This is a genomic window from Rhodococcus sp. NPDC127593, from assembly GCF_042671975.1.
Classification (GTDB): Bacteria; Actinomycetota; Actinomycetes; order Mycobacteriales; family Mycobacteriaceae; genus Rhodococcus_F.
On record NZ_JBHXWI010000014.1, the window covers coordinates 1 to 57018 of the forward strand.

A 57018-nucleotide genomic window follows, 5' to 3' on the forward strand; every position below is an offset into this window, starting at 1 on the left:
TGATCGGTCCGGTGCCGTCGTCGCGGACGCCGTCGTAGGCGAGGTGCATGAACTGGTGGCAGTACGAGGGTGCCCCGGTGGTGCACGAGGGGCAGGTGCCGCAGCTGTTGAAGGTGATGGCGACCCGGTCGCCGGGGGCGACCTTGGTGACACCGTCGCCGACGGCGCGGACGACGCCGCACCCCTCGTGGCCGAGGACGGCGGGCAGTGCGGTGGGGAGGGCGCCGTCGCGGGCGGCGAGGTCGGTGTGGCAGATGCCGACCGCCTCGATCTCCACGAGTACTTCACCGGCCCGAGGGCCCTCGATGGTGATCGGTTCGAGGGTGAACTCGGTGTGGGGTTCTCTCGCGACTGCTGCGAGTGCTTCCATCGTCACATACTCCATGTGTTGTGGGCCGGCCCGAGAAGGGCCGGCCGGAATCGAAAGGGTCGGATCACGCTCTGGCGGTCGACGCATCATCCAGTGATAGGACCGATTCCGGGTTCGGGTCGAATCCCGTGGGGAGGTACCACGCACGTTCGAAGGCGATGCGTTCCGCGCTGATGTCGACGATGGTGCGTTCGATGTCGGCGACGACGGATGTTTCCAGGTCTGCGCGTAGAACTGCCGTGATGTCGGCGGAGATCCGGTCCGCGGCCTTACCCAGCGTGTCGGTTCGAGCGGTCGGATTCGATACCAGATGGTCTGCGTCCTCGACGGACGCCACGAGCGCGTCGGCTGCCCGCGATTCTCCGAGCCGGTCGACGACGGCGTGTGCCATGCGCAGGTGATGTTTCAGCTCGAACACTGCGCGCGTGTGCAATCGAGGCAGGCGGGTGGCGAGGAACTCCAGATGGAGGAGGGATAAGCCCAGCTGTTCTTGGGCAAGCGGGTCATCGGCGGCTACCGAGGGGCCGACGACGTCGCGCAGCGACTTGATCACTGCGCGAAGAGCATTTTCGGAGTGATCGGCCATCAGAGCACTTCTTTCAGGAGGGCGGCGAGTTGGTGAGATAGAACGGGCACCATCCCTCTGACCCAGGCGAGCATCACGTCCTGGTGTGTCTTGCCGAGATGGGTGATTCGGTAGGCGGTCGCGAGCGTTGCAATGATCAGCTGGTAGGTGTTGGAGATTTTGTAGTACACGAGACGTCGAGGATCGACGGCCAATCCCGACGCATCCTCGTAGCGGTCGAGGAACTCACGTTCGGGGAACAAACCGCACACCAGGTACTCTCCGGTGTGAGCATCGACGTGGCCGAAGGTTGCGTCGGTTGCCCACGCGAGGTCGCGGTGCCGGTCGCCGAGGTGACAGTATTCCCAGTCGAGCCAGGCCGTGATCTCGCCGGTCTCGTTGTCGAACAGGAAGTTCCCGCTTCGGAAGTCGCCGTGGACGAGTCCCACGTGGTCGACTGTGGGCAGGTTGCGTTCCAGCCAGTTCGCGGCAACTTCCAACAGCGGGTAGTCCTCGCCCCGGTCCTCTTCCCACACTCGGCGATACTGGTTCAACTTCCACACGGCGGCATCAGTCGTCCCGGGTGCGGGTTTGTCGAAACTGCCGAGATCGAGTCCGTTCACATCGAGGGTGTGCAGTGCAGCTAGGTGCGCGACGAATTGGCTTCCGAGAGAATCGCGCAACGTGGGTCCGAATGCGGTGCCCAGGCCACTCACGGCGCCGGTGTCGGTCGCCGGCGGCTTGGTGACACCGGAAACGAACTCGTAGATCAGCGCCGGTTCCGGGAACCACCGCGCCTCGTCGTCGAGCCAGAACACTCGCGGGACGGGAAGCACGCCACGAACCGCGTTCAGGACATCCGCCTCCTGCCGACGGCTGGTCGCGTTCAACGACTCCGCGGGGTCCATCCGCACGACCAACCGGTCGGTGACACGACCGCGTTCGGGGTTGTCCCACAGGAGGTCAACTCCCAGCTGCATCTTCGATGCCCCGCCGGACAACCAGCGTGCGTTCGAGATCTGGTAGGTGCCATCGACTTTGTCGCGCAGGAGGTGCTCGAAACAGCCTACGAAGTCATCGAGGCTGATGCGGCTGTAGGGTGGTGCGCTGCGTCGCTCGAGCTTGTGTACGAGCATGCGATCGATCTCGCTGTCGACCGGGTACCGTCGCCGCATCTCTTCGATGAACTGTGAGGTTGGTGCGTCGCGCACATCGAAGTCGGTGTGGTTCAGAACGTCGTTGTTCAGAATGGTCATGGTCAGCGCTTTCTGCCGTGCCTGGACATGTGCTCGGACAGGTAGTCCAAGCCGAAGATGTCTCCCATTTCCCCGTATCCGACTCGACCGTCGTATTCGTAGCGATGGAGACTCTGATAGCAGACGTCCCGTGGGTTGAACGAGTGCCACGGATGTCCGGCAACGGCACTACCGCGGAACTCCCATTCCTTGCCCTCTACGTCGCGTACCTTGATCCGATTCGACACGGTGATCATGTCTACGCGCACCGCCTCGACCTCGGCGAAGACGAGGCTGCGAGTCTCACCGTTCTCTGTGACGTAGCCGAACCTCAGGTCCCGGTAGTGGACGTTGCCGTCCTCGATCGCCATGTCCACTGCCAAGTGCATGGCCAACTCCGGCCCGAAGTTGACCGAGATCCAGGAGACGGCCCAGGTCCCGACGTCGCGCCGAGGTCCCCAGCTGTGGTCCATGCCTTCGTAGCAGTCGACGTCGTACTGTTTCCCGCGCAGCTCCAAGCTGCCGGTGATGTGGCCCTTGACCTCGAAGTGGCCGGTGGCCCAACCGTCGCCCTTCGTGTCGGGTGTCGCGGTCGAGTCGGCCGCCGACAGCAGGGCGTTCTGCGTGGGGTCGTGCATGTCGAACGGGTGGTGCAGTGCTTCGAAGTGCAGGTCGAAAGAGCAGTGGCCGAGGACATGGTCGTAGCGGAAATGGTAGTCGCGGGGTGCGTTGGACACCTTTACGCTCAGGCCGTTCGCGAGCGAGTAGTCGGTGAACGATTCGGGGCACGGGAGGTGGATCTGGCAGTCGTTGAAGTCGAGTTCACCGGCTTGACGGCAGATGCCTTGCCCGAGTGCCACCGACGACAGTGCCACGCCGAGATTGGGACGGGCGAGGACGTAGGCATTGCCGAGGATCCCGGCTTCGGGAACGCTGAAGATCAGTGCTGTCGTTTCGGTCCACGTCCAGTCGTCCGGATCGCGGTCGTGGAATTCGCAGTCTTCGGGTTCGATCATGTGGGTGAGTCCTTCGATGTGAGGGCCGGCGTCGAGACCGGTGTTGGTTCTGTGTTTGCCCATCGTGCGAATTCGTGACACCAATTGGCAGGGCATTGCGGCTATATCCCTCGGATCGGCCACTTACCTCACTCCTTCGGTGGAGTGTTGCCGGGACTGACCATGCCGGTTTCGACGGATTCCGGCGCGAACCCGTGAGGGTTTGGTCTGATTGATATAAGGTACGACCTTGTCTGGCCTGCGTGTCCTCGGTACGCTTCGCATCAGTCCGCACGCTCCCGAACGTGGGCCCGGCGCCCCGTCAAGTGCAGAAATGCGTAGGTGTTGTCGAGATGACGCAGATGAAGACCGGCCCACTCGCCGGCGAGGACGCTTCGCTCGAGCTGCTGGGCGCCGATCTTGCCGGCGCGATCGAGTGCGGTCTCATCGAGCCCCAGCAGCTGCCCGACGCGTCCAGTTTGCTGAAGCAGCTCGAACTGCTGGAATCACGTTCCGCCGAGCGCCGACTCACTCGATTCGTGGAGACACTTGACGAGCTGCGCGAGCGGACACGGGCGTCGTACGACAGCGACACCGTAGAGCACCTGCTCGCGAACACCTTCGCGCCGATGTGCGCATCACTCGGGTTCCGCCGTGCGTTGATGTCGACCATCGACGGCCGGACGTGGAAGCCCGAGAGTTTGTACATCGACGAAGGGCTGTCAGGAACCGAGTCCGGTCTCCGCAGCTATCTCGACCAGGTGACCATCGACCTTGTCGATGCCCCCTTGGAGGCGAACGCACTCAGACAACGGCGTCCTTGTCTCGTCAGCTCGCCTCAGACACATAAGCACACCTTCAAGCCGCTGATGTCGGTATCGAACTCGCAGGGTTATGTCGTGGCTCCGGTCGTGTCGCGGACGCGGGTCGTCGGAATGGTGCACGCTGACCAGTTCGAGGACCCGGCGACGCCTACAGATCGTGACAAGATCACCGTTCTTACGGGGACACTCGGACTCGCCGTAGAAGGCGTGAGTCAGGGGCGCCGACTCACTTCGTTCCTGGACCGCGTCGAGAACATCGTGAGTGTGTCCCTGCGGAGAAGTGAGGCCGGCACCCAGTCCGGACCGGTGGCCGGAGACGCTGCGATCACCGGCAGCCGAGGCGTCAGCGCGATGACACCCCGCCAGCACAGAGTGCTCGGATATCTGGCGAACGGGTACACGAACGCGCAGATCGCCCGGGAACTGGGTGTCTCCGAGGCCACCGTCAAGACCCACATCTCGCACATCTTCCGAAAGATGGGGGTGCGCAGCCGTGCCGCGGCCGCGGCCGCGTACAGCACCGACGGTGGACGTCGCAGGCGCTCATGATGATTCGGGAGGACGAGCACCGCCCACTGCTCCGCCTGACGCAACTGCAGGAGGAGGGATGGCATGCCGTTGTTGCCGTGCGTCGACGAAATGGATCGCAACGAACCCTCACCGACCTGGTCCGGCTCACCGTGCTCGCCGGCCAGATTCACGACACTGCGAAAAGGGCGGTCGCCGACGGAGCAGCGGGCCCGGTCGAGAAGTGGAACACCGTTGCCGCACTGACCGTTCGATCCCTCGAACTGCACGCCGCTCTGATCGACGCGATCGACGAGACCGAGCGAAGTATCTACGCATCGTTGTCTTCGATGACGGCACGCTATGCGACGTCCGCCGGTTTCGAGGACTTTTTGAACTTCGTCTGCGAGCAGATTGCCGTGGTATGCGATTGCACACCGGTCCTGTGTTCACGAGTGAGGGGCACTCGGCAGCACTTCATTGCGGCCAAAGGGGTGGCGGTCCCGGACACGGACCTGATCGTTGCGCCGAACTCGCCAGAACGCCTCGCACTGAACAACCATCGCCTGGTCCTCTCGGAGGAACCCGGCCTATGTACAAGCGCAGTGCTGCAGCGCCTCATGGGAAATCGTCGCTACTACGTGTTACCTCTGGTGGTGGGGTCTGTCGACTACGGGCTCCTCTACTGCTCGGTTGCGCTCGACGACACGCGTGCACTGGATGCCTACCTGTCGATGGTGGGCGAAATCGTCACATCCGCGTGGCGAACGGACAGTCTGGAGCGAGAATTGGGTGAGCACGCGTCCCGTGTTCGCCGCGAGCTCGACGCAGCGATCGCGGACGCCTTTGCCGGCCCCGGGGATTCCGAAGCGGGGCCGCCAGATCTCACCGGCCGCGAGAACGAGGTGCTCGACCTGCTGCTGCAGGGCGTGACCAACGCGGAGATCGCGACCACCATGTTCGTGTCGGTCGAGACGGTGAAGTCACACGTCAAGCACATCCTGCGCAAATGTGGCGCAACCAATCGTTCGGAACTCATCGCCCGATTCGCCGAGCGGCCACCGAACCTGCATGCTGGCGACGCGGACTGGGCTGACGAACAGACGGCGAGTGGGGACCGTCAGCGACTTCGGGGATCTTCCCAAGAATGGTCCAATAATTTACAGTGTGGTCTGTGACACAAAGGTCGAAGCAGTCAGAGAACGAAACGTCCGCTCTGAGTCCGGCCGCCATGCCGGAGTCTGCTGCCGATGCCCGCGAGGAAACCTCGGCCTCGTCGCTGTCCTGGAAACTGAGGCTGGAAATGGCGCTCGCCGACCACCGGGCGACGGCCGGAACACTGTCCGGCCTGATCAGCGCTCTGTCCGACATGCTCGATGCAACGGTGTTCCTGCTAGGGCCCACCGGCCAGGTGATCAGCCGGGCCGTATCGGCGGGCGCGTCCACTTCCGCGATCCCAACCCTGGAGCGACTTAACGAGGCGGAGCGGTCAATCGCTGTCGGCGCGCCCGCCGGCGTCGTGCGGGTACCGGGCGCGCGAGCCGTTGACACTGAGTACGTGCTCGCCTCCATTGTGGACAGCGATCATCTCTTCGCCTGGATAGTCGCCACTCTCGAAGGACCAGTTTCCGTTGAGAATGTGCGATGGGCGATGGACCGGGCGGTAGTTCACTCGAGGGCCGAGTTCCTCTCCCAGCGGCGGCTCGCCCGAGTGGCCTGGAACGCACGTGCGAACCTCGCGCGGCAGATGGTTCGGTCAACTACTTACGATGCAGACCTTCGGGCTTGCGCGGAGTACCTCGGCGTCGATCTGGCCGCAGACCGGGTCATCGCATTCATCCTGGAACGAGGTCGGTCATCGGGTTCGGCAGTCGACTCGGGCCGCCTCGGCGATCTGCTCTCTGAGGATCTCCATGTCGACATTCTCACGGTCCGCGGCACGGAGGGTGTCATTCTCTCGATCGAGGCTCCGGCTGGCGTCGAGGAGGCGACGGTGATCGCGCGCTGTAAGGCGGCAGTCAACCGGGGTCTCGACCGGATTGGTGACCGATTTGCCGTCGCCGGCATCTCATCGGTTACCCGGCCTGGGCAGCTCCGACGGGCGTACCGGGAGGCATTCGAGGCCGCGCGGTGCCTTGACCGATACCCGTCGGATACGAATCGTGCCATCGCCTGCGACGAACTCGGTCCCGCACGATTGCTCGTGGCGAACAGCAACGAACAGTCCGTCCGAATGTACGTGTACGACGTACTCGGGGACCTGCTTGCGGGAGGCGTGGCGAACAACGACCTCCTCCGCACCCTGCAGGAGTTCTTCGACAGCGGACGGAGCGTGCGTGAGACCGCGGTGCGGTTGGACGTGCACGAGAATACTGTGCGGCACCGAATGGGACGGGTTCATGACCTGACTGGCCTCGATGTCGCCGCGAACTCGAATGACCAGCTCAGCGCCCAGACCGCATTGTTGATTCTCCGACTGCAGGGCCACCATGCGGTGCCGGGTTTCGAACGGGCGCCGCGCTGAGGGCAGGGCACCGAACGGGAGAAGCGAACCGTGGTTCCCGCCGGCCCGGTGCCCCTGATTGGCGAAGCATCTGATCGAGCGGTTCGGGCTTCGGCACGGTTGCGTTGTCGACTTCTCCAACGCGACGACACACGGTCCGGATGAAGTTCTTGACCTTCGAATCGGCGCTGGCATTAACTGTCGCCCAGCGTGTTCCAATTCACATGCTTCGAAGTACGAGTAGCAAGGAGTCCCAATGCGATCCGTCAATTGGACGAGAAAGCGACGACTAGCGGCTGCGGCTGCGGCGGCTGCAACGCTTCTCGCGCTCACCGGATGTGGCGGGCCGGCGGGTGACAACTCTGGTGCCATCCGGGTTGGTCTGCTCGCCAATCTCACGGGTGACGCTGCACCGTCGTTCGGCAAGCCGTTCGAGCGAGGATTCGAACTTGCTCTGCAGGAGGCCAAACCGATACTGGACGAATCGAATCTGTCCGTCGAGATCCTCACCGAAGACGCCAAGTCGGCCGTCCCGGCGGCGGTAACCGGGTACAACAAGCTTCGCCAACAGCGTGTACCCCTCGTCGTCCAGGACTCGCAGAGCCCGCTGGGCCAAGCGGTGGCGCCACTGGCGAATGAAGATCAGGTCGCCCTGCTCAGCGGGGCCGGAAGTGCCTTGGAGAACTCTGGCGGGTTCTCGTTCCGGTTCACCGACCTGACGACGCCCACGGTCGCGGCCGGATCACGTCTGGCCGACGAGGGGGCCAAACGCATCGGTGTGGTTGTGGCCAGCGACAATCCCTCCTTCGCAACTCTCGCGCAGGCCACCGAACAGGGATTGCCGAACGGGTTCGCGTCGCGACAGGAGGTGTCGTCGCAGGATACCGATTTCTCTGCGGTGCTGGCGAATCTCAGCCGAGACCACCTCGATGCCGTGGTGCTCGCCGTGCTCCCTGCCCAGGCAGGAAATCTCATCCTCCAGATGAAGAACTCCGGTGAATTCGAGCACACAAAACTGGTCGGTACCGTTGCCATCAGCGGCGAGACATACACGGTGGCAAGGGATTCAGCGCGAGGATTTGAGTTTCCGCAGGTGTGGGCCCCCGGTGGAACCAACCCCACACCCTTCGAACGGAGCTACACCGAGAAATACGGTGAGGTCCCCACGGCATACGGTGCCATGGGATATCAGGTCGGTTGGATCACCGTCGCTGCGATGATCCACGCGGGGACGAGCGGAACGATCGACGGCAGCGCTCTTCGTGATGCCCTTCCCACCGCTTCGACCTCGGACCTGGTCCGCGAACACGGGATTCTCGGCCTGGAGCTGACCGCGGATGGCCACGCCACCACGCCCGGGGTCATGGCTACCTTCGCCGAGGGCGGAACCATGGTCCTCGCCGAATCAGAAGGATGAGCTGTGGACTTCCTACTTCAGCAAACGGTCAACGGGATCGTCCTCGGTAGCGTATATGCGTTGTACGCATCGGGTTTCGGCCTGGTGATGGCCAATCTCCGAATCTTCCACGTCGCACACGCTGCGGTATTCACATGGGGAGCGATCTTCGCGTGGGAGCTCACAGCGCGACTCGGCTGGTCCCTCCTGGCCGCTTTGCCGCTCGTTGCGGTGCTGGCGGGGTTGCTGAACGTCCTGGCCTACTTCCTGCTGATCCGACATGTCCTGCATCGTCGGGACAGTGAGATGGCGGCGTTCATCTCGTCGATGGGTGGTCTCATCGTGCTGGTCGAGTTGGCTCACCACTACCTCGGCGGTTCGGTTGTGAGAATGACCGACGATGCGTTCGCCAGTACACCACTGTCGATCGGTCCGGTCCGGATCACCACTCTGCACCTGACCATGGTGTGCCTGGCGCTCGTCATCGTCGCCGTGACGAGTTGGCTGCTCGCCCGCACTGAACTCGGCCGGGAGATCCGCACCGTGGCGTTCAACCGGGACACCGCTGCGATTCTCGGCGTCGACGTGGAACGGGTCAGCGCCGGAGTCTTCTTCGCTTCGGGTGCCATGGCAGGGGTCGCGGCCTCATTCGTTGCCGTGGCATTCAACGTCATCGATGCCGAACTCGGTTCGGCATATCTGGTGATTGCGCTCGCAGCCATGGTTGTCGGCGGCTTCGGCAGCGTTGGTGGAATGCTCGTCGGCGGTCTGGTCATCGGAATCGTCTCCACCTGTGCGACAGGATACCTGTCGAGTTCCTATCGTGATCTCGCCGTTTTCGTTCTGCTGCTGCTCTTTCTCGCCTTCAAACCTGAAGGTCTCTTCCGTACCCGCGCAGAGCTGACAAGGGTGTGACATGGCTATGACAGAGTTTCTCTCGATTTTCGGTGCGTACGACTTTGCAATCCGGGATGGAATCGTTCTCGCGCTCGTGGCCTTGTCGGTCTACGTCGTGCTCGGAGCGGGAATATTCGCGCTTCCCCAGGTTGGGCTGATGGCTGTCGGTGCGTATGTCTCGGCTGTACTGTCCGTCGATGTCGGTACTCCATTCGTGATCTCCCTTGTGGGCGGAGCACTTGCATCCGGCGTCGTCGCCCTGCTGCTGTCCGGGCTGCTGCATCGCCTCAACGGTATCTATCTGGCAATCGCGAGCATCGCGTTTGCGGAAACAGTGCGTGTCGCGGTGCTGAACCTGCCGCTGACGGGAGGCGCTCAGGGCAAGGTGGGCATTCCGCGGTCGGCGAACGATCTCGTGATCTGCATCGTTGTCGTTGTCGCCGTCGGCTGTCTGATTGCGCTGAAGCGTTCGCGATTCGGGCTCGCAATAGGTGCGATGCGGGAGGACTCGCTCATGGCGAGTCATCAGGGAATCGACGTCGTTCGCTACCGGACAATGTTGTTCGGGCTGTCGGGCATCTTGGCGGGGGGAGCTGGTTCCCTCCACGTTCATATGTCGGGTTTCGTGGAACCGGGGCAGTTCAATTTCGAGCTTCTGACGCAACTACTCGCCATCGTGGTCATCGGCGGGACGGTCTTCGTCACCGGCTCGCTCGTGGGTGCCTTGATCATCATCGGCTTGCCTGTCGCCTTGACCGGGCTTGCGTCGTATGAGGTTCTGGTCAACGGCGTGCTGATCGTGCTGATCGTCGCCTTCGCGCCCGGCGGAATCCTTGGGAGCCTCCGTTCGTTGCGACTGGACCGCAGGCCCGTCGCACAGGACACCGGTGGCGATGCGACGGCGGACCGGGTGTTCTCGCCGCGGCGGGGGGATTGCACCGACGGCGCTGGCGGCACCGCCGTCCTCGAGGTGCGGGATCTGGTGATGTCGTTCGGGGGTCTGCGCGCACTAGACGGCGTGAGCCTCGAGGCGCGCTCCGGCGAGGTACTGGGCATCATCGGCCCGAACGGGTCCGGTAAGACGACACTGCTGAACGTGTTGTCCGGTGTCTATCGTCCGGACAGCGGAAACGGGACGCTGCTCGAACAGGACTTCTCCCATCTCTGGGGTCGATCGCATGTCATCGCCCAGTCCGGGCTCGCCCGGACCTTCCAGAACATCCGACTGATGGATGAGGACACAGTGTCGACCAACGTCCGTTTGGGCATCGCGCGGCGTCCGGGCCTCGATGTGAACATTCGCGTGAGGACTCTCCTGGCGGAACATCGCCTCGACTGGGCCGCCGACATCCCGGCGGGCAGCTTGCCGTACGGGGTGCGACGACGGGTGGAGATCGCCCGCGCCCTCGCCGGGGAGCCCCGCGTACTGCTACTTGACGAGCCGACCGCGGGGATGAATCCCGCTGAGCGGCAGGATGTGTTCGACACCATCTCGGATCTTCGGTCACGTGGCGTCGCCGTGATCGTGGTGGAACACGACGTAGCGATGATGCGCTCGTTCTGTGATCGGCTCGTCGTACTGGACTTCGGCAGGAAGATCGCCGAGGGCGAGCCCGACGCCGTACTCGACTCCAAGGAGGTTATCCGTGCTTACATCGGATCCGGTTCTCTCGCTTGAGGATGTCAGCATCTCCTACGGCCACGTATCCGCCGTCACGGGTGTGACACTGACACTGTACGCGGGGGAGACCCTGGCACTGATCGGTCCGAACGGGGCCGGCAAGTCGACGTTGCTGCGCGGAATCACCAATCAGACCCGTAAGAGCAATGGCAAGATCCACTTCGGCGGACAGGACATCTCATCCACAACGCCGCACCGTCTCACTCGGGCCGGAATCATCCATGTCCCGGAGGGACGCCAGGTCGTGGCACCGCTGACCGTGCGGGAGAACTTGCAACTCGCGGCACGTGCTTCGCGGCGCTGTCCTCGTCGGGAAATCGAAGCATCGATCGATCGTGTCTACGACCTCTTCGCCCCGCTCGCTCGCCTGCGTGACACTCCGTCCGGTCTGCTCAGCGGTGGCGAGCAACAGATGGTTGCGATCGGACGCGCACTGATGGCCCGACCCCTTGTTCTCCTGCTCGATGAGCCGAGCATGGGCCTGGCCCCGGTCATGGTCGAGGTGATCTACGAATTCCTCGGAGTGCATCGCGATGCGCTCGGCGGGGCAGCGATTCTGCTCGCCGAACAGAGCCGGATCGCGCTCGACGTCGCCGACCGTGCAGCAGTCTTGTCGCTAGGCCAGATCGGCTTCATTGGACCCAGTTCCGATCTGGACGAATCCCTACTTACAGCAGCATATCTCGGAAAAGTTCAGCCTCTCGGCGTGCCCGAAACGCTGTAGTTCCGACCAATCCATCCAACACCACCCACTCGAGGAGATACCCGATGATTACCGACGCTGACTCCGAGTTCCACCCTCGTGATCCGGACGATCGGACCTGGACCGAGACGATGTTCTTGCCTTTCGCCATTCCGGAGGAAGGCATCTTCGGCAATGTCTACGTGCTCGCCCGACCAAATGTCGGAATAGCGACGTCATCGATCCTTATCGGACAGGGATTCTGCGCACAGCCCTACGACATCGACTTCACCGATCCGCAGGTGCATCTGCCCTGTCCCGAATCGTTCTCCAAATTCACACTGGGGAATGGACTCAGCGTCAATGCGCCGACTCCCAAGGAATATGACATCAGCTACGAGAACGCCTTGGGCGCATGCTCGCTCGACCTGTCGTTCCGGGCATCGCACGACCCGTTCGATCCCGGCGATCCCGAGCAGAATCCTCTCCTCGCGACCGATCGGAGTACGGGGGACAGCCGACATGGCGACGAATGGGAGAACGGCCATTTCGAAGTGAAGGGGCACATCACCGGAAACCTCGAGCTACGAGGCAAGCGATACAAGGTTGATTGCTATGACGGGATGGACCACAGTTGGGGCCCCCGCACCGAGACCGGTACCCGCTCGGTGGCGTGGGTATCGGTGAACTTCGGACCCGAACTGGCCGTCCACCTCGCAGTCCTGATCGACCTCCGGGACGGTCAGGTCAGATACGAGAAGCTCCGATTCGGTTTCGTCGTAGAGAACGGTGAGGTTCATCCAGTAGTGGACGCCGACATCAGAGCCGAACACACACAACTCCTGGCAATAAACAATCACATCCGGATCACCGATGCCCGAGGAAAGGAATACGAGTTCTTCGGAACGGCGATCTCGAGCCACCCGTGGTACAACTTCAACCCCTCCCACGTCAGCTATCAAGGTGTCTTCCGCTACCACTGGGGTGACAAGGTGGGATACGGGGAGATGGCCGACATCTACGGATTGGACTATCTGGCAGAGCGGATGTCCAGTCACGGCCGTGCACGGGGGCGGATCGCATGAACGGTCACGATCTGACGTGGGATCTCGACTTCGACAACCGCGACGACCCCTCGCCGGAGTTCATCGACGCGATCCGTGGGGAGTACCCGACGGAGCGCGAGGTCGACACGATGCTCACACGGAAGATGAGCCGGCGCAAAGGCCCGCCGTATCGGCGCCCGGATCTCGCCGAGATGGCCAAGATGCTCGACGAGTTCCTCGCCCACGAACTCGGTTCGTCCAACTTCGAGATACGAGATCTGCACTGGTTCACCGGGGGAGTGTCAAAGATCCAAATCGGTTTCACCCTCGATCGGGACGATCCTGCGGGTCGCCGTCGGTCGGAGCATCTCGTGCTTCGGATGGACCCCAGCGAGGGATCCAACGCGACCAGTCGAGCACGGGAGTACGAGCTCTTGACGCTCATGGACGGGGTGATCCCGGTGCCGAGACCGCATTTTCTCGACGCCGAGGGTGAATGGTTCCCAGAACCGGCGTTGATCTACGAGTTCGTAGAGGGGGTCACCAAACCTCGCGCCACGGCGAGCGGGCGGATCAGCGGTCTCGGTACGGATTTCGGCCCGGACCACCGGAAGGTGCTGGCACCGCAGTACCTCGAACACCTGTCCACGATTCACAACACCGACGTATCGGGCCGGTCGTTCTCCCACCTACAGGTGCCCCGCACCGGTTCCACCGAGTCGGCGGAATGGATGGTCCACCATGCACTGCGCTGCTGGGAAGAGGACAGGGGGGAGGACTCCCCACTCATGGAGATCACGGCGAACTGGTTGCTGAACAATCTGCCCGAATTGGATATCGCTGGTGTCGTCCACGGCGACTTCCGCAGCGGAAACTTCCTTTTCAACGAGGAGTCCGGTCGGATCCTGGGATGGCTGGATTGGGAGCGTGGCCTTATCGGTGATCGGCACCGTGATCTGGCGTGGATCACGCTCCCCACGATGGGCCACTACGACGCCGGCGGGCGCTATTTCGTGTGTGGCCTCATCCCTTTGGATGAGTTCTTCGATCGATACACCGAGGTATCTGGTCTCACTGTCGATCTGGAGCGGCTGCGGTTCTACCAAATCCTGAACTGCTTCACCATCATCGTGTCGACGATGGCGTCCTCGTACCGCATCGCCAGGCTGGGCAAGTCACACCAGGACATCCTGCTCACACGAGTGGAGGGATTGGTCCCAGTGATCTCTCGCCAGCTCATCACACTCCTGAAGGGGAAGAACACATGATGGACCACAGTGAGAACACCCTCCGTGCCGCCATCAAATCGTTGCGTGACACCGTCGCCCCGGCGGTCGACCCGCAGGATCCGCAGGCCGTCGAGCAGCTTCGCTTGACGATCGACTTCCTCGAATTCCTGCGGACCCGCATTTACGACATCCACGCGCGGCAGCGGTACGAACTTGGTCGCCAGATGGACATCGCACAGGTACTTCTCGACGACGCGGCGCTGCTCTCCCTGGATGCCGGTGACCGTCTCACCCACGCGTTGACCGATGCGCGATCGGTACACGCCGACGCGGACGCTCACACCCAGGATCTGCGTGCGTCCTCACAGCAGCTCTGGGCGGTCGTGCGCGGTATCGTCAGAACCGCCCGACAAGCACCAGAAGATGTGCGCCAACGGATCAGCACCAAGGTGATCGGGGGAATCGAACCCCTGGTCGAAATGGAAAGTGCCTGGTTTCTCCCGTTCGGATTCGAGCCCGATCCTGGTTCGGTTCCCCAGTTGGCGGATCTCCTCGAACGTGCCTCCTCGGACGCAGGATGAAAATCCTCGTCACAAATGACGACGGCATCGAGGCAGATGGACTGGCTGCACTCGCTGCCGCAGCTGGGGGCGACGGCCACGATGTCGTGGTCGTCGCCCCCAGCGCAGAGTTCAGCGGCAGTGGAGCAAGCCTCGGGGTAATCCGGGACCGGAACCGTGTGATGGTGTCGGCGCGGGATGTGCAAGGCCTTGATGAAATCAGAGCCTATGCGGTGGATGCTCCACCTGCGCTCGGGGTCCGGGCCGCTTGCAGCGGTGCATTCGGGTGGAAGCCGGATCTGGTTGTGTCCGGTATCAATCCCGGATTCAACACAGGCCGGCTCGTCCTGCATTCGGGGACGGTCGGCGCCGCGCTCACCGCAGCATCCCTCAATGTCTGTGCCGCGGCGTTCAGCACCGAAGCGCACTCGGTACTCGGCATGAATACGACCACACGGGTAGCCGAGTGTGTCATCCGCGGATTGGTCGATGCGGGGCTGCCACCGGTCGCAGTGAATGTGAACGTGCCTGTGCTTCCGTTCCCGGAACTGAGAGGCCTGCGTTTCGCCGATCCGGGATCCGTGAGCTGCGATGACGTCGCCTTCGACTTCGACGGCGATAGTCTCTCGCTACGTCGGCGACGCAACTCCCCGCCCTACGAGGACGGGTCGGACGCTGACCTGCTCTTGCGGGGCCTGGTTGTCGTCTCAGTGCTCAATCTCCCCTGGAGGACCACCATCGACGCCGAAGGTCAGGTCATATCCGCGATCGAGCAACGTTGGATTGCATCGGGTGGCCACACCGATCATGCTGCGGCGGACGGGTTCCACACCTGCGCGGTGCCGGACCGCTAGTGGTCTATGCAAATCCGCTTGTGACAGTGTATTTCCTGCTGAAGTACGTCCCGCTCCGAGCGATTCCACCGTAGTGGAGGCACGGATTCTTCGTCCCGACGACGCCGAGCGGATCGCTGCTATCTTGCGGGATGGGGACGGGAAACGAACTCGCTGCCGAAGAGATCGTCTTTGCATGCAAGGGCGTCGGGCTGATGCGATTCGGCCGCGAACGTGCCCTCCTGATCCTCCCGTTTCGATCGATTCCCCGGTTAGGCCAGCGCGTGCAGAGTGCGTGGTGAGATCGGACGCTGTCGGCACGCCGAGATGCGCGTTACGGACGGCGCTTTCGAAAGTTCTCGGGGAACGGTAGACGACGACGGTTACGTTTGGGTCTCCGGCGTCGCGCGGATGATCTCACCATCCGAGGCGGCCACAACATCGACCCCGTGAGATCGAGTGATGCGCGCTGGATCGCCACCCTGCGGTACATTTCGTCGCAGCGGTGTGGGCAGGCCGGACACCGCCAAGGAGCTGCCGGTGGCCTTCGTTCAGAATGTACAGGAGCGAGCGACGATCCCGGTCGAGGTCATCGTGCTCGATCAGTTGCCGTTGACAGCGGTTAGAAAGCTCGCCAAACGCGCGCTCCGGGCACTGACCAGGCTCAACCGGTGGAAGCAACACCTCGATCATGGAGGTGTGGGAATGGGACGACCACCCGGGTGGGCGGCAGCGTTGACGGGGCGTGCGGTGATGCGGTCACCGGGACGGCCTCCGGTGCGCCGCGATCTCGGGCGGGCCTTCTGGGCGCGGATCGCCGAGGGTCTCACGAGCGACGAATCAGCGATCGCGTGCGGCGTGTCGGGGCCGGTAGGGACACGGTGGTTCCGCCAGGCTGGTGGGATGCCACCGATCGAGTTGACCCCGGTCTCGGGGAGGTACCTGTCGTTCGCCGAGCGCGAGGAAATCGCGTTGCTGCGGGCCAAGGGTAGCCAAGGGTATGAGTATGCGCGACGTCGCCGTTCACATCGGACGGTCCCCGTCGACGATCTCGCGAGAGTTGCGGCGGAACGCCGCCACCCGTAATGGGAAGCTCGAATATCGGGCGTCGATCGCACAGTGGAAGGCCGACCTCGCCGCGAGGCGCCCAAAGCCGGCGAAGCTCGCCGAACACGATCGGTTGCGAGACTATGTGCAGGACAAACTGTCCGGCGTGATTCGTGCCGACGATGGAACCGTGGTGGCAGGCCCCGATGCGGCCTGGATCGGCCGCAACAAGCCTCGGCGCGGTGATCGTCGGTGGGCGACGGCGTGGAGTCCGGAGCAGATTTCCAATCGCCTACCGATCGAATTTCCAGATGACCCGTCGATGCGCATTTCACATGAGGCGATATACCAATCGCTCTACATCGAGGGACGTGGCGGCTTGGAGCGGGAGCTCGTCGCGTGCTTGCGCACCGGTCGGGCGCTGCGTAAGCCTCGTGCGCGAGCACGTAAACAGCGCACCGGATTCATCACCGATGATGTGACCATCGGAGCCCGGCCGGAGGAGGTCGAGAGCCGGAAGACGCCGGGGCATTGGGAGGGCCACCTTACATTATCGGCCTGACTCGGTCCGCGATCGGCACACTGGTCGAGCGCACCAGTAGATTCACGACACTACTGCACCTGCCGCGTCTGAAAGGCCATGGAACAGCGGCGAGGGTGAAGAATGGACCGGCGCTGTCCGGATATGGTTCGGAGTCCGTTCGTGATGCTCTGGCCGCGACGCTGACGCCTCTGCCCGAGCACCTACGCAGATCCGTGACATGGGATCGCGGAAAGGAACTCGCGCGTCATGCCGAGCTGACGGCATCTACGGGTATTTGTGTCTACTTCTGTGATCCGTACAGTCCATGGCAGCGCGGAACGAATGAGAACACGAATGGGCTCCTGCGGCAGTACTTCCCGAAGGGTACTGATCTGTCGCGATACAACTTCCGTGAACTTCAGGCGGTCGCTGATGCGCTCAACAACCGTCCCCGGAAAGTCCATGGTTGGAGAACTCCAGCGGAAGTGTTTGCCGAACAGGTACACTCGTCCTCACGGCACGGTGTTGCGACGACCGGTTGAATCCGCCTTGTTAGCCTCGATCTCTTTGACCCGGCGCGCCTGGCCCGATCGCTTTCGGATTGGCTGTTCTGACCGTGGATCGGGTGGCTGGCAATGAGTAACCTCCCGACACAGTCGGTGGCTGCGGGATCCACTGTCCCGGAGGTGCGGTTTTCGTCTCGGATGGTCGGATCGTGCCAGGTGCCGGCAGTGAGCTGAGGCGGTTCAGTGCGGTGGTGATCGCCTCAGCCGAGGGTGCTCGGGTACGAGCTTCTGCCCGGTGCGGCGGGCATGACAAATGATCCAACCGGCGGCCAAGAAGATCCGTAGCTGCGGGCGTTTCGGCTTCCGCCGATCGGAGGGTGCTTGTGTAGGGCGAGCATCTGGTGAAAACGTGCAGCACAACGAGGCTCGGGTCGCGCTTCGCCATAGGCTCCGCCAGGGGCTCGCCGCACACGCTCGCTGACCTCTCCTAGTGGAGAAGTGGGTTCCAAACCTACCCGCGAGGTCGTCGAGATCTTCCGCAAGGTGTGGCTCCGAGAGAAGGGCTAATGGGAAACCCGTTGTCTGTCAGAATCGTTGCTTCACCCAACGAGGCCGCAGTGCCCCGTGGACCGTCGTTGCAGCAAACGGACCTAACACAAATGACGGGGCAGCTCCACCGAGCGCCGTTGAAATCGAGCCATGAAAACTAAAGGCGTACATACTGAAAACGCAGATCACGCCCAGGTGGTGAATGCCAGGACACCAGGTGTATTGATCCAAATTGATACCGAGGTGAAGAAGAAGAGGCTGCCGACCAGGCCGATCTGCGCTGCCGTCAGATCCAGTTCCTTGGCGAGCGGCTGCGCGATGATCCCGAGAACCGCCTTGTCGCTCCAGTTGACCACCGTCAGCAACACGAGCAGGGAGGTGAAACTCCATGCGCGCGTGGATCGGACGGATGTGGTCGAGTTTGGTGGCTGGGGGCGTTGAGATGTGTTTCGCGTGTGGTCACCACGAATCCCTTTCGGATCATCTACGAGAGTGTGAGGGTTGACGCCGGAACCGAGCCGAACCTGAAGGGCCTGACCTCGCCGAGCGAGACAGCGCGTCATCCAGGTCCTCCGGTGCCATGTGGCCAGGCCAGGGGCGGCGTTGCAACAGCAATGGATATTGGTTATCAATCGTTCCTCTTGGTGCCGCGGTTCCATTGCGTGGTCGTGCCGTAAAGCGCTCCGCCTTCCGTTTGTGACGGTCGAAGCGCGTTTTCTGCCGGGATGGCCACGGGATTTCGTCGGTTTCTACGTGCCTTGGGCGAGCGAACCGCGCATACCGGAGGTCGGACATCTCACGGAGATTGAATTACTAGTAATTCACTTTTGAGCGGCACCGCCGATGTGTCAAGGGTCACTTTCGGCTCCGCGGTAAAGGGGCGAGGTTGGGGGGCGGGAGGTGGTTCCGGAGGGTTGTGCGCCGGAGGCCGAGAGGGGGCCTCACGCCCTCCGCGGGAAGTCCCGTCTCCCTCCCGGGCGATCGTTAGCTGACATAAGGGGGTTGACAGGGCGGCATCGACGCGGCAATGTGAATCACCAGTAACCGATGTCCTTCGGTCTGGCACCTCACCTTCTCACCGTGAGATACCAGTAAGAAGGGAATTTCTACGCGAGTATCCGGTAGTGGATCGGAATTTGCAGACAGTCATTTATGAAAGGCGACATGATGGGAACACTGGGCGGCAAGACCGCGCTGGTCTCGGGGTCGGGGCGCGGTATCGGCCGGGAAATCGCCCTGAAACTGGCCCGTGAGGGGGCTGCGGTCGTGGTCAACGATCTCGATCCGGAGCCGGCCTCGCAGACGGTGGACGCGATTACCGCAGGCGGCGGCCGTGCCGTCGCTTGTGCTGGATCGGTATCGGAGGACGGATTCGCCGAAAGGTTCGTCGACACCGCGGTCGAGGCCTTCGGTGGCCTCGACATCATCGTCAACAACGCCGGATACACGTGGGACTCGGTGATCCAGAAGATGACCGACGAGCAGTGGGACACCATTTTGGACGTCAATCTCAAGGCGCCGTTCCGGATCCTGCGTGCGGCGCAACCGTTCATCAAGTCCGCGCCCACCGACTACCACCGCAAGGTCGTCAACATCTCGTCGGTGTCCGGCTTCTACGGCAATGCCGGCCAAGCGAACTACGGTGCGGCCAAGGCGGGCCTGCTCGGACTCACCAAGACCCTGGCCAAGGAGTGGGGCCGTTACAAGGTGAACGTCAACGCGGTCGCGTTCGGGCTGATCGTCACCCGGATGACTGAGGTCACCGCCGACACCGACACCACCTTGAACATCGACGGTCGAGACATCCGCGTCGGGGTGAACCCCGATCGCATGGCGATGGCCTCGAAGATGATCCCGTTCGGGCGCGGCGGCACCCCGGGGGAAGCCGCCGGGGCGGTGTATCTGCTGTGCACACCCGAATCCGACTACATCAACAGTCAGTGTCTGGTGGTTGACGCCGGCCGCGTCTGACCGCAACTACCGCCGCATCAGCACACACCCGCAGGAGCACAGTTATGAAGCGCACCGTCTACAACGCCGAGCACGAGGACTTCCGCCGTACCATCCGCGATTTCATCGCGAAAGAGGTCACGCCCTACTACTCCGACTGGGAGAAGGACAACCAGGTGCCGCGCGAGCTGTTCAACAAGCTCGCCGAGCTCGGCGCCACCAGCTTCGATATTCCCGAGGAGTACGGGGGCGCCGGTCCCACCAGCTTCAAGTTCCAGGCCGTCATGCAGGAGGAGGTCAACCGCGCGGCGGTCGCCTTCGGCCACTACACCGTGAGCATCGGCATCGTGCTGCCGTACCTGCTGCGGCTGGCGAACGAGGAGCAGAAGCAGCGTTGGCTGCCCGGGGTCGCATCGGGTGACACGATGCTGTGCATCGCGATGACCGAGCCTGGCACGGGTTCGGACCTGGCCGGGATCAAGACCACCGCACGTCTGTCCGACGACGGAACGCATTACATCCTCAACGGCGCCAAGACCTTCATCACAGGTGCCCGCAACTCGGAACTGTGTGTCGTCGCCGCCCGCACGTCCGCTCCCACCGAGGATCGTCGATTCGGCCTGAGCTTGTTGGTAGTCCCGACCAACAGCCCCGGCTTCGAGTTCGGCCGCAAGCTCGACAAGATCGGCATGAAGGCGTCTGACACCAACGAAATCTCCTTCACCGACATCAAGGTGCCCGTCGAGAACCTGCTCGGTGAGCAGGACCAGGGCTTCTCCTACCTCGGTCAGAACCTGCCGCGCGAGCGTCTGTCGATCGGCGTCGGCCAGACGTCAATGGCCGTCGCGGCAATCGAATTCGCCTCGGAGTACGTCCAGCAGCGTCACGTGTTCGGCAAGCCTGTCGCGTCCTTCCAGAACACCAAGTTCGTGCTCGCCGAGTGCGAGACCGAGGTCTCGGCCGCACAGGCACTGGTGGACAAGGGACTCGAGCTCGACGACACCGGCGAGCTCACGTCGGCGGATGCGGCGCGGATCAAGCTGTTCTGCACCGAGATGGCCGGGCGGGTCATCGACAAGTGCCTGCAACTGCACGGCGGATACGGCTACATCATCGAGTACCCGATCGCGCGCCTGTACTCGGACACGCGCGTCTCCCGGATCTACGGCGGCACCAGCGAGGTCATGAAGACCATCGTGGCCAAGGACATGGGCCTGTAGCCGAATCCCTTCTCTCTCAGGAGTCTTCTCATGCGTGATGCCGTCATCGTCGATGCCGTGTGCACACCGGTTGGCAAGCGCAACGGCGCGCTGTCCGGGGTGCACGCGGTAACCCTCTCCGCTCACGTGCTGGGCACCCTTGCCGAGCGCGACGATGGTGCACCACATGCACGCCGAGGGTATTCGCTACGGCCTGCAGTCGATGTGTGAGGGCGGCGGCATGGCCAACGCCACCATCCTCGAGCTGCTCTGAGCCTCTCTCACCGGCCGGACCGCATCGGCCGAACACGCAATCGTATCCACAATCAGCAAACGTTTAGGGAGCAAGAATGAGTCGCAGAGTTCTGGTCGCCGGGGTCGGCATGATCCCGTTCACGAAACCGGGTCGCAGCGAGGACTACTTCGAGATGGGAGCGAAGGCCATCGCGAACGCGCTCGCGGACGCAGGCCTCGGCTTCGACACGATCGGGCAGGCCTATGCCGGGTACGTGTACGGCGATTCGACGAGTGGCCAGCGCGCCATCTACGGCGCCGGCATGACCGGAATTCCGGTCGTCAACGTCAACAACAACTGCGCCAGCGGGTCGTCCGCGCTGTGGCTGGCACGGCAGGCCGTCGAATCCGGTGCCACCGAATGCGCACTCGCGGTGGGCTTCGAGCAGATGCGGCCCGGTGCGCTGGTCAACCACTGGGGCGACCGGCCGGCCCCGATGGGCCGGCACGCCGAGGTGCTCGATCGCACCCACGGGGTCGACAAGAGCAACCCCTCCATGGCGATGCAGTACTTCGGCGCCGCCACCCAGGAGTACTGCAAGCGCTACGGCGTGACGCCGGATCTGTTCGCGAAGATCTCGGTCAAATCGCGCAAGCACGCTGCGAACAACCCGTATGCGGTGTTCCGCGACCCGGTCACCGAGCAGGAGGTGCTCGAGTCGCCGGCGCTGTACGGTGGCCTGACCCGGCTGCAGGCCTGCCCGCCGACCTGCGGCGCGGGGGCAGCCATCGTCTGCAGCGAGGACTTTGCCCGCGCCCACGGGCTCACGCCTGGGGTCGCGATCGCGGCTCAGGAACTGGTCACCGACTTCCCCAGCGTGTTCACCGACGACGACGTGCTCAAGATCGTCGGCGCCGACATCACTCGCGCTGCCGCGCAACGGGTATACGAGAAGGCTGGCGTGGATCCGCGCGACATCGACGTCGTCGAGTTGCACGACTGCTTCTCGATCAACGAGGTGCTCACTTACGAGGCATTGGGCCTGGTCGAGGAGGGCGGCTCGGAGAAGTTCATCCTCGCCGGTGACAACACCTACGGCGGCCGCGTCGTGGTCAACCCCAGCGGTGGCCTGCTGTCCAAGGGGCATCCGCTCGGCGCGACCGGTCTGGCACAGTGCGCCGAACTGGTCTGGCAGCTGCGCGGCACCGCCGAGGCCCGGCAGGTGGACGGCGCGACCGTGGCGCTGCAGCACAACCTCGGACTCGGTGGCGCCGGTGTCGTCACCCTCTACGAGAAGCTCGCGTAACAGCGGTTTCCCCACTAGTGACGCGCGGTATCTCGGCGTGAAGAACGAACGTGAAGAACGAAAGGGACAATCATGGGACAACTTGACGGGCGCGTAGCCATTATCACCGGTGCCGGTGCAGGCTTGGGTCGCGAGCATGCACTGCTCATGGCCGCCGAGGGTGCCAGCATCGTGGTCAACGACCTGCGCGGAGCGCAGGAGGTGGCCGACGAGATCGTCGCCGCCGGAGGCTCGGCCATTTCGGTGGAGGGGTCGATCGCGGAGATGGCTGTCGGCGAGAAGCTCACCGAGGCGGCGGTGTCCACCTTCGGCACCGTGCACTCGGTGGTCAACAACGCCGGGATCATCCGGGACGCGATGTTGTGGAACATGACCGAGGAGGAGTTCGATTCGGTCATCGCAGTGCACCTCAAGGGCACCTTCTCGGCCACCCGTGCCGCCGTACGATACTGGCGCGAGCAGTCGAAGGCCGGCGTGCAGGAGCCGCGCACCATCGTCAACACCAGTTCAGGGTCGGGGCTGCACGGCAACTTCGGGCAGTGGAACTACTCCGCAGCCAAGGCCGGCCTGGCCATCCAGGCGGTCAACGCCGCCCGCGAATTCGAGCGGTTCGGCGTCAAGGCCAATGCCATCGCCCCCGTCGCGCGCACCGAGCCGGTTAAGGCTACTCCCGGCATCAAGGATCTGGTCGGCGAGCCGGTCGACGCCGCGGTCTTCGACCGCTACAACCCCGCCAATTGCTCGTCGCTCGTGGCGTACCTGTCCAGCGCCGAGTGCGCCTTCAACGGCCAGGTGTTCGCCGTCTACGGCGGCTATGTGGGCCTCTATGGGGGCTACTCGATCGCTCACGAAGTCCGTGAGAACCGACAGTTCGACGTCGCCGAACTGACGAAGCGCCTCGGCGACGACGCGTTCCTCAAGTCGGTCGAGACCAGGCGCGCCGGCATCCCGAAGATCGAAGGAGAGACCAAGTGAGCTATGCATTCCCGCTCGACTACAGCAAGGTCCGCGAATTCGCGCGAGCAGTCAAGACCGAGCACCCCGCCCACACCGGCACCGAACCGGTGATCCCGCCGACGATGCTCACCAGCGGCCGGATGATATGGGAGCCGGCCGAGCAGTCGGGTTTCGCCAAGCTCGGGTTCGACCGGCGCCGGATCCTGCACGGTGAGGAGGAATACCTCTTCCACGGACCGCTGCCCCGTGCGGGGCAGACCCTGACCGCGGAGACCCGCATCGGCGAGAGCTTCGAAAAGCCCGGAAAGCGGGGCGGGGTCATGACGTTCGCGAAGATGATCACCGAGTTCCGGGACGAGACGGGCCGCCTGGTTGCGACACAGAACAGCACCATCATCGAGACCGCGACCACGGGCAGCTCGGAAGGGAGCAAGTGATGACTACCGCGACCAGCACACCGGTGATCGGCCAGCAGGCCCCGCCGCGGACGTTCCCGCCGCTGACCCGAACAGACTTCGTCAAATACCAGGGCGCGTCCGGCGACTTCCACCCGCTGCACCACGACGAGACCTATGCCCTCGAAACCGGGTTTCCCTCGGTGTTCTCGGTCGGCATGCTGCAGGCCGGCATGCTCGCCAGCTACGTCACCGACTGGCTGGGCGTGGAGAACCTGCGCCGATTCAAGATCCGGTTCGCCGAAAAGGTCTGGCCCGGAGACGAACTGACCTGTTCTGCGAAGGTCGTCGACATCCTCGATGCCGAGGACGGTCGCCGGGTGCGCATCGAGATGACCTGTGCCCGCCAGAGCGGTGTGAACGCACTGGTCGGTGACGCAGAATTTCTGCTCGACTGACCACGGCCGGGGTGCGCACCAGCGGTGCGCACCCCGCCCTGACCGCTGACACCTTCGAGGAGAACGTGAGCCATGCACCTGACACAGCTGCTGCACAAGGCGGTGCAACAACAGCCCCACCAACCGCTGACCGTGTACGGTGCCCGCCAACGTACCGCCGGTCAGGTCGCCGAGCGGGTGGCGCGCCTGGCCGGCGGCCTGAGGGAGCGGGGGGTGGCGCCGGGGGACCGGGTGTGCATCCTGGCGTTCAATTCGGACCGCTACTTCGAGGCGGTGATGGCCACCTGGTGGATCGGGGGCGTGGTCACCCTGCTGAACTGTCGCTGGTCGCTCCGGGAGGTCGCCGATGCCGTCGCCGATGCAGGCAGTCGCTGCCTCCTGGTCGACGAGGACTGCATGCCGTTGATCGCGGACCTGGACGGCCCGGTGATCGTGCACCTCGGTGACGGAACGGGCCCGGCCGGCACCGTTGGTTACGAGGATCTGATCGCTACCGCTCCGGCCGTCGAGGACGTACGGGCCCACGGCGACACGCTCGCCGCCCTCATCTACACCGGCGGCACCACCGGCGCTGCGAAAGCCGCCATGCATTCGCACCGATCCTTGTCCACCGCCCTGCTCGGGAGCATGGGGTATGCCCGCTCCAGCGAGCCCGACGGCGCCACCTTGGTGATGGCCCCGGTCTTTCACATCGCGGCGCTGCTGGGCATGATGGCGCAAACCCTGGTGGGCGGCACCCTGGTGTTCGCGAACCGGTTCGAACCGGACGAGGTCCTGCAGCTTCTCGGCCGGCACCGGGTCACGACCATGACCTCCACCCCGGGCATGCTGCAACTGCTCTACACCCACCCCAGCTTCCCCGCCGCCGACGAAACCTCGCTCACCACCATCGTCTACGGAGCGGCTCCGATGCCCGAAGCCGTCCTCACCCGGGCCATGGCCGCCTTTCCGAACGCCCAGTTCGTGCAGGGCTACGGGATGACCGAAACTGCCGTCATCGCCTCCCTGCTCGGGGCCACCCACCGACTCGGGGGGCCCCGCCTGAAGTCGGCGGGCCGCGCCACCCTGCACGTACAGATCATCATCGCCGACGAGGACGGAAACGAGGTGCCCCGCGGAGCGGTTGGGGAAATCCTCACCCGCGGCGACAACATCATGCTGGGGTACTGGAATCGTCCGGAGGAAACCGCGGCGGCGCTACGCGGCGGCTGGCTCCACACCGGAGACCTCGCCTATATGGACGAGGAGGGCTACATCTTCATTGTCGACCGGGCGAAAGACATGATCATCACCGGTGGCGAAAACGTCTACTCGACAGAGGTCGAGAACGTGCTCAGCCATCACCCCGCCGTGCTGCGTTGCGCGGTCATCGGCGTCCCGGACGAGCAGTGGGGTGAGGGCGTCCACGCGATCATCGTCCCGCAACCCGGTCAGACAGTGACTGTGGAGGAAATCCGCGAGCACGTCAAGACGCGGCTCGCCGGTTTCAAAGCCCCGCGCACCATCGAACTCGTGCAGGCGCTGGCGACCACCGCCACCGGCAAGATCGACAAGCGCGCACTCCGCCAACACACACTCGAGCAGCCGACGGACATCGGCTGAGGAGACTTCCCATGAAGCGCACCATATTCGACGACCAGCACCAGGACTTCCGGACGATGTTCCGCAACTTCCTCGAACGGGAGGTCGTGCCGGAATTCCCCAAGTGGGAGGAACAGGGCTATGCCCCGCACGAGTTCTACCGCAAACTCGGGGCACTGGGGGTGATGGGCTTCGACATCCCCGTCGAGTACGGCGGCACCGGACCCACCAGCTACAAGTACATCACCATCATGACCGAAGAAGCCGCCCTCGCCGGGGTCTCACTCGGAAACTACGGTGTCACCACCGGCATCGTGCTGCCCTACCTGCTCACGCTCGCAGACGACGAGCAGAAGAAACGCTGGCTGCCCGGCTGCGCCGCCGGTGAGACGGTCCTCGCGGTCGCGATGACCGAACCCGGCACCGGATCCGACCTCGCCGCCATCCGCACCACCGCCCGCCGCGACGGTGACCACTACATCCTCAACGGCGCGAAAACCTTCATCACCAACGGTTCTCAGTCCGATCTCATGGTCGTCGTGGCGCGCACCGCACCCGCCGATTCCGCCGACCGCCGCAGAGGACTGTCCCTGTTCGTCGTCGACACCACCTCCGACGGATTCGAGGTCGGTCGTCGACTCGACAAGATCGGCCTCAAATTCAGCGACACCTGCGAGGTCTCGTTCCGCGACGTCGAAGTTCCCGCATCCGATTTGCTCGGCGAGGAAGGCGCCGCGTTCTCCTACCTCGGCAACAATCTGCCCCGCGAGCGTCTCGCCATCGCCGTCGGCGGGTGCGCCACCGCCCGCGCCGCGATCGAACACGCCCTCGCCTACACCCGTGATCGGCACGTGTTCGGCCAACCCGTCGCCGCCTTCCAGAACACCAAGTTCGTCCTGGCCGAATGCGCCGCCGAACTCCAAGCCGCCCAAGCCATGGTCGACAAGGCGATCGAACTTGACGACGCCCGCGAACTGACCGCCGTCGACGCAGCCCACTGCAAACTGTTCTGCACCGAGATGGCCGGCCGCGTCATCGACAAGTGCCTGCAACTGCACGGCGGCTACGGATACATGCTCGAATACCCCATCGCCCGCCTGTACGCCGACACCCGGGTCTCCCGAATCTACGGCGGCACCAGCGAAGTGATGAAGACCATCATCGCCAAGTCACTCGGACTGTAGGAGACCACCCGTCATGCGTGAAGTCCTGCATCTCGACAATCCACGCCCGAACACCTACCTCGGCGTCTGCGCCGCCGGGGGGCGTGGCCGAGCATACGGCGGCCACATCGCCGCGCACGCGGTGCTCGCCGCCCACCGCACAGTCGACCCCGAGCGGGCGGTGCACTCACTGCACGGCTACTTCCTCAGCATGGGCCGCCCCGACGAACAAGTGCAGTACCAGGTACAGACCCTGCGCGACGGCGGCACCTACGCGCTACGGCACGTCACAGCCCGTCAGCGTGGGGACGAATTGTTCACGCTCACCGCGTCGTTCAAAAAGGTGGAGGAGGACGCGGACCGGCACATCGTCATGCCACCGGCACCCGATCCGACGGCACTGACCACTCAGAGCGAGGCCGCGGACCGGTTGTGGTCCGGCATCGACCCCGCCTCACCGATCCGCCGGGTCGTGGACGTCCGACCGGTGCTCGGAGACGCCGACGACGGCGGCGGTGGCGCTGAAACCGGCGGACAGCACCAGCGCATGTGGTTCCGGATCGCCTCCGGCATGCCGGACGACCCCGCCGTGCACGCTGCGGCGCTCACCTACTGCTCCGACCTGACCGTGGCCCGGACCGCCGCACTCGGACACCTGCGCGCAACCGGGACAACCGGGACACCGGCACAGAACCTGTATCTCGCCTCCCTCGACCACGCAATCTGGTTCCACCGGCCCTGCCGCGCCGACGACTGGCTCCTGTTCGTCCACCACAGCCCGACCTCCGGTGACGGCCGCGGGCTGACCACCGGTCAGGTGTGGACCAAGAACGGCACCCTGGTCGCTACCGTCAACCAGGAGGTCCTGCTGCGCACACGTCGATCGACGACCACCCCGGAACCGGCACTCGTGCCGTAGCCACCGCAACTACCAAAAACGGCACCAAAGGGCCCGGCACGGCGCGGTGCCGGGCCTTCAGCCGACCGTCGTCGCCGTACCGGCGACGGCGACCACCTCGTCCGGCGCCGACGTGTCGAGCAACAGGGCCGTGCACATCTCCGCGAGTCGATCCGCCAGATCCGTGCGATGACGAAAACGACCGGTGCGGGCGGCATTCGCGACGATGGTCATCGCCGCGCTGATCGTGATCCGTGCCTGCGCCTCGTCCAGTCCGGGGCGCACCGCGTCGAGCACCCGTACCCACAGATCGAGGTAGTCGCGCTGCTCCTGCACGCACGCTCTGCGGACATTGTCCGGGAGATGGCCGAGTTCGGTGACCATCGCACCGATCAGATGACCGTCCTCGAGCGCGAACGCGATATGTGCGCGGAGCAGGTTCCCGAACGCCTCCCGAGATCCGGTGGCCCGAGCCAACCCCTGCCGCGCAGCCAGCCCGCGGCGGTCGAAGCCCCGTGTGATCGCAGTGACGAGGAGATCGATTTTCGCGTCGAAGTGGTTGTACACATTCGGCCCGGACATCCCGCAGGCCTCACCGATGTCCTCGTTGTTCACCGTGTGATACCCGCGTTCGTCGAACAAGCGGATAGCCTCGGTGAGCAGTTGTTCCCGCCGCGACAACGGAATCGCCACCCCGGCGACAGGCGGAGCCGCCGCCTGCGGGGCGGTCCCGAGTGGGCACCGAGCGACGCGCTCGGACAGCGAGCGCAGCAGCGCCTGCATGCGGCGCCGCGGCAAGGTGACGCGGTGTCCGGACACACTACTGAACAGTGCCAGGACCGAGTAGGCGAGCAACTCACAATCGGCGGCGGACAGGTCGGGGCGCTCCACCGCGATCCGTCGGGACACCTCCACGGTCACCGCCCGCAGCCGAGTGCGCAGGTCCGCTCTCGGCTCGCCCTCGAGGTAGCGAGCCTCGCGTTGCCACAGGATGGGCAGGCCGCGGCGTCCGGTCGAGGTCACCGACAGCGTCGACAACAGCGCGTCCAGGTCGGTCGAACCGGAGACCGATTCCTGGAGAGAATCGAGTCCGGAGAGAACGGCGTAGTAGAGCAGGTCGTGCTTGTTCCGATAGTGCCGATAGAGTGCGGACGCGGAGATGTCGACCTTGGTGGTCACGTCGACGACCGATACATTGTGATACCCGTGCTCGCGAAACAATTCGCTCGCAACAGCGAGGATTTGCTGCTTGCGATCGCTATGTCGACGAGTCGCCACAACCGATCCCCTTCCTAGGAGCACCCCAGCACGCACGGTCAAGATTCTTCAATTATTGCATATTCACAAAGCAATGCGAACTGCGAGCTTGGCCGATCGCGACGATCACTCCTCGGTTACGCATGGTTCCTCTTGCTGCTCGTCCGAAAGGGTTGTCCTTCCAGGGTCCACCTGTTCTACTTCACGATTGCCGCAGTGCGCGTTGCGTACTCCGACCCGAAGTGCCCACCTCCCGAGGAGGAAATCTTCCTCACGCCCATCTCAAAGCGTGCGCTGTCGCAAGAGCTTCCTCGTGGAGAAGGAGAACGTCGAGTCGATAATCGGCGGCCTGTCCGCTGTCACCACTTCGGCAATCCTGCGCGCACCCGCGTCGTCGTAGCGCAAGGTACTCGATCTCGTCTTGGCACCGCGGCCGGGCCTGCAGATGCCGCAACCGGGAAACGTCGTTGACCAACCCGATTGCAGCGCGCACGTAGTCCGGGTCTCGTGGTGTCGGTACCGAGGAGATGCACCCAGACGTCGATGTACTCCCGTTGTGCCTTACGTGCGTGCGATCGCGTTTCTTCGGGTAGGCCGGTCGCCACCGCGATAAGGATGCCGATGGCACTGTCGCCCGCCGATACCTCCATGGCCTACGAGTGCACCACCCGAGTGAGGGCGTCCTCGCGGGATCGAGCACCGGCAAGGGCCTCGATCAACCCCATCCGCAGGGACTCGGTGCCGCGAGAAAGAATCGCCTGGAGAACCTCGACCTTGCTGCCGAAGCAGGTGTAGATGCTCAAGCTCGCCATTCCGCTGCGGTGCCGAAGGCGTTCATCGTCACCGACTGGTAGCCGGAACAGAGAGATTCACCGCGTCGGCGAACAGGTCGCCCGCTGCACTCTCGCGCGGCCGGCCGGCCGGCACCGGTGTCGATGCAGTGGCGCTGGCCGCGGTGAAACATTGGGATGCTCGTCCCGGCGGAGTCGCCCGCGACGGGCTGTCCGACGTCGGTCGAAATCTGCGTTGGACTCTGGAGCGCGCCTCGGTGGCTGCGAATTTCGCCGCGCGTGTACCAAATCGGCACCGCACCGCGAATCTTGTCTCAACGGCACAGCGAACGCGTTGTTGCCGCTACGCCCTGCGGCGGTCCCCCGCCTCGGCGCAATGGGCAGGCAGGCCACGCCCGACGTTGATACCTCATACGGCATCGCGCCGTACACGAGTGCTGAGTCCAGGTCGCCATCATCTGGAGGACGACCGTGCTCGCCGTCATCACGGTCGACGCCGGCATCACCCGGAACGGCCGAGTCGGTCAGCCGGCGGAGCAGCGTCGCCCTGACACTCAAGGTGGTGAGCGAGACGCCAGGTTGAGGGGCCCCGGGTCCGCTCATTCGCCTGGAGCGAGGAGGGAGGTAAGGGCGAGCGCTGCACCGACCAGGGCGATGATCGTCACCAGCAGGACAGTGCCGGCCAGGGTGGGCCAAATGGAGTGTTGGTGGTGTTGTCGGTCGAGGCCCTGGGGGAAATGCCGGACCCCGAGATAGCCGAGCATGATGCCTGCGCCAAGTGCGCAAGCCACCAGTGTTGGTGCGCCCTGCCGGAACGCTGCGAATCCGGTTGCTGCGGAGGCGGCGAGAACGGTGAGGCCGGTTCGTTGCCAGGCCAGTGCGGTGCGCTGCGGTTGCAGCCCGGGGTCAGTGGTCATAACCGATGGAGGGTGGCGGCGACGCCGAAGACTACCAGTCCGACGGACAGGGCGCAGACGCCGCCGACGAGCCAGGGGAGCGGCAGCGGCGCGGGCAGGGGTTGATTGAGTCGGAGAGCTCGTTCGTTGCGCCGCCACGACCACAGCGCTGCGACCGCGAGTGCGCCGCCGGTACCACAGGCGATGATCGCGACCACGTGAACGACGATCGTGGCCCGTGTCAGGCCCGCCAGGGTCGTCAGGGTGACCCCACCGACGACCAGGGCCAGGGCCGTTCGGACCCACGCCAGAGCGGTGCGCTCATTGGCGAGCGAGAAACGGACGTCCGGCTCCTCCCCAACCGAGTACACCGCCGCGGGACGCCGATGTCGGTTCTCTCCAATCATGCTCTGTGCCCTACCGATTCCGCATATTGTTCAGTCCCCGGATGTTCGACAAGAAGTAGGTTGTCAGAGCAGTTCGAGGATCGTGGCGTTGGCCATGCCGCCGCCCTCGCACATCGTCTGCAAGCCGTACCGAATCCGGTTGTCCCGCATGTGATGCATCAACCTCGTTGCCAGGACGGCGCCGGAACCGCCGAGCGGGTGCCCCACCGCAATCGCCCCGCCCAGCGGATTCACCAAAGTCGGGTCGGCGCCCGTCTCCGCAAGCCATGCGAGCGGCACCGACGCAAACGCCTCGTTCACCTCGAATGCACCGATATCGGCGATCGACAGGCCGGATCGTTCGAGCGCTTTCGCGGTTGCGGGAATGGGACCGGTCAGCATCATGACCGGGTCGTCCCCCGCCATCACGGCGGTATGAACTCGGGCGATCGGGGTCAGACCTAGTTGGTGTGCCTTCTCACTGGTGGTCACCAGCAACGCTCCGGCACCGTCGGAGATCTGCGAGGCGTTGCCGGCATGGATGACCCCGTCCTCCTTGAACGAGGTCTTCAGTCCGGCGAGCGTGTCGGTAGTGGTGCCCCGGCGAATGCCCTCATCGATGTCCAACACCCCGGGCAGAGCGGCAATCTGAGCTGCCAAGACTCCTGAATCGACTGCCGCGGCGGCCTTCGCGTGCGACGACGCCGCGTACTCGTCGAGCTGCCGACGGGTGAACCCCCATTTCTCGGCGATCATCTCGGCGCCGACTCCCTGATTGAAGGTCTCGACCCCGAACCGGTCCAGAACGGTCTGCCCGAACGGCTGCCCGGACTGGCGGCTCGAACCCATCGGGACCCGCGACATCGACTCCACACCACCGGCAACGGCCACATCGTACTGGCCGGCGATCACCCCGGCCGCCGCGAAGTGCAGCGCCTGCTGGCCGGAGCCGCACTGCCGATCCACCGTGGTCGCCGGAACCGAAGTGGGCCAGCCGGCGGCGAGGACACCGCTCCGACCGATGTTGTTCGCCTGGTCTCCCACCTGGCCGACGCACCCCCACACGACGTCGTCGACGACCGCCGGATCGACACCTGTCCGCGCTGTCAGAGCCATCAACACGTGCGCCGACAGGTCTGCGGGATGAATCCCGGCCAGTGATCCGTTGCGCTTCCCGACCGGGGTTCGTACCGCATCGACTATGACGGCATCCCGCATGATGTGCTCCTTCGTAACCTCGGTTCCATTCACCCTCAAATCAATCAGCACAGCGCGCTGGGCACCAAGACACGAATGCGAACACGGTGATTCGATCCGCCTATGGATGACCATCCAGACCGACGCCGACCAGGCCCGACTTCCGCTCAGACAGGAGGGGAGTCGAGGACAGGCAATCAGTCGAAACCGAGCGATAGCGACTTACGATCGAGCAATTCTGCATTCGCTATTGGACTTCGATCGCGGAAGAGGTTTTGGTGGGAAGCGAGTTGGTGCTCGAATGGCCCGCGGTACCGCGGTCGTTCACGACGAATGTGGCCGTCCCGCGCCGTGGCCGGCGCGACAAACGGTGGCCGGATCACATCTTCGAGAACCGAGGCCGGACGAAGTGATGAGGACCGTCGTCCCGAACCCTATCGGGGTGTGAAGTGAAGGAACGAGATGCACGAGTTGTTGCACGTCGACATGGTCGGCCCAGACGAGTTTCGCGGCCTATGCAGTGAGGGCTCGCCCGGTCGGGCATTCGGTGGCCACATCGCCGCGCAGGCGTTGGCCGCGGTGCAACGCACGATCCGGGAGGGCAGGTCGGTGCACTCCCTGCACGGCTACTTCCTGACCCGCGGCCGCCCGGACCGTGAGGTCCGGTACGTCGTGCAGCGGCTCAGGGACGGGAACTCCTACGATCTTCGTGGGGTCACTGCCTGGCAGGAGTCGGATGCCATCTTCACGATGACCGCATCGTTCAAACTGCCGGAAACCGATTCTTCCCGCCACACGTTGATGCCGGACGTGCCCGCGCCGGAGCTGCTCGACGAGATCGGATCCGGTTCGGACCGGACATGGGCGAACCTGGACAGGACTTCACCGGTCGGGCGGGCCGTCGAGATCAGACCCATTCGTGCGGAATCCCATCAGGCGCGTGAACCCGGCGAATCCCGCCGGTCACTGTGGATCCGTTTCGCGGAGAACCTGCGTTCCTCTCCCGCCGACCACGACTGCGCGCTCACCTTCTTGTCGGATCTGGCGCTCGCCCGGACAGCGGTCATCGGTCATTCCCCGTCGACGGCGCAGGATCCGTCGACCGTATTCAGCACGTCGCTCGATCACACGATCTGGTTTCACCGGCCGTGCCAGGCCGACCAGTGGATGCTCTACACCCAACGCAGCCGGGTCTCCGGGGACGGGCGTGGGCACACCTTCGGCGAAATCTGGAGCCGGCAGGGAGAATTGATCGCGACGACCACACAGGAGGTGGTCCTGCGCTCGCTACGTGAAACGACGCCGGTCCCCGCCGGGGCGGGCCGCTCGCAACCAATCCGGCAGCCGTGACCGAATCCCGCGCTTTCCGCCGCGAGGCAGTGTGTCGACGGCTCGGCGGCGGCACTTGCGCGGGTTGAGAATGCTGTCATTACCGCGGGTGGCGGTCATCGCCATACGCTCCGGCAAATCCGTCCGGCGGTTGGAGGCGTCCGGCACTGCTTGTCAGGGCCAGATCGCCGACCGGTGCGGTGATCGCATTGGATGGACCTCGAAGATAACTAATGCTGAACCCTAGCCAGACGCTGTGCCTCACCCTGCGTCAGAGGATCGTCGGCCCGTCGTGCCGAGACGGGCATGGACATCTCCGAGATCAGCGACCCTTGATCTTCGCTGAGGACACCGTCTGATGGAGGAAATCCAGGCTCATTCGCACGGTGTTCCCGAGCAGGTCGTCTGCAGGGATATTGCCGGTCCAGTGCGGTTATGGTGACGTCCACCTCGGGCGCCACGTCGGCAACGGTCGCGTTGGTGGTCGTTCGGGGAAGAGTTCACTCGCGGCCGGGACTATCCGTGGCGTGCATGACCGGACCGTTCGGTTGTAGTGGACGTTGCCCGCACGATGCGCGATCCGGTGTTGGTGATCACCGACTGCGCACCGCTGGCTCCGGTGGGTGGTCGACGCGGAGAACTCGGGTCGCGGAGACCTCAGTTGCTCAACACGATGCGGCCGACGATCTCACGGTCGGCGAGCCGGGCCACCGCGGCAGGTGCATCAGCCATCGGCATCACGGCGTGGACCTGCGGTGTGATCTGACCCTTGGCGTGCAGCGTCAGCAGCTCGTCGTGCACGTGCCGAACATATGCGGGGTCTTCCCGGAAGGGTTGGAGGCGAAAGCCGATCACCGCATAGTTCTTGATCAGCGCATGGGTGACGGGTAGCACCGGAAGCTCACCGCTCGCGAACCCGACGACCAGAATCCGGCCCTCGGTGGCGACGACCCGCCGGCTCTGGTCGAACACGGGTCCGCCCACCGGGTCGAAGACGACATCCACCCCGCGGCCCGCGGTGCTGTCCTTCACCGCCGCGACGACGTCCTGGCGGGTGTGATCGATCACGACGTCGGCGCCCAGACGCCGGCATGCCTCGACCTTCCGGGTACCGCCGGCCACGGCGATCACCGTCGCACCCGCGGCTTTCCCGATCTGGACGGCTGCGCTGCCCACGCCCCCGGCGCCGCCGTACACGAGGAGGGTCTCGCCGGAGCGGAGGCCCGCCCGCCGGTTTAGTCCGACCCAACCGGTCTGATATGCCATGAACAGTGCGGCGGCCTGCTCGGTCGGGAGTGAATCGGGAACCGGCAGCACCGTCGCGGCCGGAACACGGACCCGGGTGGCGAAGCAGCCGTAGCTCATGGGCGCGGTGACTACGCGTTGTCCCACAGTCAGTTCCACATCGGGCCCGACGGCGGACACTGTACCGGCCGCTTCGCATCCGAGGCCGAACGGCCGGTCGGGCCGGTGATGGTACAGGTCCCGGCACAGCAGGAGGTCGGGGAAGTTCACGGCTGCCGATTCGACGTCGATCACCACCTCGCCGGGGCCCGGGGAGGGCGTGGGCAGGTCGTCGAACCGCAGGACCGCCCTCGGCTCGCCCACCCCGTGGGCCCGCCATGCCTTCATGGTCCATCTCCTCGCATCGTCTTTCGGTCGAGACAACAGCAGCGGCGCCGCGGAATCAAATAGCGGATTCTCATCGACTCGATAGGCGGAATCGATGGGTGTGGCTTTCGTCGCCTTGGTCCCGGTCGGCACGATCGATGGGCGTTGCCTATGGGCCGCGGCGAAATTCCCTCTTGGACAGCCGTGCCCGAACACGGTTGCGTCGACCTCGGCGCGGGCACCCGCGCCGAGGTCGAGGAAGGATGCGTGACGATGACACCGTCGTTGGAGGGGCTCACCTGCCTGGTGACCGGTGGGGGCCGCGGTATCGGGCGTGCCGGTGCGCTCGCGTTGGCACGTGCCGGCGCCGCCGTCGCGGTGGCTGCCCGCACGGCCGACCAGGTCGAATCCGTGGTCCGAGAGATCCGAAACGAGGGGGGTCGGGCGATCGCGATATCGGCCGATGTCACCGTGGCCGGCCAGGTGGCCGCGATGGTCGCGCGTACCGTCGACGAATTCGGTGGCCTGCACGTGCTGCTCTGCAACGCGGGCGGTGGCCTGACCTCGGGGCGGCTGGTGGACAGCGCACCGGACGAATGGGAGCGGACCATCGCCCTGAATCTCACCAGTGTCTTCCATTGCGCTCAGGCAGCGATACCGCCGATGTCCGCTCAGGGAATGGGCAAGATCGTCGTCGTCGGATCCGGTACCGGACACGTCGCCAGTGCTGGCGGATCGGCGTACGCCGCCGCGAAAGCCGCTGCCGCACACCTGGTGCGGGTCCTGGCGCAGGAGGTGTGGCGACACGGCATCGACGTCAACGAGATCGTGCCGGGACCGGTCGCGACCGACCTGACCCGGGACGACTTTCGCCTCGGCGAGGTCCCGGCGTTGTCGAAGGCGGAGCGGGTGAAGCATCCGGACGAGGTTGCCGAGTTGATCGTCTGGCTCGCCGGCCGACCCGCCCAGGGGCCGACCGGGCAGACATTCAGTCTCGCGCGCAGGCCGCTGTGACCGGCCGGGTCGCGGAAAGTGATCGAGATCGCATCGATCGGCCCCGCCTATCCGTCACATCACCGACACGGTCTTGTTCCTCTCGACCGTCCACGGTCTGATTACAGGGCGGCATTTTTCGGCACTCTCGAGCGTCAGCGATCTACCCGCCAGCCTGACCGGTCGAAGATCGGATCGCCGCGCCACCGCATTCACAGAAACACCACCGGATCATTGGGAGAACGAAGTATGGACTTCTCGTTGACTGTCGAAGAGCGCGACATCCAGATGTGGGTGCGCACCTTCGTCGACCGTGAAATCAGGCCGCTGGAGGAACAGGCACTGCGCAACGAACGCGCAGGCCAGGTCGGTGTCGAGCCCGAGACCATCCGGTCCTTGCAGCTCAAGGCCAGAGAAGCCGGGTTCTGGGGCGTGCAGACGCCGGAGGAACTCGGCGGCATGAACCTGAGCGCGGTGATGGCGGCGGTGATCGAGATGGAGCTGGGCCGCAGCTTCATCCGATTCAGGTTCGGCGGCAGCGCCGACAACATTCTGTACGGATCCAACGACGATCAGCGCGCGCGGTACCTGCTCCCCACCATCGAAGGCGATCGGATCTCGTGCTTCGCGCTCACCGAGCCGGGAGCGGGGTCAGACGCGACCGCGATCCGCACGACGGCGCGCCGGGACGGCGACGACTGGATCATCAATGGTGAGAAGGTGTTCATCACGCAGGGCAACGAGGCCGATTTCGCGATGGTTTTCGCGGTGACCGACCGGGATCGGGGTGCAAACGGCGGCATCACCTGCTTCCTGGTCGACCGGGACATGGGGTGGAAGTCCGAGCCCATCCACACCATGGGCGAGTGGGGTCCGGCCTCGCTGGTGTTCGAGGACGTCCGCGTGCCCGCCGAGAATGTGCTCGGTGAACTGGGATTCGGCTTCGGTCTGGCGATGGATTGGATCGGGAAGGCCCGGTGGGGTGTACCGGCTCGGGCGATCGGCGCCTGCGATCGGCTGATCCAGATGGGTGTGGACTACGCCAACACCCGACAGACCTTCGGAAAACCGATCGGTGAACGGCAGGCGATCCAGTGGATGCTCGCCGATTCCGCGGTCGAGGTCGATGCGGCCCGGCTGCTGACGCTGCACGCAGCCTGGGTAGGCGATCAGGGCAGGGATGCGCGACACGCGAATTCACAGGCCAAGCTCTACGGCGCCACCGTCGCGAACGAGGTGGTCGACCGCATCCTGCAGATTCACGGCGGCATGGGTTACACCCGCGAGCTTCCGATCGAACGGTGGTACCGGGAACTGCGTCTGGCCCGGATCTACGACGGCACCGACGAGATCCAGCGCAAGACGATCGCACGGAACCTCCTTCGCGGGCACGCGGTCATGGGCGAGCTGGGCTGAACGGTATGACGACGCCCGAACACCCGCTACGCGGACGAACCGAACACCATCCGGGTGCCGCGCCCGAGGACGGCGCACCCGCACACCGGGCACGACGGGGGAACACGATGTTCCCCGGTGAGGAGTTGGCATGATCGCGGCACCCGTCTACGAGCTGTCCTTCGACGAATACCTCGACCGGATCCGCCGGTTCACCGACGAGGAGCTGATCACCCGCGAGCCGGAGATGGTGTCCAAGGGCGAGGTGCCCCCGGACCTCGTCGAGCAGATGGCATCGCTCGGATTGTTCGGAATCACCTTGCCCAGACGCTGGGCGGGCCTGGAATGGACGGTCGAGCAGCAGGTGCTGCTCACGTTCGAGTTCACCCGGGCGTCCTGCGTGTACCGGTCGCGGTTCTCGACCACCATCGGGCTGTCGTCCCAGATCCTGCTCGACTACGGCACCGACGCCCAGCGTGAACGCCATCTGGCGCCGATGGCACGAGGCGAATGCGTCACCGCGTTCGCGCTCACCGAGCAGGACGCTGGCTCGGACGCCGCGGCGGTACGGACCACCGCCGTGCGCGACGGCGACCATTTCGTCATCAACGGCACCAAGCGGTACATCACCAACGGCGCGTGGGCCGATCTGCTGGTGGTCTTCGCCCGCACCGGCGGCGCCGGCGCCCCGGGGGTGTCCGCCTTCCTGGTGCCGGCGGACACGCCCGGAGTCAGCGCGAGCCTGCCCGATCGGATGAACGGGCACGCCGAGGCCCCGGTCGCCGAGCTGCGATTCGACCAGGTGGTCGTTCCGGACACCGCGCTGATCGGCGGCGTCGAGGGAGCCGGTCTGCGGTTGGCGATGCGCGGGATCAACCATGCCCGGATCCACGTCGCCGCCACCGCAGTCGGGCAGGCAACACGGATCCTGGACGAGGCGGCACGCCACGCCGCCACCCGAACCCAGTTCGGCCGCCCCATCGGCGAATTCGGCAGCATCGAGGCGATGCTCGGATCGAGCTACGCCGAGCTCGAGGCTGGCCGTGCCCTCGTACTCGACTGCGCCCGTGCATTTCACGGACAGTCCATTCCCCGGCACCGCATCGCGGCCGCCAAGTACTACTGCACGGAGATGGCCAGCCGGGTGGCCGACCGGGCGGTGCAGATCCTCGGCGGCGAGGGGATCGTCGGAGACAGCCCCGTCCCCCGCATGTGGCGCGACGTCCGGGCCCTCCGGATCTACGAGGGAGCATCCCAAATTCACGAACGCAACCTGGGCCGCCATGTCCGCGACGCGGCAGGCTCCGACACCGAACGGACACTCTGATGGAATTCGACACGATTCGACTCCAGATCGCGGACGGCATCGCCGTCATCACCCTGCATCGGCCGGACAAACTCAACGCCTTCACCCGGCAGATGAGCGCCGAGATCGTCACGGCCTTCGACAGGACGGACGCCGATGACCGAGTCAAGGTCGTCATCGTCACCGGCTCGGGCCGAGCGTTCTGCGCCGGAGCGGACCTCTCCGGCGGCGGTGCACGATTCGACTACGGCGAATTTGGGGACGACGTCCCACGCGACGGCGGCGGCGTGGCAACCCTGCGAATCTTCGATTCCACGAAGCCGGTGATCGCCGCGATCAACGGCCCCGCGGTGGGCGTCGGCACCACGATGACGCTGCCGATGGACATCCGGCTGGCATCCGAGGACGCGCGATTCGCGATGCCCTTCACCCGCCGAGGTGTTGTCCCGGAGAGCTGCTCGAGCTGGTTCCTGCCGCGATTGGTCGGGGTGCAGCGCTCGCTTGAGTGGCTGTACACCGGACGGATGTTCTCGGCAGCGGAGGCGCTGGAGGCGGGGCTGGTGTCGGCGGTCCATCCGAAAGATCGACTGCTCGACCAGGCGCGCGCGATTGCCGTCGAGATCATCGACAACACCGCCCCGGTGTCGGTTGCGCTGACGCGACAGCTGATCTGGCGGATGCTCGGAGCCACGCACCCGATGGATGCACACATTGCCGAATCGCGTGGCATGGCACTGCAGGGCGGGAGCAGCGATGCCCACGAGGGCATCACGTCCTTTCTCGAGAAACGACCGGCCAAGTTCGTGCGGACGGTCGAAGCCGACCTGCCCGCCATCTTCCCGCACTGGCGCGAGCCGGAGTTCAAGTGAACGCGGACACCGTCGACCGGAGCCGCCGCACCGGCGGTCCCCGAACCAGCACAGAGAACGGGAAAAGCAATGCTGCGTAATAGATTCACCGACCTGTTCGGAATCGAACACCCGATTGTGCAGGGCGGTATGCAGTGGGTGGGACGAGCCGAGCTCGTGGCTGCCACCGCGAACGCGGGCGCACTGGGGTTCCTCACGGCATTGACCCAGCCGACCCCGGAGGCGCTTGCCGAGGAAATCGCCCGCTGCCGGGAGATGACGGATCGTCCCTTCGGTGTCAATCTCACCATCCTGCCGGCGATCACCCCGCCACCGTATGCGGAGTACCGGCAGGTCATCATCGAATCCGGGGTGCGTATCGTGGAGACGGCGGGCAACAACCCGGTCGAGCACATGCCAGCCTTCAAGGCGGCCGGAGTCAAGGTGCTCCACAAGTGCACGAGTGTGCGACACGCTCTCAAGGCGGAAGCCTTGGGTGTCGACGCACTGAGCATCGACGGTTTCGAATGCGCGGGCCACCCCGGGGAAGACGACATTCCGGGCCTGATCCTGATCCCGGCCGCGGCCCGAGCGCTGCGGATCCCGTTCATCGCGTCGGGAGGGTTCGCGGACGGGCGGGGCCTCGTGGCCGCGCTCGCCCTGGGCGCGGACGGTATCAACATGGGCACCCGTTTCATGTGCACGGTCGAGTCGCCGGTGCACGAGCGGGTCAAGCAGCGGGTTGTCGACGCCACGGAGCTCGACACCGAACTGATCTTCCGGCCGCTGCGCAACACCTCTCGGGTGGCCAGCAACGCGGTCAGCCGTCAGGTGGTCCACATCCTCGCCGAGGGCGGGGACTTCGCCGACGTAAGGGATCTCGTGGCGGGGGCTCGCGGACGGCGGGTGCACGAAGAGGGCGATCTTGATCTCGGTATCTGGGCGAGCGGCCTGTCCCAGGGCCTGATTCACGACATTCCCACGGTTGCGGAGATGGTCGCCCGGATCGTTCACGAGGCAGAGGAGCTCGTCCGCGATCGCCTGCCTCGGCTGTGTGTCGACCCGGTCGGTGCACACGCCGACGCCTGATCGGCGTCAGCCGATACCGGATTCGTCCCGGACCGTTCGATCGGCCACCCCGGGGAGCGAATCGGGTGCGTCCGCTCGGCCGGGGGATCGTGCACCGAGCGGTACCACCGGTCCGGCGGGCGCCCGTCGGGCCCGGAGCGCCCCGGTCGCGGTCGGGCAACGTGAGGATCGCGTCACGGTGCCCTCACTCGCGATCAGTCGTCCGTCCCAGCACGCCGATTGCAGCGCGGTCCTCAACTCCCGCGCGAGTATCGTGACCTGCCGACATCATGAGGGCAGCAACGAATTCCACGCGGAGTGCGATATTGTCCGCGATCCGGGACTTGGCGTGGTCCCGGACCCTCGGCGGTCGGGGTGGTGCCGGACTCAAGGGCGACCGCTGCGTGCAATCGTCCGCCCCACCGGTAGTCATACAATCCGATGACTGCGCAGGAGGAGGCGGACGTGCACGGTCACCATGCCGCCGCCGGTGTCCCAGGTCGACTCCCCTGCCGGCAGCGCCAGCGTGCCGGTGGCGGGCACGGCAGTGGAACTGCGTGCCGGCGACGGCATCCGTTCGATTCCGATCGGGGAGACCGGAGAGATCTGGGTGCGCGGCCCTCAGGTCACAGACGGTTATCACCGCGAACCCGAGCTGGCGGCGGAGCAGTTCCGGGACGGCTGGCTCCGGACCGGAGACCTGGGGCGCATGGACGAGGCAGACAACCTGTTCATTGTCGGCGGCGCCAAGGACATGATCATCTACAAGGGCTACAACGTGTACCCGGCGCATCTGGAGGAGATCCTCGGCGTTAATCCGTCGGTGGCTCGAAGCGCGGTCGTCGGCATCCCGCAGCCGGAGGTCGGCGAAACGCCGGTCGCCTTCGTGGTGCCGGTCGGATCCGCGCTCTCCGGTGACGCGCTCGCCAGTGAACTTGTGGACCACGTCCGTGAGCGGGTGGCGCCCTACCAGCGGAGCCGGGCGGTCCACTTTGTCGACGAACTCCCGCTCAGCCCGACGGGGAAGGTGCTCATCCGAGCGGTGCCGGATCTGCTCCGCTGAATCGTCGGGAGCGCCAGGCGTTTCCGAACACAGCCCCGCGGGCGACCCGGCCCGGAACGGTGTGGCGCTCCACGCGTCTCCGGGGCATCCGAACGGGAGCCACCGGCCGTCGCGACCGATCTTCGGGCCCCTTGGCTCGTCGATCCACTGCGAAGTGGTGATCGCCCGGGGCGAAGCACTCCCTACTCATCATCCGGCTGGAGTTGAGAACGAGTTCGCGGTCGCGCGCAGACTGTTGCTTCAGGACGGCCTTCGTGCCCTGGATCGCGCGTTGAGGCCCGTCGGCGAGGCGCGCGACGAACTTCCTGCGCGGTCCGCAGCAACTCCGCCCGGGACGACCTGATTGACCAGTCCGATCTTCTCCGACACGCCGCTACATCTTGTCGTCCGTCATCAGATGCTGCTTGGCTCTGTTAATTCCGATCAGCCAGGGCCAGATCACGATGCCGTCCCTCGCCGGACCCGCCCGGGGATGCGGATCACCAACCTGCGCGCGATCGGAGGCGAACACCACGGCGCACAGCAACGCGAGGGTCGCGCCCACCCCCATGGTGGGACCGTCGGGGGACGAGATGCTCAGTTGAGGCAGTTCGAGCACCGTCTTCCGGACCTCGATGAAGGTGGTTTCGAGTCGCTCACCGGCGCCCGGATGATGCTCTTGAGGACGCCGCCACCGCAGAAGCCCGGCCGTGACCGGTGACGCCCCCGGCGTGGTCGCACGGTCGGGTCGGATCTGCGCGAACACCCGTGACAACTCGCCTGTGCAGCACCTTGTGACGGCGTTGTAACCTCCGGTCGGTTCAGTCGCGCGGTGAGCACCCACCGAGGCGCTCGAACGCCAAACAGTCGTAGTCGCTGTATATTTCGGTCTTCGCCGTCGTTCTTCAGGTGATGTCGGTCGCGAAGGCGAGAGTCGGGCTTCCGGTGGGTACGGTGTTCGTCTTGAATTCGATTTGGAGCAAGTGTATATTTACTTAATACAGCATTGTTGCAGTGTGTGTCAATCCCAAGTTCCGGCTTGCTCGGGAAGGCAATTTCAGATTGTGGGTTCGGTCGCTGCGGGGTCGCGGCTGACGCGGTGCGTGCAATGGGCCTGCCTGATGCGTCCGGAATGCGTTTCCTCGATATCGCCTGTATGGCAACATGTTTCATGTCCGGGATGAGGCGTACGTCACACGCCGCATGGCCTGGAGCCCTTGTCGGGATGGAGGTGACGTGCTTCACTCGTAGCCGTCGGCGGCATCCCCAGTGGGGGGTGGACTTCGCACGCGACCACCCACCCTCTTGTACCCGGTGTCGACGCGCTTCTGCGGGTGTGCCCGCACTCGATCCGAACACTTCCATCGGAGGTCCCATGTCCCTCGACCAATCGTCCGCGACGTCGCCGCCGGCGACACCCAACCTCATGAAAGTGGGACGTCGCGCCTGGCTGATCGTCGCGCTGATCTTCCTGTTCCTGTTCTTCAACTTCGCCGACAAGGCCGTCGTGGGTCTGGCCGGCGTCGAGATGATCAAGGACCTCGGGATCACGAAACAGCAGTTCGGGCTCGTGCAGAGCAGCTTCTTCTGGCTGTTCGCCGTCGGCTCGATTCTGGGTGGACTGCTGATCGGCAGGATCCCGGCGCGCTGGCTGTTGGCGGGCACCGCCATGATCTGGGTACTTGCCCTCGTCCCGATGATCTGGAGCACGAGCTTCACGGTCCTCGTCGTGACCCGGATCGTCCTCGGTTTCGCCGAGGGGCCGTCGGCGGCCATGGCGATGTCGGTGACACACAGTTGGTTCCCGGAGAACAAGCGCGCGCTGCCCAGCTCCATCATCGTGGCGGGTACCAGTGTCGGTCCGCTCGTCGCGGCACCTGTGATCACCGCGGTCGTCGTGAATCACTCGTGGCACATGGCGTTTGCCGTCACCGCGATCGGCGGCGCAATGTGGGTGGTGCTCTGGTTGTGCTTCGGCCGTGAGGGGTCGGAGGGGGACGCGCACACCGATCGCCACGCGGAGGGCGCCGAGGAGACCCGCGCCGTCCGGCTCCCGTACCGCCGGCTTCTCACCACGGGCACCGTGCTCGGTGCGTGTGTGCTGTTCTTCGCGACGTACACCAATGCGGCGGTGAAGGTCAGCTGGCTTCCCCTGTATCTGCGAGAAGGTCTGGGGTACAGCGCCACGACCGCGGGCAACCTTCTCACTCTGCCCTACCTGGCCGGGGCGGTGATGATGGTGCTGGCGGGCACGGCCTCCCGCATGATGACCCGCCGTGGGGTGAGCAACCGACTTGCCCGAGGGGGGTTCGCCGCCGTGCTCGTCGCAGTCGGGGGGCTGAGCACGATCTGGTTCTCGACTCTCGACCGCGGCGTGCTTCAGATCGTGCTGGTCTCGGTCGGGGCGTCCTTCGTCGCGGCCGCCAACGGCGTTGCATGGACCGCGGTGTCCGACCTGGTGCCGCACTCGCAGCGCGGGCCGGTCTTCGGGTACATCGTCGCGATCTACAGTGTGGGCGGCATAATCGGGCCGCTCGTTCTGGGCAAGCTCGTCGGCAATGCAGCTGCCGTTCCACTCGACGGCTACTCGCGTGGATTCCTCTGGCTCGGTTCGCTGCTTATTGTCTGCGCGGTGCTCGCTTTCGTGATGATCCGCCCCGAACGTGACCTCGCGTCGATCGTTGCGCGGACCAAGGCCGGTGATGCGGCTACCTGACCGAGTGCCTCGTGATCACGCCACGGGTGGCCGGCTCACCCGCTCGATGACGATCCGCGCGCACGACTGCGCGGCGGGGTCGGTCGAGGACCCGCCGCGCGGTGGGGTCCTCGCCGGTGTGCCGGAGCGAATGGCGGCGACCGGGGGCGCCGCCATTCGGTAGGCTCCGGACCAAGAGTCCGGTCGCATCTGGGCAATTCCCGACGGGAGTGGCCCCGATGGGACAGGTCTGTCAGCACCCGCGGTACCACGGTTTCGTGTCCGGCGTGTTGCGTTCGTGCAGTAAGTGCCAATTAGGCTGCACAACAATTGGATTCGATCGCGCGCCGATATTCGGTTTTCCCCGGTCCGCGTCATCGACCTCGACGCGGCCGGAGAGTCAGTTGCTGCTCCGGTCGCGGAGTTGCTCGACCGCCAGCTCGAGAAATGCGGCGGCCGCCGGCGACAGGTGACCGTTCCGGCGCACCACACCGTAGGGGAGGAGGATGGGTGGGTCGAGGTCGCGTACCACCGCGCCGGTGCGTACTGCCTGGTCCACCTGTCCCTCCGGACTGAACGCCATGCCGATACCCCGCAGGACGAGGGAGCAGTGCGTCGATCTGTGCGCCGTGACGACCCCCAGCCGCGTGTGCAATCCTGCGCGGCGAAGGGCCTTCTCGACCGCATCCCTGCCGTGCGCGCCGAAGGGGGCCGCCGTAATCGGAAGATCGGGTAGCTGCCCGATCGGAAGGGGGTCGGGCAGGGTAGTGCCGATTCCGGGGGGCATGACCAGCTTCATATGCTCGACTCCGAGCTGTACGAGCTCGAGCCGGCCCCGAACCGCCTCGCTCCGGATCTCCGTTTCGTCTTGGAACGGTAGAAAGCCCAGCTCGCTCCGGCCTTCACGGACCTGGCGCAGAATGTCGGACTCCATCGCGGGCGTCTCGATACCGATGAACACATCGGGGTGACGGCGACGGAACTCTCCCACGGCGGGAAGGATGAACTCGAGTGGGCTGCCCATCGCGGCGAGGTCGAGGCGTCCGGTGCGTATCCCAGCGACCTCTGCGACCGACGCGCGCGCCGTCGCCACGTCCCGGATCAACTGGCGCGCTGGGTCGACGAGTGCCTCACCGGCCGCCGTCAGGACGACCCCGTGACCGACCCGGTGAAACAACGGAGTCTTGAGTTCACGTTCGAGGCCCCGGATGGTCTGCGACAGTGACGGCTGCGAAATGTGGAGTGCTGCTGCGGCGCGTACGAGCCCGCCGTGCTCGACGACCGCGAGAAACTGGTCCAGCTGCCTGAACTCCATCGCGCCTCCTCAAGTACTTGATGACGTCGCATCGATGCACTGCATTCTGCCTGCTACGAAAATGATCGGGAGCGGGGGTTCTACGAATGAGTCAGGCCGGGCTGCCCCGGTGGCCTGCTATATCGTCGGGGGATGGACGCCCGGCAGCTGCGGTACTTCCTCAGCGTAGTGGATCACGGCGGCATGACCCGAGCCGCGGAGGCGCTCTACATCGCCCAGCCGTCGTTGTCGCAGGCGATTCGGGCCCTCGAACGGGAACTGGACGTCGAGCTCTTCCATCGACTCGGACGTGGGCTCGAACTGTCGGCCGCCGGGAGGGCGCTCGTCGGTCCGGCCCGGCAGGTCCTCGGTGGAGTTCTGGAAACGTCGGACGCGGTGCGGCGCATCCAGCAGCTGGAGGAAGGGCGGCTCGACGTCGCCGTGACCAGCGACCTCGCCGTCGAACCGCTGGCCGACTTCATTCGGGTGTTCCGTGACCTGCACCCCGGGGTATGGGTCAATGTGCTGCGAGCGTCGGATTCCGATGAAGCCGCCGAACTGGTGAAACGTGCGACCTGCGAGATCGCATTGTGCTCCCTGCCGGTGCGTGTTGCCAGCGGGGCGCAGGCGCTCCCATTGGGGCAGCACACATTGGCCCTCGCGGTGCCGCCCGGGCATCGGCTGTGCGGCCGCGATTCCATCCCGTTGGCGGGACTGGAAGAGATCGACCTGGTGGCGGGACCGCTCGGGGACGTTGTTCGGGACCTGCTCGAGGAGGCCTGCAGGGCCGCGGGTGTGGAGGTGCGGGTGGCGGTCGAGATCGGGATGTTGCCGGTCCACCCGCGTCTGGTCGCCAGCGGTGCGGGAGCCGCGATCCTGCCGCCGGCCCAGGCGCGGGAGGCGGTCGAACTCGGGGCTCACCTGTGCCGCATCGATCCTCCGATGGTCCAGGCATTCGGTTTCGTGCACCGGAAGGACAGCCTCGACGCGGCGTCGCAGGCCTTCATGATGATCGCGCGGCGGTTCGTCGCGCAACCGTAGCCGTGCCCCGGGTGGTGCCCGCCGCCGCTGGCTCAGCGCGACTGCTGGAGCATCGCCGCCGGTCGAAATGTTTGCGGGCGCGGCGTTTCCGCCGATCCGGGCGGGCGTGATATCGCGCGTCCGCCGGTCTGTCCTTGTGTTCGGGTGTGAGTGCCGGTGGGTAGTTCCGGCCTCGGACGCAGGTCGGTGGTGTCAGGGCGGGTGCCCTGACACCACCGACCGTGCGGGTGGCGGCCCGCCGAGATCAGGCGGTGAGGTCGGCGTGGTCCCGAGAAGCCTTGGCGGCCAGTCGCTTGACCTCCTTGTCGGGGTTGATGAGGAGGAAAGCGATGATAGCCCCGACGATCAGCATGATGCCCAGGCCGAGGAAGCCACGCGAGTATCCCTCCAGCGGTGATTCACCGGCGTTGTCGACCAGCTTGCCCAGGATCAGCGGTGCGACGATTCCGCCGAGGCTGTACGCCGCAATGATGCACGCGAACACCGTTCCTCGCTGCTTGGCTGGCACCACGTCCGACACCGCGGCCCACGCGACCCCGTTCGAGGCGGCGACCAGCGACGCACCCACCGAGATCAGTACGATCTGCAGCGGTCCGCGGTCGATCATCGAGAAGGTGATCGTGCTCAGGCCGCCGACGACGATGAGGCCGGCGGCGAAACCGCCGCGGGCGATGCGGTTGCTCACACCGCGCTTGGTCATCAGGCGCGAGGTCAGTCCGGCGAGGACAATCATGATCCCGGTCACCAGGTACGGCAGCGTAAGCAGTCTGGCCGCGGTGGTCGCGTCGTAGCCGAGGCCCTCGCGCAGGTACAGCGGCAGCCAACTGATCTTCACCGCGGCATTGCTGTAGGTGACGAAGAACAGCACACAGGTGCCGATGACGGTGCCCGACAGCAGCAGCCGCCGGTAGGGGATGAACTCGGGGAGCACGGTATCGGTCGTCGACGCATGTCCAGCGTGCGGATCGCCCGCTTGCTCGTTGCCCTCCTTGCCCAGCATCAGCCACAAGACCACCCAGCCGGCGCCGACCGCCGCGGTGACCGCGAAGGCCGCGTGCCAGGAGTGATGGATCACCAGGGCGGTGATTACCGGAGCCGCGACGAGCGGTCCCGCGGAGGTGCCGGCGACGATGATCGAGCTCGGCAGCGCCCGCTTCTCGGCGGTGAACCAGCTGTGCGCGACCGCGAGAGCCATTGCTGCGGTGGGTCCCTCGGCGAATCCGAGGAGCACGCGGGTGGCGACCAGTACGGTGAAACTGGTGCTCCAGATCATCGGGACCAGCGCGATCACCCACAGCGAGGCGGTGCCCGCCAGCAGCCAGCGCGCCGGGACCCGGCCGACGAGGAGGCCACCCACGATGGCGCCGACCGCATACATCCAGAAGAAGCTGCTCTGGACGATGCCGAATTGTTCCTTGGTGAGCCCGAGATCCTTGATCATCTCGACACCGGCCAGCCCCACCACGGCCTTGTCCGCGAAGTTCATGAATGTGAAGAGGAAGAGCAGCCCCACGATCATCCACGCTGTGCGGGAGGTCGGGGTGGACCGCAGGGTGCCCGTGGGCGCCTCTGACGGAGTTGTGGTGACGGACATCGGTTGCCTTTCTGTCGAGCTGAGAATGTATGAGGTCCACGGCGAGGGGTGACGCCGTGAGTGACGATCGGTGGTGAGGATGCGGCCGGTCGCCGCGGGTCAGGAGCCGCGGCTGACGGATGCGCCGGTCGTGGGCGTGTCCGACCCGCCGGGGCCGGTCAGCACGTTCCTGAGCGCGGACTTGAGGACCTTGCCGGTCGGGGACAGCGGCAGGTCGTCGACGAAGTGGAGCTCGCGGACACGTTGGTAGGGCGCGACGCGGTCGTCGACGTGACGAATGAGTTCCGACGCGAGCCCGGTGTCGGACCGCCGGTTCGGGTGCGCCACGACGAAGGCGACGGGGATCTCGTCCACACCGGTTCGCGGCACCCCGACCACGGCGGAGCGCGCGACCGCGGGGTGCCTGCCGAGCACTTCCTCCAGGTGGGCGGGATAGACGTTGTAGCCCTTGTAGATGATCATGTCCTTGGCGCGGCCGACGATGAAGAGATTGCCCTTCTCGTCGAACCGTCCCAGGTCGCCGGTGCGCAGCCAGCCGTCGGTGAACTGTTCGCCGGTCAACACCGCGTCCCGGTGGTAGCTGTCGGTGACCTGCGGGCCGCGCACACAGATCTCGCCGACATCTCCCGTGCGGGACACCGGGATCCCGCTCTCGTCGCGCAGCTCGACCTCGGTGTCCGGCACCGGTACACCCGCGCTGCCCGCGGGTGACGCCGACAGGGCCGCCGGGGGTTGCATGGTGACGGTGCAGGTGGCCTCGCTCAGTCCATACACCTGGATCACCTCGGCGGACGGGAAGGCCGCGCGCAGCCGGTCCAGGGTGCCGGTGTCGATCGGTGCGCCGCCACACGAGATCGAGAGGACGCTGGACAGGTCCCGCTCGGTGATCGCCGGGGATTCGAGCAGTGCGTGGTAGAACGCGGCGGAACCGCCGAGCTTGGTCACTCCGTAGCGCTCGATGTCGGCGAGGTAGCGCTCCGGGTCGAACCTGCCCACGATGACCGTGGTGAGGCCGAGCAGGGTGTTGGCGCACTGCCCGACCAGGCCCAGCCCGTGGAAGTAGGGAGCCACCTGCGCGAAGGTGCCCCGGCCGGGTACCTCGGTGTGGTCGGTTTGTGCGTATGGGAGTGGCTTGAGGATGATGTCCCCGTTGGCATCGCGCCCGGGCACCACCCCCGACCGCCGCAGTGCGATCTGCAGGACGTTGCTCACCAGGTTGCAGTGCAGCACCCGCACCCCCTTGGACCGGCCCGTCGTGCCTCCGGTCAGTTGCAGGTGCGCGACCGACCCGGCGTCGACCGGGGCGCCGTGCAGCGGTGCTGCCGAGAGCAGCTCGGACCAGGAGACCGTCACCTCCGCGCGCTCGCCCGCCTCGGGATCGGGGGCAGCTTCCGTGGGAGGGACGGCGGTGACGAGCCGCAGCCCCGGCGGGCGGTGGGCCGCCACTACGCCGGCGCAACTTGCATGGGTGATCATCGCGGTGGCGCCGAAGTGTTCGAGCTGGTGGCGCATGGCGTCGCCCGGCTGGGCCGGATTGACCGGGCAGGCGGTGGCGCCGGCGCACAGCACGCCGAAGTAGGCGACCGGGAACCATAGAGAGTTCGGCATGTGCAGGGCGACGAGATCGCCCGGCCGCACTCCCTGTGCCCGAAGACCGCCGGCGAGCCGCAGTGCGTGGTCGTGCAACTCGGCGAAGGAGAGGGTGAGCTCGCCGTCCCGCAACGCGGTGCGGTCGCGGTAGGCGCGTGCGGCGAAGTCGAGGATCGAGTCGAACCCGATCGGGGGGTAGTCCAAGTGCTGTGGCAAGTGCAGGGATGAGCTCACTTCCGAACGGTCCGGAACTGGCATCTGTCCTCCTCGTTCAACCGGGCGCCTGGGGCGCACCGGCACGGTTGGGGGATGTGGCCGGCGCCATCGGGTGAGGCGCCGCGCGGTGTCGTGATCTGCGGACGGCAGCTCACGGATGGATGTGATCTGGGCAACTCTGGTGTGCGGTAGGCCCAAGATACGCCCACTCGCGCCAAAACTTAAGACCCATTCACAAAGTTTCTGATTTCGGTGGGATGCCGGTTCCTGACGGCGGCCGCGGTTGGCGCCCGAGCCGCGAATCCCGGGCGGCCCGCGTGGAGGGACTGGCTGGTGAAAGGCGCTTTCCTTGTGGCGACTGCGCGTTGTCGCGATTCGCTCAGCGCGAGGCGACGGGGTGGGGGAGAGCGGGTCTCCTGGCCGATGGTCGGGACTTTCATCCCCAGGGGAAGTAAATTGCATGAAGCCCCGAAACGGATCCGCATCCCTTCTGCGCCAGGGAAGGGAGGGGCGGGGTGCGCCGCTCGAGGCCGGTCTGCGTGGCAGTCGGTCCCCTGGCCGGGGATTCGAGCTCGCAAGAATTACTAGCCACATATATGTGTATGAGAACCTTGACATGAGCTGCAGATATTGAGTACTAAATAAATGATGACTTGCCACATGGTGCAATCTCCTGCGGCGGTGTCGCCCGGTGGCGGCACGGCACGCGTGGGTTGCGGCTCCGTGTGTGGATGGGTACCGGGTCCGCCGTGCCCATCACCTTTGAACTCGATGATTGGTTGGGAGAGACATGAGCACGTCCGAGGTCTACAAGAACTACAAGCACCTGGCATTCGAGCGCACGGTTGGGGTGCTCACGGTGCGGCTGAACCGTCCGGAGGCCTACAACGCGGTCAACCGGCAGTTACACACCGAGCTGTCGCGAGTGTTCGCCGACATCCGCGCCGATCGGGAGACCCGCGCCGTGGTCATCACGGGCGAGGGCAAGGCGTTCTCGGGCGGTGGTGACCTGAAGAACATCGCCACGGGTGCCGGCGAGAGGCTGGACAACACGTTCACCGAGGCCCGCAAGATCGTGATGGATCTGCTCGAGTTGCCGCAGCCGATCATCGCCGCGGTCAACGGTCCGGCGATGGGTCTGGGTGCCACGCTGGCGCTGCTGTGTGACGTCGTATTCGCCGGCGAGGGGGCGAAGTTCGCCGATCCGCATGTTCGGGTCGGGGTCGGTGCGGGTGACGGTGGCATCGTGATCTGGCCGTGGTTGGTCGGGATCAATCGGGCCAAGCAGTATCTGATGACGGGTGATTCGATGTCGGCGGCCAAGGCCGAGCGGATCGGGTTGGTCAACGAGGTCGTGGCGGATGACGAATTGTTCAGTACCGCACATGCGTTCGCGACTCGGCTGGCGGATGGTCCGCAGCGGGCGATCCGGGGCACCAAGGCGGTGCTGAACCACATTCTGCGTGACAACGCGAACCTGGTCCTCGATCCGAGTCTGATGATGGAGAAGGAGTGCTTCGCGTCGGGTGATCATGTCGCGCCGATTGCCGCGTTCCTCGAGCGCAAGTCCGTGAAGGTCGGCTAGCGCAGTGGACAGGCTCACAGATCGCGTAGCCCTGGTGACCGGCGCCGCCGGCGGGATCGGCAGTGCCACGGCACTGCGTCTCGCCCGTGAGGGTGCACGCGTGGTTGTCACCGATGTCCGAGAACCGGAGGCGCGTAAGGTCGCCGACGTCATCACCGCCGCCGGCGGCCGGGCCATTGCGCTCGCCCACGACGTGACCGATCCGGATGCGTGGCAGCACGTGATCACCACGGCGGAAATGGAATACGGCGCTCTCGGGATTCTCGTCAACAACGCCGGCATCGGCAACTTCGCCGGGGTCGAGGACATCACGATCGAGGAGTACGAGAAGGTCATCGCCGTCTCTCAGACCAGTGTGTTCCTCGGGCTGAAGTTGGCGGCCGCCGCGTTGAAGGCGTCGGGCTACGGGTCGGTGGTCAACATCAGCTCGATCTGTGGGGTGACGGGCACCACGGGCCGTTCGTTCAGCTACCACGCTGCCAAGGGTGCGGTCGGCCAGATGACGAAGAACACCGCGATCCGCTGGGCGCAGGAGGGGGTGCGCGTCAACTCCGTACATCCCGGTTACATCGGCACGGCCGGTGTTCTGGCCAAGGGTGATGACGTGGTCGCGGCGCTCGTTGCGACCACCCCGATGGGTCGTCTCGGCGATGCTGATGAGATCGCGTCGGTGGTCGCGTTTCTCGCGAGCGACGACGCCTCCTTTGTGACGGGTGCCGAGATCCACGTCGACGGTGGATTCCTGGCCCGCTGACCCGGGACCACCGAATCCCGTTGCCATTTCACCGAGAAGGAGTACCCGTCATGGGAAAGCTGGACAACCGGACCGCGATCGTCTCCGGTTCTGGGCGCGGGATCGGGCGTGAGATCGCGCTGAAGCTGGCCGCCGACGGCGCCAGGGTCGTGGTGAACGATCTCGATGCCGGCCCGGCCGAGGACACCGTCGCCGCGATCCTGGCGATCGGCGGCGAGGCGGTGGCCTGCACCGGCAGCGTCACCGACGACGAGTTCGCCCAGCGCTTTGTCGACACCGCGCTCGACGCCTACGGCGGCCTGGACATCGTCGTCAACAACGCCGGCTTCTACTGGAACGACCCCATCGAGGACATGGGCGACGAGCAGTGGGATGCCATCCTCGACGTCAACCTCCGGGCGCCGTTCCGGATTCTGCGCGCGGCACAGCCCGTGTTCCGCAACAACCCGGTCGAGTACCACCGGAAGGTCGTCAACATCTCGTCGAATGCGGGCCTGGTCGGCATCGAGGGCCAGGCAAACTACAGCTCGGCGAAGGCGGGCGTCATCGGATTGACGCGCGCGCTCGCACGGGAGTGGGGGCGTTACCGCGTGAACGTGAATGCGGTTGCCTACGGGTGGATCTCGACCCGACTGACCGAACCCGAGGCGGTGGGCGAGTCGCCGCTCATCGATATCGGCGGGCGCAGGGTGTCGGTCGGGCTGCGCGAGGGCAGGGCGGAAGCGCTCGTGAAGACCATCCCTCTGGGGCGGGCGGGCACCGCGGAGGAAGCCGCCGGTGCGGTGTACCTGCTGTGCACCCCCGAATCCGACTACATCAGCGGTCAGTGTCTGGCGTGTGACGCCGGCCGGAACTGACACGCGATATCAACCACGAGGAGATACCATGAAGCGCACGATCTACAACGAGGACCATGAGGCGTTCCGGAAGACAATCCGGGAGTTCATCGCCCGCGAGGTGACCCCGGTCTTCGCCGACTGGGAGAAGCAGGGCTGCGTGCCCCGCGAGTTCCACCACAAGTTCGGTGAACTCGGCATCGCCGGGTTCGACATCCCCGAGGAGTATGGCGGCGCCGGCGACGTCAGCTACCGGTTCAACGCGATCATCACCGAGGAGGTGTTCGCCGCCGGGGTGAATTTCGGCAACTGGAACATGTCCACCGGGATCATCCTCCCGTACCTGCTGGATCTGGCGAACGAGGAGCAGAAGCAGCGCTGGCTGCCCAGCATTGCTGCCGGTGACCAGCTCGCCATCGCCATGACCGAGCCCGGCGCGGGATCGGACCTGGCGGGCATCACGACGTCTGCGCGGCGCGTGGGTGACCACTTCGTGCTCAACGGAGCCAAGACGTTCATCTCCAACTCGTCCGTCGCCACGCGCATGATCGTCGTGTGCCGCACCGCCCCGCCGAGCGCCGAGAACCGCCGCAGCGGGCTGACCCTGTTGGTGATGGACACCGACTCCGAGGGCTTCCAGGTGCACCGGCGGCTGGAGAAGATCGGGCTCAAGACCAGCGACACCTGCGAGATCTCGTTCACCGACGTGAAGATCCCGGTCGAGAACCTGCTCGGCGAGGAGGGGCAGGCGTTCTCGTACCTCGGCCGCAACCTCCCGCGTGAGCGTCTCGGGCTCGCCGTGCAGACCTGCGCCCAGGCGGCCGCCGCGATCGACTTCGCCAAGGAATACGTGCGGGACCGGCAGATCTTCGGCAAGCCGGTCGCCAGCTTCCAGAACACCAAGTTCGTGCTCGCCGAGTGCGCGACCGAGCAGACCGCGGCCCAGGCGCTCGTGGACCACGCGATCGAGCTCGAGGACGCAGGCGATCTGACGCCCGCGGATGCCGCGATGGCCAAGGTCTTCTGCACCGAGATGGCGGGCCGGGTGATCGACAAGTGTCTGCAGCTGCACGGCGGCTACGGCTACGTCCTCGAGTACCCGATCGCGCGCCTCTACGCGGACACCCGGATCTCGAGGATCGTCGGCGGCACGACCGAGGTCATGAAGACGATCATCGCCAAGTCGATGGGCTTGTAGTGCGTGGTCGGCGGTCAGGGTGCTGCGATGAGTGAGGTGATCGATCGCTCCGCAATCTATGTCGATGGTGCCTGGGTCGACTCTCGCGGCGCGGGCCGGATCGAAGTCGTCCTCTCGAGCTCGGCGGCAAGTCGGTGTTCGTGATTCTCGACGATGCGGATCTGCAGCGCGCGGTGGCCTACGGGATGACCCGGTGCATGCGCAACTCCGGTCAGACTTGCTCGTCGACTCGAATGCTGGTGCCGGAGGCGATGATCGAGGATGCCAGCCGCATCGCGGTGGCGCAGGCGCGCAACCATCCGACGGGTGACCCCGGTGACCCGGACTCGGTGTCGGGTCCGCTGGTCAGTGCAGTCCAACGGGATTCGGCGGTGCAATACATCGACGCCGGTGTCGCCGAGGGGGCCACCATCGCACTCGACGGACGAGGTGCGGTGCACGACACCGGGTACTACGTCGGCCCTGTGCTCGCGGTCATGAGCTACCGGGACGAGGACGAGGCGGTGCGGTTGGTCAACGGCACCGACTACGGCCTCGCCGGCGCGGTGTGGTCGGGTGACCCGCGACGGGCCGACGCCGTCGCGCGTCGCATCCGAGCCGGTCAGGTCGTCGTCAACGGAGCCGTCGTCGACACCGGGGCGCCGTTCGGTGGGTACAAGCAGTCGGGGATCGGCCGTGAGGGTGGCGGGTTCGGTTTCGAGAAGTTCCTCGAGATCAAGGCGACCCTGAGGTGATGGGAACGGATGACGTGATGACACGGGACGAACAGGAGTTGCTGCGACTTGCCCTGATCTGGCAGCCCTACGGTGGGCCACCAGAGGAGACGGTCTTCGAGCGGTTCGGGGTCGGCCGCTCGACCTTCGACCGACGGGTGAAGGCGGTCGTGCGCCGACTGGCCGTCCGGTGACGCCTGGATTCTCCGATATATTCCGACCACGGGTTTCCGCGGCGCGCAGGTACACTCGCCGTTACCGAAGTGGCTGAAGGGGGCATGGGACGACGTGGCACGCAGGCCCCCCAACCGCAAGGAACAGATCAGTACGGTCGCAAGCGAGATGTTCCTCGCCCGCGGATACCACAACGCCTCGGTCACCGAGATCGCCGACGCGCTCGACATCACCCCCTCGGCGCTGTACCACCACTTCCGCAACAAGCAGGACCTGCTGTTCCACGTGGTATGGAGCGGCCTCGAGAAGGTCGACGCCACGCTGTTGCAGAGCCGGGACCTCGACGAGGCGATCGCGGCGCTGTCCGCGACGATCGTGCGGTCGACCGGTCTGGCCACGGTCTGGGAGCGCGAGGCCCGAAACCTCGAGGGCGCGCAGCGTGAGCAGATCCGGCAGCGCGAGTCGCAGGTCATCGCACACCTGGTTCCCCTGATCGTCGCCGGGCGCCGCGACCTGACACCGGAGGCGGGCGAGCTCGCGGCCCGGGCGGTGTTCGGCTCGCTCGGCGGATTCCGGCAGCGGTACCGCCTCTCGCGCCGCCGTGACGAGGCGATCATGATCCGCCTGGGGGAGCAGATCGGTGCGGCCGACGCCTCGATGCTCGGGACGCCGTCCGCCGGTGAGGTGGCCGGCGGCCTCGATGCGCCCGGCGTCGGGGGCACGCAGATTTCGCGTCGAGAGCAACTGGTCGGTGTCGGCACCCGGCTGTTCGACGAGTACGGATTCCAGTCGGTCACCATGAGCGACATCGGAGAGGCCGCGGGCGTCGTCGCCTCCGCTGTCTACCGGCACTTCGGCGCCAAGACCGACCTGCTCGTCGCGGCGGCGACCAGAGGCTGTGAGCGTCTGCGTGCCGGCGCGGACCGCGCGCTGGCCGCCGCCGTCGATCCGCGCGACGCGGTCGAACAGCTCGTCCGCTCGCATGTCGAGGTGTCCATACAGAACCCGCACCTGATCGGGATCATCGCCAACGAGCGCGCCCAGCTCCCGGCGAAGGAGCGAACCGAGATGCGCCGGTTCCAAACGAACTATCTCGATGTCTGGTTGCAGACGATTGCC

At 65.3% G+C, this 57018-nt stretch carries 51 protein-coding genes and 4 pseudogenes (1 of these 55 only partly in view); 40 read left to right on the forward strand and 15 right to left on the reverse strand.

Features of this window, described 5'->3' with window-relative positions; translation table 11 throughout:
- From ACFVJ3_RS15005 to ACFVJ3_RS15020, 4 genes are all read right to left on the reverse strand, one after another.
- A partial coding sequence (locus ACFVJ3_RS15005; protein ID WP_378452767.1) for an alcohol dehydrogenase catalytic domain-containing protein occupies positions 1–370 on the reverse strand: 370 nt, incomplete at its 3' end.
- A 64-nt stretch (positions 371–434) separates the two neighbouring features.
- A complete protein-coding gene (locus ACFVJ3_RS15010) occupies positions 435–956 on the reverse strand; it encodes a hypothetical protein (protein ID WP_378452768.1) in 522 nt (173 codons plus the stop codon).
- Positions 956–2191 carry a phosphotransferase family protein gene (locus ACFVJ3_RS15015; RefSeq protein WP_378452769.1) on the reverse strand — a complete coding sequence of 412 codons (1236 nt, stop codon included), beginning with the start codon at positions 2189–2191 and terminating at the stop codon, positions 956–958. Before ACFVJ3_RS15015 ends, ACFVJ3_RS15010 begins: the two co-directional genes overlap by 1 nt.
- 2 nt (positions 2192–2193) lie before the next feature.
- On the reverse strand, positions 2194–3186 hold the full coding sequence (locus ACFVJ3_RS15020; RefSeq protein WP_378452770.1) for a hypothetical protein: 993 nt from the start codon (positions 3184–3186) through the stop codon (positions 2194–2196).
- Between the two features lie 332 nt (positions 3187–3518).
- Between ACFVJ3_RS15020 and ACFVJ3_RS15025 the strand changes: the two genes are divergently transcribed.
- The 12 genes and pseudogenes from ACFVJ3_RS15025 to ACFVJ3_RS15080 all read left to right on the forward strand — a co-directional run bounded on the left by ACFVJ3_RS15025 (position 3519) and on the right by ACFVJ3_RS15080 (position 17435).
- Positions 3519–4538: a LuxR C-terminal-related transcriptional regulator gene (locus tag ACFVJ3_RS15025; protein WP_378452771.1), complete on the forward strand. Its 1020-nt coding sequence runs from the start codon at positions 3519–3521 to the stop codon at positions 4536–4538.
- Positions 4535–5674 (forward strand): LuxR C-terminal-related transcriptional regulator, encoded by a 1140-nt coding sequence (locus ACFVJ3_RS15030; protein ID WP_378452772.1) that lies wholly within the window; start codon positions 4535–4537, stop codon positions 5672–5674. The genes ACFVJ3_RS15025 and ACFVJ3_RS15030 overlap by 4 nt, the downstream gene beginning before the upstream one ends.
- Positions 5671–7020 carry a PucR family transcriptional regulator gene (locus ACFVJ3_RS15035; RefSeq protein WP_378452773.1) on the forward strand — a complete coding sequence of 450 codons (1350 nt, stop codon included), beginning with the start codon at positions 5671–5673 and terminating at the stop codon, positions 7018–7020. Before ACFVJ3_RS15030 ends, ACFVJ3_RS15035 begins: the two co-directional genes overlap by 4 nt.
- A 235-nt stretch (positions 7021–7255) precedes the next feature.
- Positions 7256–8416 carry an ABC transporter substrate-binding protein gene (locus ACFVJ3_RS15040; RefSeq protein WP_378452774.1) on the forward strand — a complete coding sequence of 387 codons (1161 nt, stop codon included), beginning with the start codon at positions 7256–7258 and terminating at the stop codon, positions 8414–8416.
- Positions 8417–8419: 3 nt separating this feature from the next.
- Positions 8420–9310, forward strand: coding sequence for a branched-chain amino acid ABC transporter permease (locus tag ACFVJ3_RS15045; protein WP_378452775.1), 891 nt, complete (start codon positions 8420–8422; stop codon positions 9308–9310).
- Between the two features lies 1 nt (position 9311).
- The gene (locus ACFVJ3_RS15050; protein WP_378452776.1) at positions 9312–10970 is read left to right on the forward strand and encodes an ATP-binding cassette domain-containing protein; all 1659 of its coding nucleotides are present in this window, start codon (positions 9312–9314) and stop codon (positions 10968–10970) included.
- Positions 10939–11697, forward strand: coding sequence for an ABC transporter ATP-binding protein (locus ACFVJ3_RS15055; protein ID WP_378452777.1), 759 nt, complete (start codon positions 10939–10941; stop codon positions 11695–11697). The genes ACFVJ3_RS15050 and ACFVJ3_RS15055 overlap by 32 nt, the downstream gene beginning before the upstream one ends.
- Before the next feature lie 44 nt (positions 11698–11741).
- Positions 11742–12740: a hypothetical protein gene (locus ACFVJ3_RS15060; RefSeq protein ID WP_378452778.1), complete on the forward strand. Its 999-nt coding sequence runs from the start codon at positions 11742–11744 to the stop codon at positions 12738–12740.
- Entirely contained in the window at positions 12737–13969 is a 1233-nt protein-coding gene (locus tag ACFVJ3_RS15065) for a phosphotransferase family protein (protein ID WP_378452779.1), read from the forward strand. The genes ACFVJ3_RS15060 and ACFVJ3_RS15065 overlap by 4 nt, the downstream gene beginning before the upstream one ends.
- Positions 13966–14511, forward strand: coding sequence for a hypothetical protein (locus ACFVJ3_RS15070; protein WP_378452780.1), 546 nt, complete (start codon positions 13966–13968; stop codon positions 14509–14511). The genes ACFVJ3_RS15065 and ACFVJ3_RS15070 overlap by 4 nt, the downstream gene beginning before the upstream one ends.
- Positions 14508–15344 (forward strand): 5'/3'-nucleotidase SurE, encoded by an 837-nt coding sequence (locus ACFVJ3_RS15075; RefSeq protein WP_378452781.1) that lies wholly within the window; start codon positions 14508–14510, stop codon positions 15342–15344. Before ACFVJ3_RS15070 ends, ACFVJ3_RS15075 begins: the two co-directional genes overlap by 4 nt.
- Positions 15345–16028: 684 nt before the next feature.
- A pseudogene (locus ACFVJ3_RS15080) lies at positions 16029–17435 on the forward strand (IS30 family transposase).
- A gap of 755 nt (positions 17436–18190) precedes the next feature.
- Here the strand turns inward: ACFVJ3_RS15080 and ACFVJ3_RS15085 are convergent.
- A pseudogene (locus ACFVJ3_RS15085) lies at positions 18191–18418 on the reverse strand (MFS transporter); the annotation flags it as partial.
- Between the two features lie 697 nt (positions 18419–19115).
- Between ACFVJ3_RS15085 and ACFVJ3_RS15090 the strand changes: the two are divergent.
- The 11 genes and pseudogenes from ACFVJ3_RS15090 to ACFVJ3_RS15140 all read left to right on the forward strand — a co-directional run bounded on the left by ACFVJ3_RS15090 (position 19116) and on the right by ACFVJ3_RS15140 (position 28111).
- A complete protein-coding gene (locus tag ACFVJ3_RS15090) occupies positions 19116–19919 on the forward strand; it encodes an SDR family NAD(P)-dependent oxidoreductase (protein ID WP_378452923.1) in 804 nt (267 codons plus the stop codon).
- A 44-nt stretch (positions 19920–19963) separates the two neighbouring features.
- The gene (locus ACFVJ3_RS15095; RefSeq protein ID WP_378452782.1) at positions 19964–21118 is read left to right on the forward strand and encodes an acyl-CoA dehydrogenase family protein; all 1155 of its coding nucleotides are present in this window, start codon (positions 19964–19966) and stop codon (positions 21116–21118) included.
- A gap of 30 nt (positions 21119–21148) precedes the next feature.
- Positions 21149–21268, forward strand: a pseudogene (locus ACFVJ3_RS15100) (acetyl-CoA C-acetyltransferase); the annotation flags it as partial.
- Between the two features lies 1 nt (position 21269).
- Positions 21270–21371: pseudogene (locus tag ACFVJ3_RS15105) on the forward strand (hypothetical protein); the annotation flags it as partial.
- Between the two features lie 76 nt (positions 21372–21447).
- On the forward strand, positions 21448–22638 hold the full coding sequence (locus tag ACFVJ3_RS15110; RefSeq protein ID WP_378452783.1) for a lipid-transfer protein: 1191 nt from the start codon (positions 21448–21450) through the stop codon (positions 22636–22638).
- Positions 22639–22710: 72 nt separating this feature from the next.
- A complete protein-coding gene (locus ACFVJ3_RS15115; RefSeq protein ID WP_378452784.1) occupies positions 22711–23613 on the forward strand; it encodes an SDR family NAD(P)-dependent oxidoreductase in 903 nt (300 codons plus the stop codon).
- Positions 23610–24032, forward strand: a complete 423-nt coding sequence (locus ACFVJ3_RS15120; RefSeq protein ID WP_378452785.1) for a MaoC family dehydratase N-terminal domain-containing protein — start codon at positions 23610–23612, stop codon at positions 24030–24032. The genes ACFVJ3_RS15115 and ACFVJ3_RS15120 overlap by 4 nt, the downstream gene beginning before the upstream one ends.
- Positions 24032–24448 (forward strand): MaoC/PaaZ C-terminal domain-containing protein, encoded by a 417-nt coding sequence (locus ACFVJ3_RS15125; protein WP_378452786.1) that lies wholly within the window; start codon positions 24032–24034, stop codon positions 24446–24448. The genes ACFVJ3_RS15120 and ACFVJ3_RS15125 overlap by 1 nt, the downstream gene beginning before the upstream one ends.
- Before the next feature lie 72 nt (positions 24449–24520).
- The gene (locus ACFVJ3_RS15130) at positions 24521–26050 is read left to right on the forward strand and encodes a class I adenylate-forming enzyme family protein (RefSeq protein ID WP_378452787.1); all 1530 of its coding nucleotides are present in this window, start codon (positions 24521–24523) and stop codon (positions 26048–26050) included.
- An 11-nt stretch (positions 26051–26061) separates the two neighbouring features.
- Positions 26062–27213: an acyl-CoA dehydrogenase family protein gene (locus ACFVJ3_RS15135; protein WP_378452788.1), complete on the forward strand. Its 1152-nt coding sequence runs from the start codon at positions 26062–26064 to the stop codon at positions 27211–27213.
- A 13-nt stretch (positions 27214–27226) separates the two neighbouring features.
- The gene (locus ACFVJ3_RS15140) at positions 27227–28111 is read left to right on the forward strand and encodes an acyl-CoA thioesterase (RefSeq protein WP_378452789.1); all 885 of its coding nucleotides are present in this window, start codon (positions 27227–27229) and stop codon (positions 28109–28111) included.
- A 57-nt stretch (positions 28112–28168) separates the two neighbouring features.
- Here ACFVJ3_RS15140 and ACFVJ3_RS15145 read toward each other — a convergent pair whose 3' ends face one another.
- The 5 genes from ACFVJ3_RS15145 to ACFVJ3_RS15165 form a co-directional block, all read right to left on the reverse strand.
- Positions 28169–29404 carry a TetR/AcrR family transcriptional regulator gene (locus ACFVJ3_RS15145; RefSeq protein ID WP_378452790.1) on the reverse strand — a complete coding sequence of 412 codons (1236 nt, stop codon included), beginning with the start codon at positions 29402–29404 and terminating at the stop codon, positions 28169–28171.
- A gap of 596 nt (positions 29405–30000) precedes the next feature.
- Positions 30001–30159, reverse strand: coding sequence for a hypothetical protein (locus tag ACFVJ3_RS15150; protein WP_378452791.1), 159 nt, complete (start codon positions 30157–30159; stop codon positions 30001–30003).
- Between the two features lie 578 nt (positions 30160–30737).
- Complete coding sequence (locus ACFVJ3_RS15155) at positions 30738–31055, reverse strand: DUF202 domain-containing protein (protein WP_378452792.1); 318 nt, start codon at positions 31053–31055, stop codon at positions 30738–30740.
- Complete coding sequence (locus ACFVJ3_RS15160) at positions 31052–31441, reverse strand: YidH family protein (protein WP_378452793.1); 390 nt, start codon at positions 31439–31441, stop codon at positions 31052–31054. Before ACFVJ3_RS15160 ends, ACFVJ3_RS15155 begins: the two co-directional genes overlap by 4 nt.
- 63 nt (positions 31442–31504) lie before the next feature.
- Positions 31505–32638, reverse strand: a complete 1134-nt coding sequence (locus ACFVJ3_RS15165; protein ID WP_378452794.1) for a thiolase family protein — start codon at positions 32636–32638, stop codon at positions 31505–31507.
- 441 nt (positions 32639–33079) lie between these two features.
- On the opposite strand from ACFVJ3_RS15165, the gene ACFVJ3_RS15170 reads away from it, so the two are divergent.
- Positions 33080–33967 carry an acyl-CoA thioesterase gene (locus ACFVJ3_RS15170; protein ID WP_378452795.1) on the forward strand — a complete coding sequence of 296 codons (888 nt, stop codon included), beginning with the start codon at positions 33080–33082 and terminating at the stop codon, positions 33965–33967.
- Positions 33968–34603: 636 nt separating this feature from the next.
- Here ACFVJ3_RS15170 and ACFVJ3_RS15175 read toward each other — a convergent pair.
- Positions 34604–35578 carry an NADPH:quinone oxidoreductase family protein gene (locus ACFVJ3_RS15175; protein ID WP_378452796.1) on the reverse strand — a complete coding sequence of 325 codons (975 nt, stop codon included), beginning with the start codon at positions 35576–35578 and terminating at the stop codon, positions 34604–34606.
- 183 nt (positions 35579–35761) lie between these two features.
- Between ACFVJ3_RS15175 and ACFVJ3_RS15180 the strand changes: the two genes are divergently transcribed.
- From ACFVJ3_RS15180 to ACFVJ3_RS15210, 7 genes are all read left to right on the forward strand, one after another.
- On the forward strand, positions 35762–36571 hold the full coding sequence (locus ACFVJ3_RS15180; protein ID WP_378452797.1) for an SDR family NAD(P)-dependent oxidoreductase: 810 nt from the start codon (positions 35762–35764) through the stop codon (positions 36569–36571).
- A gap of 240 nt (positions 36572–36811) precedes the next feature.
- Positions 36812–37966: an acyl-CoA dehydrogenase family protein gene (locus ACFVJ3_RS15185; RefSeq protein ID WP_378452798.1), complete on the forward strand. Its 1155-nt coding sequence runs from the start codon at positions 36812–36814 to the stop codon at positions 37964–37966.
- 5 nt (positions 37967–37971) lie between these two features.
- Positions 37972–38100, forward strand: a complete 129-nt coding sequence (locus ACFVJ3_RS15190; RefSeq protein WP_378452799.1) for a hypothetical protein — start codon at positions 37972–37974, stop codon at positions 38098–38100.
- A complete protein-coding gene (locus ACFVJ3_RS15195) occupies positions 38097–39272 on the forward strand; it encodes an acyl-CoA dehydrogenase family protein (protein ID WP_378452800.1) in 1176 nt (391 codons plus the stop codon). The genes ACFVJ3_RS15190 and ACFVJ3_RS15195 overlap by 4 nt, the downstream gene beginning before the upstream one ends.
- Positions 39272–40120: a crotonase/enoyl-CoA hydratase family protein gene (locus tag ACFVJ3_RS15200; RefSeq protein WP_378452801.1), complete on the forward strand. Its 849-nt coding sequence runs from the start codon at positions 39272–39274 to the stop codon at positions 40118–40120. Before ACFVJ3_RS15195 ends, ACFVJ3_RS15200 begins: the two co-directional genes overlap by 1 nt.
- Before the next feature lie 69 nt (positions 40121–40189).
- Entirely contained in the window at positions 40190–41188 is a 999-nt protein-coding gene (locus ACFVJ3_RS15205) for an NAD(P)H-dependent flavin oxidoreductase (RefSeq protein WP_378452802.1), read from the forward strand.
- 457 nt (positions 41189–41645) lie between these two features.
- Complete coding sequence (locus tag ACFVJ3_RS15210; RefSeq protein WP_378452803.1) at positions 41646–42230, forward strand: class I adenylate-forming enzyme family protein; 585 nt, start codon at positions 41646–41648, stop codon at positions 42228–42230.
- A gap of 373 nt (positions 42231–42603) precedes the next feature.
- Here the strand turns inward: ACFVJ3_RS15210 and ACFVJ3_RS15215 are convergent, their stop codons facing one another.
- A complete protein-coding gene (locus ACFVJ3_RS15215; protein WP_378452804.1) occupies positions 42604–42975 on the reverse strand; it encodes a hypothetical protein in 372 nt (123 codons plus the stop codon).
- A 609-nt stretch (positions 42976–43584) separates the two neighbouring features.
- On the opposite strand from ACFVJ3_RS15215, the gene ACFVJ3_RS15220 reads away from it, so the two are divergent.
- On the forward strand, positions 43585–44925 hold the full coding sequence (locus ACFVJ3_RS15220; RefSeq protein WP_378452805.1) for an MFS transporter: 1341 nt from the start codon (positions 43585–43587) through the stop codon (positions 44923–44925).
- A 379-nt stretch (positions 44926–45304) separates the two neighbouring features.
- Here the strand turns inward: ACFVJ3_RS15220 and ACFVJ3_RS15225 are convergent, their stop codons facing one another.
- The gene (locus ACFVJ3_RS15225; protein WP_378452806.1) at positions 45305–46219 is read right to left on the reverse strand and encodes a LysR family transcriptional regulator; all 915 of its coding nucleotides are present in this window, start codon (positions 46217–46219) and stop codon (positions 45305–45307) included.
- Between the two features lie 132 nt (positions 46220–46351).
- On the opposite strand from ACFVJ3_RS15225, the gene ACFVJ3_RS15230 reads away from it, so the two are divergent.
- Positions 46352–47239 carry a LysR family transcriptional regulator gene (locus tag ACFVJ3_RS15230; protein ID WP_378452807.1) on the forward strand — a complete coding sequence of 296 codons (888 nt, stop codon included), beginning with the start codon at positions 46352–46354 and terminating at the stop codon, positions 47237–47239.
- Positions 47240–47483: 244 nt separating this feature from the next.
- On the opposite strand, the gene ACFVJ3_RS15235 is transcribed toward ACFVJ3_RS15230, so the two are convergent.
- Together ACFVJ3_RS15235 and ACFVJ3_RS15240 are read right to left on the reverse strand one after the other, a co-directional pair.
- Positions 47484–48833, reverse strand: a complete 1350-nt coding sequence (locus ACFVJ3_RS15235; protein WP_378452808.1) for an MFS transporter — start codon at positions 48831–48833, stop codon at positions 47484–47486.
- 99 nt (positions 48834–48932) lie between these two features.
- On the reverse strand, positions 48933–50657 hold the full coding sequence (locus ACFVJ3_RS15240) for a class I adenylate-forming enzyme family protein (protein ID WP_378452809.1): 1725 nt from the start codon (positions 50655–50657) through the stop codon (positions 48933–48935).
- 772 nt (positions 50658–51429) lie between these two features.
- On the opposite strand from ACFVJ3_RS15240, the gene ACFVJ3_RS15245 reads away from it, so the two are divergent.
- The 7 genes from ACFVJ3_RS15245 to ACFVJ3_RS15275 all read left to right on the forward strand — a co-directional run.
- Positions 51430–52224 (forward strand): enoyl-CoA hydratase/isomerase family protein, encoded by a 795-nt coding sequence (locus tag ACFVJ3_RS15245; RefSeq protein ID WP_378452810.1) that lies wholly within the window; start codon positions 51430–51432, stop codon positions 52222–52224.
- A gap of 4 nt (positions 52225–52228) precedes the next feature.
- Entirely contained in the window at positions 52229–52978 is a 750-nt protein-coding gene (locus tag ACFVJ3_RS15250; protein WP_378452811.1) for an SDR family NAD(P)-dependent oxidoreductase, read from the forward strand.
- A 50-nt stretch (positions 52979–53028) separates the two neighbouring features.
- A complete protein-coding gene (locus tag ACFVJ3_RS15255; protein WP_378452812.1) occupies positions 53029–53835 on the forward strand; it encodes an SDR family NAD(P)-dependent oxidoreductase in 807 nt (268 codons plus the stop codon).
- Positions 53836–53863: 28 nt separating this feature from the next.
- Positions 53864–55012, forward strand: coding sequence for an acyl-CoA dehydrogenase family protein (locus ACFVJ3_RS15260; protein WP_378452813.1), 1149 nt, complete (start codon positions 53864–53866; stop codon positions 55010–55012).
- 71 nt (positions 55013–55083) lie between these two features.
- On the forward strand, positions 55084–55746 hold the full coding sequence (locus ACFVJ3_RS15265; RefSeq protein ID WP_378452924.1) for an aldehyde dehydrogenase family protein: 663 nt from the start codon (positions 55084–55086) through the stop codon (positions 55744–55746).
- Positions 55746–55919 carry a hypothetical protein gene (locus ACFVJ3_RS15270; RefSeq protein WP_378452814.1) on the forward strand — a complete coding sequence of 58 codons (174 nt, stop codon included), beginning with the start codon at positions 55746–55748 and terminating at the stop codon, positions 55917–55919. The genes ACFVJ3_RS15265 and ACFVJ3_RS15270 overlap by 1 nt, the downstream gene beginning before the upstream one ends.
- Before the next feature lie 94 nt (positions 55920–56013).
- Positions 56014–57018, forward strand: the 5' portion of a protein-coding gene (locus ACFVJ3_RS15275; RefSeq protein WP_378452815.1) for a TetR/AcrR family transcriptional regulator. Its footprint extends 162 nt past the window's final position; the window shows 1005 of its 1167 coding nt (coding positions 1–1005); the start codon lies at positions 56014–56016; its stop codon lies beyond the right edge, outside the window.

Excerpts from the sequence above, each read along its gene's own strand:
- ACFVJ3_RS15220 (WP_378452805.1), top strand. The coding sequence starts at position 43,585 with ATGTCCCTCGACCAATCGTCCGCGACGTCGCCGCCGGCGACACCCAAC.
- ACFVJ3_RS15195 (WP_378452800.1), top strand. The coding sequence starts at position 38,097 with ATGATCGCGGCACCCGTCTACGAGCTGTCCTTCGACGAATACCTCGAC.
- ACFVJ3_RS15175 (WP_378452796.1), bottom strand. The coding sequence starts at position 35,578 with ATGAAGGCATGGCGGGCCCACGGGGTGGGCGAGCCGAGGGCGGTCCTG.
- ACFVJ3_RS15205 (WP_378452802.1), top strand. The coding sequence starts at position 40,190 with ATGCTGCGTAATAGATTCACCGACCTGTTCGGAATCGAACACCCGATT.
- ACFVJ3_RS15200 (WP_378452801.1), top strand. The coding sequence starts at position 39,272 with ATGGAATTCGACACGATTCGACTCCAGATCGCGGACGGCATCGCCGTC.
- ACFVJ3_RS15095 (WP_378452782.1), top strand. The coding sequence starts at position 19,964 with ATGAAGCGCACCGTCTACAACGCCGAGCACGAGGACTTCCGCCGTACC.
- ACFVJ3_RS15075 (WP_378452781.1), top strand. The coding sequence starts at position 14,508 with ATGAAAATCCTCGTCACAAATGACGACGGCATCGAGGCAGATGGACTG.
- ACFVJ3_RS15160 (WP_378452793.1), bottom strand. The coding sequence starts at position 31,441 with ATGATTGGAGAGAACCGACATCGGCGTCCCGCGGCGGTGTACTCGGTT.
- ACFVJ3_RS15235 (WP_378452808.1), bottom strand. The coding sequence starts at position 48,833 with ATGTCCGTCACCACAACTCCGTCAGAGGCGCCCACGGGCACCCTGCGG.
- ACFVJ3_RS15010 (WP_378452768.1), bottom strand. The coding sequence starts at position 956 with ATGGCCGATCACTCCGAAAATGCTCTTCGCGCAGTGATCAAGTCGCTG.
- ACFVJ3_RS15060 (WP_378452778.1), top strand. The coding sequence starts at position 11,742 with ATGATTACCGACGCTGACTCCGAGTTCCACCCTCGTGATCCGGACGAT.
- ACFVJ3_RS15125 (WP_378452786.1), top strand. The coding sequence starts at position 24,032 with ATGACTACCGCGACCAGCACACCGGTGATCGGCCAGCAGGCCCCGCCG.
- ACFVJ3_RS15090 (WP_378452923.1), top strand. The coding sequence starts at position 19,116 with ATGGGAACACTGGGCGGCAAGACCGCGCTGGTCTCGGGGTCGGGGCGC.
- ACFVJ3_RS15190 (WP_378452799.1), top strand. The coding sequence starts at position 37,972 with ATGACGACGCCCGAACACCCGCTACGCGGACGAACCGAACACCATCCG.
- ACFVJ3_RS15165 (WP_378452794.1), bottom strand. The coding sequence starts at position 32,638 with ATGCGGGATGCCGTCATAGTCGATGCGGTACGAACCCCGGTCGGGAAG.
- ACFVJ3_RS15050 (WP_378452776.1), top strand. The coding sequence starts at position 9,312 with ATGGCTATGACAGAGTTTCTCTCGATTTTCGGTGCGTACGACTTTGCA.
- ACFVJ3_RS15230 (WP_378452807.1), top strand. The coding sequence starts at position 46,352 with ATGGACGCCCGGCAGCTGCGGTACTTCCTCAGCGTAGTGGATCACGGC.
- ACFVJ3_RS15040 (WP_378452774.1), top strand. The coding sequence starts at position 7,256 with ATGCGATCCGTCAATTGGACGAGAAAGCGACGACTAGCGGCTGCGGCT.
- ACFVJ3_RS15155 (WP_378452792.1), bottom strand. The coding sequence starts at position 31,055 with ATGACCACTGACCCCGGGCTGCAACCGCAGCGCACCGCACTGGCCTGG.
- ACFVJ3_RS15025 (WP_378452771.1), top strand. The coding sequence starts at position 3,519 with ATGACGCAGATGAAGACCGGCCCACTCGCCGGCGAGGACGCTTCGCTC.
- ACFVJ3_RS15210 (WP_378452803.1), top strand. The coding sequence starts at position 41,646 with ATGCCGCCGCCGGTGTCCCAGGTCGACTCCCCTGCCGGCAGCGCCAGC.
- ACFVJ3_RS15110 (WP_378452783.1), top strand. The coding sequence starts at position 21,448 with ATGAGTCGCAGAGTTCTGGTCGCCGGGGTCGGCATGATCCCGTTCACG.
- ACFVJ3_RS15020 (WP_378452770.1), bottom strand. The coding sequence starts at position 3,186 with ATGATCGAACCCGAAGACTGCGAATTCCACGACCGCGATCCGGACGAC.
- ACFVJ3_RS15225 (WP_378452806.1), bottom strand. The coding sequence starts at position 46,219 with ATGGAGTTCAGGCAGCTGGACCAGTTTCTCGCGGTCGTCGAGCACGGC.
- ACFVJ3_RS15030 (WP_378452772.1), top strand. The coding sequence starts at position 4,535 with ATGATGATTCGGGAGGACGAGCACCGCCCACTGCTCCGCCTGACGCAA.
- ACFVJ3_RS15245 (WP_378452810.1), top strand. The coding sequence starts at position 51,430 with ATGAGCACGTCCGAGGTCTACAAGAACTACAAGCACCTGGCATTCGAG.
- ACFVJ3_RS15150 (WP_378452791.1), bottom strand. The coding sequence starts at position 30,159 with ATGGCGAGCTTGAGCATCTACACCTGCTTCGGCAGCAAGGTCGAGGTT.
- ACFVJ3_RS15070 (WP_378452780.1), top strand. The coding sequence starts at position 13,966 with ATGATGGACCACAGTGAGAACACCCTCCGTGCCGCCATCAAATCGTTG.
- ACFVJ3_RS15270 (WP_378452814.1), top strand. The coding sequence starts at position 55,746 with ATGGGAACGGATGACGTGATGACACGGGACGAACAGGAGTTGCTGCGA.
- ACFVJ3_RS15140 (WP_378452789.1), top strand. The coding sequence starts at position 27,227 with ATGCGTGAAGTCCTGCATCTCGACAATCCACGCCCGAACACCTACCTC.
- ACFVJ3_RS15260 (WP_378452813.1), top strand. The coding sequence starts at position 53,864 with ATGAAGCGCACGATCTACAACGAGGACCATGAGGCGTTCCGGAAGACA.
- ACFVJ3_RS15255 (WP_378452812.1), top strand. The coding sequence starts at position 53,029 with ATGGGAAAGCTGGACAACCGGACCGCGATCGTCTCCGGTTCTGGGCGC.
- ACFVJ3_RS15015 (WP_378452769.1), bottom strand. The coding sequence starts at position 2,191 with ATGACCATTCTGAACAACGACGTTCTGAACCACACCGACTTCGATGTG.
- ACFVJ3_RS15170 (WP_378452795.1), top strand. The coding sequence starts at position 33,080 with ATGCACGAGTTGTTGCACGTCGACATGGTCGGCCCAGACGAGTTTCGC.
- ACFVJ3_RS15130 (WP_378452787.1), top strand. The coding sequence starts at position 24,521 with ATGCACCTGACACAGCTGCTGCACAAGGCGGTGCAACAACAGCCCCAC.
- ACFVJ3_RS15065 (WP_378452779.1), top strand. The coding sequence starts at position 12,737 with ATGAACGGTCACGATCTGACGTGGGATCTCGACTTCGACAACCGCGAC.
- ACFVJ3_RS15135 (WP_378452788.1), top strand. The coding sequence starts at position 26,062 with ATGAAGCGCACCATATTCGACGACCAGCACCAGGACTTCCGGACGATG.
- ACFVJ3_RS15115 (WP_378452784.1), top strand. The coding sequence starts at position 22,711 with ATGGGACAACTTGACGGGCGCGTAGCCATTATCACCGGTGCCGGTGCA.